Annotated in this window: 58 protein-coding genes, 7 tRNA genes and 2 pseudogenes (1 of these 67 only partly in view); 46 read left to right on the top strand and 21 right to left on the bottom strand. The window is 29.6% G+C overall.

Translation table 11 applies throughout. The features are described from left to right. Nucleotides 1-81: the beginning of a LysR family transcriptional regulator gene (locus AJ888_RS08070; protein ID WP_044793980.1), read on the bottom strand. It extends 801 nt beyond the left edge of the window; the window shows 81 of its 882 coding nt (coding positions 1-81); it begins with the start codon at nt 79-81; the stop codon falls past the left edge of the window. 113 nt (nt 82-194) lie between these two features. On the opposite strand from AJ888_RS08070, the gene AJ888_RS08065 reads away from it, so the two are divergent. Both AJ888_RS08065 and AJ888_RS08060 read left to right on the top strand, forming a co-directional pair. Beyond that, nucleotides 195-1,292, top strand: a complete 1,098-nt coding sequence (locus AJ888_RS08065) for a YeiH family protein (RefSeq protein ID WP_002861735.1) — start codon at nt 195-197, stop codon at nt 1,290-1,292. Between the two features lie 91 nt (nt 1,293-1,383). After that, complete coding sequence (locus AJ888_RS08060) at nt 1,384-1,956, top strand: hypothetical protein (RefSeq protein WP_002861734.1); 573 nt, start codon at nt 1,384-1,386, stop codon at nt 1,954-1,956. Nucleotides 1,957-1,971: 15 nt separating this feature from the next. On the opposite strand, the gene rsmG is transcribed toward AJ888_RS08060, so the two are convergent. Together rsmG and ribA are read right to left on the bottom strand one after the other, a co-directional pair. After that, a complete protein-coding gene (gene rsmG, locus AJ888_RS08055; RefSeq protein ID WP_002861733.1) occupies nt 1,972-2,538 on the bottom strand; it encodes a 16S rRNA (guanine(527)-N(7))-methyltransferase RsmG in 567 nt (188 codons plus the stop codon). Beyond that, nucleotides 2,539-3,099, bottom strand: coding sequence for a GTP cyclohydrolase II (gene ribA / locus AJ888_RS08050; protein ID WP_002855920.1), 561 nt, complete (start codon nt 3,097-3,099; stop codon nt 2,539-2,541). Between the two features lie 57 nt (nt 3,100-3,156). Between ribA and hemB the strand changes: the two genes are divergently transcribed. The 6 genes from hemB to AJ888_RS08020 are packed head-to-tail and all read left to right on the top strand — an operon-like array spanning nt 3,157 to nt 8,912. After that, on the top strand, nt 3,157-4,140 hold the full coding sequence (gene hemB / locus AJ888_RS08045) for a porphobilinogen synthase (protein WP_002861732.1): 984 nt from the start codon (nt 3,157-3,159) through the stop codon (nt 4,138-4,140). After that, nucleotides 4,137-5,057, top strand: a complete 921-nt coding sequence (gene argF / locus AJ888_RS08040) for an ornithine carbamoyltransferase (protein ID WP_002861731.1) — start codon at nt 4,137-4,139, stop codon at nt 5,055-5,057. The genes hemB and argF overlap by 4 nt, the downstream gene beginning before the upstream one ends. Then, nucleotides 5,054-5,545, top strand: a complete 492-nt coding sequence (locus tag AJ888_RS08035; protein WP_002861730.1) for a DUF2603 domain-containing protein — start codon at nt 5,054-5,056, stop codon at nt 5,543-5,545. The genes argF and AJ888_RS08035 overlap by 4 nt, the downstream gene beginning before the upstream one ends. After that, nucleotides 5,532-6,887 (top strand): oxygen-independent coproporphyrinogen III oxidase, encoded by a 1,356-nt coding sequence (hemN, locus tag AJ888_RS08030; protein WP_002861729.1) that lies wholly within the window; start codon nt 5,532-5,534, stop codon nt 6,885-6,887. Before AJ888_RS08035 ends, hemN begins: the two co-directional genes overlap by 14 nt. 1 nt (nt 6,888) lies before the next feature. Continuing rightward, nucleotides 6,889-8,154, top strand: coding sequence for a (Fe-S)-binding protein (locus AJ888_RS08025; protein WP_002861728.1), 1,266 nt, complete (start codon nt 6,889-6,891; stop codon nt 8,152-8,154). After that, complete coding sequence (locus tag AJ888_RS08020; RefSeq protein ID WP_079396323.1) at nt 8,151-8,912, top strand: DUF5416 family protein; 762 nt, start codon at nt 8,151-8,153, stop codon at nt 8,910-8,912. Before AJ888_RS08025 ends, AJ888_RS08020 begins: the two co-directional genes overlap by 4 nt. Nucleotides 8,913-8,914: 2 nt before the next feature. Here the strand turns inward: AJ888_RS08020 and AJ888_RS08015 are convergent, their stop codons facing one another. Next, nucleotides 8,915-9,121: a membrane protein gene (locus AJ888_RS08015; protein WP_002853356.1), complete on the bottom strand. Its 207-nt coding sequence runs from the start codon at nt 9,119-9,121 to the stop codon at nt 8,915-8,917. A gap of 231 nt (nt 9,122-9,352) precedes the next feature. On the opposite strand from AJ888_RS08015, the gene AJ888_RS08005 reads away from it, so the two are divergent. After that, the gene (locus tag AJ888_RS08005) at nt 9,353-10,573 is read left to right on the top strand and encodes a CynX/NimT family MFS transporter (protein WP_002861726.1); all 1,221 of its coding nucleotides are present in this window, start codon (nt 9,353-9,355) and stop codon (nt 10,571-10,573) included. A 1-nt stretch (nt 10,574) separates the two neighbouring features. After that, a complete protein-coding gene (locus tag AJ888_RS08000; protein WP_002861725.1) occupies nt 10,575-11,726 on the top strand; it encodes a M20 aminoacylase family protein in 1,152 nt (383 codons plus the stop codon). A 3-nt stretch (nt 11,727-11,729) separates the two neighbouring features. On the opposite strand, the gene AJ888_RS07995 is transcribed toward AJ888_RS08000, so the two are convergent. Continuing rightward, complete coding sequence (locus tag AJ888_RS07995) at nt 11,730-12,470, bottom strand: YaaA family protein (RefSeq protein WP_002861724.1); 741 nt, start codon at nt 12,468-12,470, stop codon at nt 11,730-11,732. Nucleotides 12,471-12,594: 124 nt separating this feature from the next. Between AJ888_RS07995 and AJ888_RS07990 the strand changes: the two genes are divergently transcribed. Both AJ888_RS07990 and AJ888_RS07985 read left to right on the top strand, forming a co-directional pair. Continuing rightward, a complete protein-coding gene (locus AJ888_RS07990) occupies nt 12,595-12,939 on the top strand; it encodes a hypothetical protein (RefSeq protein ID WP_002861723.1) in 345 nt (114 codons plus the stop codon). An 89-nt stretch (nt 12,940-13,028) separates the two neighbouring features. Continuing rightward, nucleotides 13,029-14,216, top strand: coding sequence for a phosphoethanolamine transferase (locus tag AJ888_RS07985; protein ID WP_070296232.1), 1,188 nt, complete (start codon nt 13,029-13,031; stop codon nt 14,214-14,216). 32 nt (nt 14,217-14,248) lie between these two features. Here AJ888_RS07985 and jlpA read toward each other — a convergent pair whose 3' ends face one another. Then, nucleotides 14,249-15,367 carry a lipoprotein adhesin JlpA gene (jlpA, locus tag AJ888_RS07980; RefSeq protein ID WP_002861721.1) on the bottom strand — a complete coding sequence of 373 codons (1,119 nt, stop codon included), beginning with the start codon at nt 15,365-15,367 and terminating at the stop codon, nt 14,249-14,251. A 218-nt stretch (nt 15,368-15,585) separates the two neighbouring features. Between jlpA and AJ888_RS07975 the strand changes: the two genes are divergently transcribed. Together AJ888_RS07975 and AJ888_RS07970 are read left to right on the top strand one after the other, a co-directional pair. Continuing rightward, nucleotides 15,586-16,425, top strand: a complete 840-nt coding sequence (locus AJ888_RS07975; protein ID WP_070296231.1) for a cysteine ABC transporter substrate-binding protein — start codon at nt 15,586-15,588, stop codon at nt 16,423-16,425. Between the two features lie 40 nt (nt 16,426-16,465). Next, nucleotides 16,466-17,713 carry an MFS transporter gene (locus AJ888_RS07970; RefSeq protein WP_002861719.1) on the top strand — a complete coding sequence of 416 codons (1,248 nt, stop codon included), beginning with the start codon at nt 16,466-16,468 and terminating at the stop codon, nt 17,711-17,713. On the opposite strand, the gene AJ888_RS07965 is transcribed toward AJ888_RS07970, so the two are convergent. Then, a complete protein-coding gene (locus tag AJ888_RS07965) occupies nt 17,696-18,964 on the bottom strand; it encodes a M20/M25/M40 family metallo-hydrolase (protein ID WP_002861718.1) in 1,269 nt (422 codons plus the stop codon). The two genes, AJ888_RS07970 and AJ888_RS07965, sit on opposite strands and share 18 nt — an antisense overlap. Before the next feature lie 67 nt (nt 18,965-19,031). On the opposite strand from AJ888_RS07965, the gene AJ888_RS07960 reads away from it, so the two are divergent. Then, a complete protein-coding gene (locus AJ888_RS07960) occupies nt 19,032-19,559 on the top strand; it encodes a thermonuclease family protein (RefSeq protein WP_002861717.1) in 528 nt (175 codons plus the stop codon). 8 nt (nt 19,560-19,567) lie between these two features. Further along, nucleotides 19,568-19,741, top strand: coding sequence for a hypothetical protein (locus AJ888_RS07955; protein WP_002861716.1), 174 nt, complete (start codon nt 19,568-19,570; stop codon nt 19,739-19,741). On the opposite strand, the gene AJ888_RS07950 is transcribed toward AJ888_RS07955, so the two are convergent. The 4 genes and pseudogenes from AJ888_RS07950 to AJ888_RS09540 all read right to left on the bottom strand — a co-directional run. Further along, on the bottom strand, nt 19,742-20,320 hold the full coding sequence (locus AJ888_RS07950; RefSeq protein ID WP_002861715.1) for a hypothetical protein: 579 nt from the start codon (nt 20,318-20,320) through the stop codon (nt 19,742-19,744). Between the two features lie 71 nt (nt 20,321-20,391). Next, nucleotides 20,392-21,282, bottom strand: coding sequence for a tRNA 5-methoxyuridine(34)/uridine 5-oxyacetic acid(34) synthase CmoB (gene cmoB / locus AJ888_RS07945; RefSeq protein ID WP_079396324.1), 891 nt, complete (start codon nt 21,280-21,282; stop codon nt 20,392-20,394). Nucleotides 21,283-21,442: 160 nt separating this feature from the next. Next, nucleotides 21,443-21,831, bottom strand: a pseudogene (locus tag AJ888_RS07940) (ShlB/FhaC/HecB family hemolysin secretion/activation protein); the annotation flags it as partial. 39 nt (nt 21,832-21,870) lie between these two features. Then, nucleotides 21,871-22,400 (bottom strand): annotated as a pseudogene (locus AJ888_RS09540) (hypothetical protein); the annotation flags it as partial. Between the two features lie 332 nt (nt 22,401-22,732). Here AJ888_RS09540 and AJ888_RS07935 point away from each other — a divergent pair. Further along, nucleotides 22,733-23,107, top strand: coding sequence for a YbgC/FadM family acyl-CoA thioesterase (locus AJ888_RS07935; protein ID WP_002861711.1), 375 nt, complete (start codon nt 22,733-22,735; stop codon nt 23,105-23,107). Here AJ888_RS07935 and AJ888_RS07930 read toward each other — a convergent pair. The 3 genes from AJ888_RS07930 to AJ888_RS07920 are packed head-to-tail and all read right to left on the bottom strand — an operon-like array spanning nt 23,099 to nt 25,370. Continuing rightward, nucleotides 23,099-24,289, bottom strand: a complete 1,191-nt coding sequence (locus tag AJ888_RS07930; protein WP_044793989.1) for a hypothetical protein — start codon at nt 24,287-24,289, stop codon at nt 23,099-23,101. The two genes, AJ888_RS07935 and AJ888_RS07930, sit on opposite strands and share 9 nt — an antisense overlap. Then, nucleotides 24,286-24,894, bottom strand: a complete 609-nt coding sequence (locus AJ888_RS09270) for a uracil-DNA glycosylase family protein (protein WP_002881669.1) — start codon at nt 24,892-24,894, stop codon at nt 24,286-24,288. The genes AJ888_RS07930 and AJ888_RS09270 overlap by 4 nt, the downstream gene beginning before the upstream one ends. Next, the gene (locus AJ888_RS07920) at nt 24,891-25,370 is read right to left on the bottom strand and encodes a GNAT family N-acetyltransferase (protein ID WP_002853404.1); all 480 of its coding nucleotides are present in this window, start codon (nt 25,368-25,370) and stop codon (nt 24,891-24,893) included. The genes AJ888_RS09270 and AJ888_RS07920 overlap by 4 nt, the downstream gene beginning before the upstream one ends. A gap of 130 nt (nt 25,371-25,500) precedes the next feature. Here AJ888_RS07920 and rpmH point away from each other — a divergent pair, with 130 nt between their 5' ends. From rpmH to AJ888_RS07850, 14 genes are all read left to right on the top strand, one after another. Beyond that, nucleotides 25,501-25,635, top strand: a complete 135-nt coding sequence (rpmH, locus tag AJ888_RS07915) for a 50S ribosomal protein L34 (protein WP_002776864.1) — start codon at nt 25,501-25,503, stop codon at nt 25,633-25,635. Then, nucleotides 25,632-25,958, top strand: coding sequence for a ribonuclease P protein component (gene rnpA / locus AJ888_RS07910; RefSeq protein ID WP_002853349.1), 327 nt, complete (start codon nt 25,632-25,634; stop codon nt 25,956-25,958). The genes rpmH and rnpA overlap by 4 nt, the downstream gene beginning before the upstream one ends. Then, the gene (gene yidD / locus AJ888_RS07905; RefSeq protein WP_002861708.1) at nt 25,955-26,296 is read left to right on the top strand and encodes a membrane protein insertion efficiency factor YidD; all 342 of its coding nucleotides are present in this window, start codon (nt 25,955-25,957) and stop codon (nt 26,294-26,296) included. The genes rnpA and yidD overlap by 4 nt, the downstream gene beginning before the upstream one ends. Continuing rightward, nucleotides 26,293-27,879, top strand: coding sequence for a membrane protein insertase YidC (gene yidC / locus AJ888_RS07900; RefSeq protein WP_002861707.1), 1,587 nt, complete (start codon nt 26,293-26,295; stop codon nt 27,877-27,879). The genes yidD and yidC overlap by 4 nt, the downstream gene beginning before the upstream one ends. A gap of 3 nt (nt 27,880-27,882) precedes the next feature. Beyond that, nucleotides 27,883-28,701, top strand: coding sequence for a Jag N-terminal domain-containing protein (locus AJ888_RS07895; protein WP_002853389.1), 819 nt, complete (start codon nt 27,883-27,885; stop codon nt 28,699-28,701). Continuing rightward, the gene (gene mnmE, locus AJ888_RS07890) at nt 28,694-30,022 is read left to right on the top strand and encodes a tRNA uridine-5-carboxymethylaminomethyl(34) synthesis GTPase MnmE (RefSeq protein WP_002861706.1); all 1,329 of its coding nucleotides are present in this window, start codon (nt 28,694-28,696) and stop codon (nt 30,020-30,022) included. The genes AJ888_RS07895 and mnmE overlap by 8 nt, the downstream gene beginning before the upstream one ends. 10 nt (nt 30,023-30,032) lie before the next feature. Further along, the gene (gene purL, locus AJ888_RS07885) at nt 30,033-32,219 is read left to right on the top strand and encodes a phosphoribosylformylglycinamidine synthase subunit PurL (RefSeq protein ID WP_002861705.1); all 2,187 of its coding nucleotides are present in this window, start codon (nt 30,033-30,035) and stop codon (nt 32,217-32,219) included. Next, nucleotides 32,216-32,986, top strand: a complete 771-nt coding sequence (locus tag AJ888_RS07880; protein WP_002861704.1) for a J domain-containing protein — start codon at nt 32,216-32,218, stop codon at nt 32,984-32,986. The genes purL and AJ888_RS07880 overlap by 4 nt, the downstream gene beginning before the upstream one ends. A 2-nt stretch (nt 32,987-32,988) precedes the next feature. After that, nucleotides 32,989-34,521 (top strand): bifunctional phosphoribosylaminoimidazolecarboxamide formyltransferase/IMP cyclohydrolase, encoded by a 1,533-nt coding sequence (gene purH, locus AJ888_RS07875; RefSeq protein ID WP_002861703.1) that lies wholly within the window; start codon nt 32,989-32,991, stop codon nt 34,519-34,521. 98 nt (nt 34,522-34,619) lie between these two features. Next, on the top strand, nt 34,620-36,212 hold the full coding sequence (locus AJ888_RS07870; protein ID WP_002861702.1) for a methyl-accepting chemotaxis protein: 1,593 nt from the start codon (nt 34,620-34,622) through the stop codon (nt 36,210-36,212). 9 nt (nt 36,213-36,221) lie between these two features. After that, the gene (locus AJ888_RS07865; RefSeq protein ID WP_002861701.1) at nt 36,222-36,656 is read left to right on the top strand and encodes an META domain-containing protein; all 435 of its coding nucleotides are present in this window, start codon (nt 36,222-36,224) and stop codon (nt 36,654-36,656) included. Between the two features lie 98 nt (nt 36,657-36,754). Further along, nucleotides 36,755-37,732 (top strand): agamatine deiminase, encoded by a 978-nt coding sequence (locus AJ888_RS07860; RefSeq protein ID WP_002861700.1) that lies wholly within the window; start codon nt 36,755-36,757, stop codon nt 37,730-37,732. After that, complete coding sequence (locus AJ888_RS07855) at nt 37,729-38,616, top strand: cation diffusion facilitator family transporter (RefSeq protein WP_002861699.1); 888 nt, start codon at nt 37,729-37,731, stop codon at nt 38,614-38,616. Before AJ888_RS07860 ends, AJ888_RS07855 begins: the two co-directional genes overlap by 4 nt. Further along, nucleotides 38,613-39,485, top strand: a complete 873-nt coding sequence (locus AJ888_RS07850) for an N-carbamoylputrescine amidohydrolase (protein WP_002861698.1) — start codon at nt 38,613-38,615, stop codon at nt 39,483-39,485. Before AJ888_RS07855 ends, AJ888_RS07850 begins: the two co-directional genes overlap by 4 nt. An 11-nt stretch (nt 39,486-39,496) precedes the next feature. Here the strand turns inward: AJ888_RS07850 and AJ888_RS07845 are convergent, their stop codons facing one another. After that, nucleotides 39,497-40,843 carry an SH3 domain-containing C40 family peptidase gene (locus tag AJ888_RS07845; RefSeq protein WP_002861697.1) on the bottom strand — a complete coding sequence of 449 codons (1,347 nt, stop codon included), beginning with the start codon at nt 40,841-40,843 and terminating at the stop codon, nt 39,497-39,499. 48 nt (nt 40,844-40,891) lie between these two features. Here AJ888_RS07845 and pif1 point away from each other — a divergent pair, with 48 nt between their 5' ends. Both pif1 and AJ888_RS07835 read left to right on the top strand, forming a co-directional pair. Then, nucleotides 40,892-42,235: an ATP-dependent DNA helicase Pif1 gene (gene pif1, locus AJ888_RS07840; protein ID WP_002861696.1), complete on the top strand. Its 1,344-nt coding sequence runs from the start codon at nt 40,892-40,894 to the stop codon at nt 42,233-42,235. 9 nt (nt 42,236-42,244) lie between these two features. Continuing rightward, nucleotides 42,245-42,979, top strand: a complete 735-nt coding sequence (locus tag AJ888_RS07835; protein ID WP_002861695.1) for a hypothetical protein — start codon at nt 42,245-42,247, stop codon at nt 42,977-42,979. On the opposite strand, the gene lolA is transcribed toward AJ888_RS07835, so the two are convergent. Continuing rightward, the gene (lolA, locus tag AJ888_RS07830; protein WP_002861694.1) at nt 42,976-43,485 is read right to left on the bottom strand and encodes a LolA-like outer membrane lipoprotein chaperone; all 510 of its coding nucleotides are present in this window, start codon (nt 43,483-43,485) and stop codon (nt 42,976-42,978) included. The two genes, AJ888_RS07835 and lolA, sit on opposite strands and share 4 nt — an antisense overlap. A 100-nt stretch (nt 43,486-43,585) precedes the next feature. Between lolA and secA the strand changes: the two genes are divergently transcribed. From secA to AJ888_RS07770, 12 genes are all read left to right on the top strand, one after another. Next, nucleotides 43,586-46,174 carry a preprotein translocase subunit SecA gene (gene secA, locus AJ888_RS07825; RefSeq protein WP_002861693.1) on the top strand — a complete coding sequence of 863 codons (2,589 nt, stop codon included), beginning with the start codon at nt 43,586-43,588 and terminating at the stop codon, nt 46,172-46,174. Beyond that, nucleotides 46,171-47,376, top strand: a complete 1,206-nt coding sequence (locus AJ888_RS07820) for an ABC transporter permease (protein WP_002861692.1) — start codon at nt 46,171-46,173, stop codon at nt 47,374-47,376. Before secA ends, AJ888_RS07820 begins: the two co-directional genes overlap by 4 nt. Before the next feature lie 22 nt (nt 47,377-47,398). Next, a complete protein-coding gene (locus AJ888_RS07815; RefSeq protein WP_002861691.1) occupies nt 47,399-48,184 on the top strand; it encodes an amino acid ABC transporter permease in 786 nt (261 codons plus the stop codon). 61 nt (nt 48,185-48,245) lie between these two features. Continuing rightward, nucleotides 48,246-48,321 (top strand) — tRNA-Lys (locus tag AJ888_RS07810). A gap of 7 nt (nt 48,322-48,328) precedes the next feature. Beyond that, nucleotides 48,329-48,404, top strand: a tRNA-Val gene (locus AJ888_RS07805). Nucleotides 48,405-48,455: 51 nt separating this feature from the next. Beyond that, nucleotides 48,456-48,532 (top strand) — tRNA-Asp (locus AJ888_RS07800). A gap of 4 nt (nt 48,533-48,536) precedes the next feature. Continuing rightward, nucleotides 48,537-48,612 (top strand) — tRNA-Lys (locus tag AJ888_RS07795). Between the two features lie 19 nt (nt 48,613-48,631). Further along, nucleotides 48,632-48,707: transfer RNA gene (locus tag AJ888_RS07790), tRNA-Arg, on the top strand. A 6-nt stretch (nt 48,708-48,713) separates the two neighbouring features. Beyond that, a tRNA-Val gene (locus tag AJ888_RS07785) sits at nt 48,714-48,789 on the top strand. Nucleotides 48,790-48,840: 51 nt separating this feature from the next. After that, a tRNA-Asp gene (locus AJ888_RS07780) sits at nt 48,841-48,917 on the top strand. 66 nt (nt 48,918-48,983) lie between these two features. Further along, entirely contained in the window at nt 48,984-49,370 is a 387-nt protein-coding gene (locus AJ888_RS07775; protein ID WP_002861690.1) for a hypothetical protein, read from the top strand. Between the two features lie 24 nt (nt 49,371-49,394). After that, nucleotides 49,395-52,907: an acyl-[ACP]--phospholipid O-acyltransferase gene (locus AJ888_RS07770; protein ID WP_070296230.1), complete on the top strand. Its 3,513-nt coding sequence runs from the start codon at nt 49,395-49,397 to the stop codon at nt 52,905-52,907. 7 nt (nt 52,908-52,914) lie between these two features. Here the strand turns inward: AJ888_RS07770 and AJ888_RS07765 are convergent, their stop codons facing one another. The 4 genes from AJ888_RS07765 to AJ888_RS07755 form a co-directional block, all read right to left on the bottom strand. Beyond that, nucleotides 52,915-53,826 carry an AEC family transporter gene (locus AJ888_RS07765; protein ID WP_002861688.1) on the bottom strand — a complete coding sequence of 304 codons (912 nt, stop codon included), beginning with the start codon at nt 53,824-53,826 and terminating at the stop codon, nt 52,915-52,917. Nucleotides 53,827-54,276: 450 nt separating this feature from the next. After that, on the bottom strand, nt 54,277-54,438 hold the full coding sequence (locus AJ888_RS09265; protein ID WP_153882520.1) for a helix-turn-helix domain-containing protein: 162 nt from the start codon (nt 54,436-54,438) through the stop codon (nt 54,277-54,279). Then, entirely contained in the window at nt 54,431-54,667 is a 237-nt protein-coding gene (locus tag AJ888_RS07760) for a helix-turn-helix domain-containing protein (protein ID WP_070248686.1), read from the bottom strand. Before AJ888_RS07760 ends, AJ888_RS09265 begins: the two co-directional genes overlap by 8 nt. A 16-nt stretch (nt 54,668-54,683) precedes the next feature. Next, nucleotides 54,684-55,529, bottom strand: coding sequence for a 3'-5' exonuclease (locus AJ888_RS07755; RefSeq protein ID WP_250643783.1), 846 nt, complete (start codon nt 55,527-55,529; stop codon nt 54,684-54,686). A gap of 563 nt (nt 55,530-56,092) precedes the next feature. On the opposite strand from AJ888_RS07755, the gene AJ888_RS07745 reads away from it, so the two are divergent. Beyond that, nucleotides 56,093-56,692, top strand: coding sequence for a tyrosine-type recombinase/integrase (locus tag AJ888_RS07745; RefSeq protein WP_079744356.1), 600 nt, complete (start codon nt 56,093-56,095; stop codon nt 56,690-56,692). 42 nt (nt 56,693-56,734) lie between these two features. On the opposite strand, the gene AJ888_RS07740 is transcribed toward AJ888_RS07745, so the two are convergent. After that, entirely contained in the window at nt 56,735-57,028 is a 294-nt protein-coding gene (locus AJ888_RS07740) for a hypothetical protein (protein WP_180753251.1), read from the bottom strand. Between the last annotated feature and the right edge of the window lie 38 nt (nt 57,029-57,066).

Raw genomic sequence — 57,066 nt, 5'->3', positions numbered from 1 at the left:
TATGGAAAAATTGTTGGCTGTATGAGTTGGACTTTGAGTGTTTAAAAGATCTAAAAATATTTCCATATCTTTGATTTTCATGAGTAATTCCTTTATTTAATAAAAAAAAATTATTATAAAAATTAAAATAATATATTTTTATAATTTTAATAAAAAAAATATAATAACACAAAATTTACAAAAAAGGAAAATAAATGAAAACAAGTTTTTTAGCACATAGCGTGGCTATAGTGCGTTCAAATTTTAAGGGTTTGCTTTTTACTGCTTGTATAGTGATTTTTGCTATGTATCTTTCTAGTGTTCAAAGTATCAAAGATACTACTCATTTGGCAGCGACTGCCTTTGCTATCATCATAGGAGTATTGCTTTCTCCTTGGTTTTTTAAATACCAACATCATTTTCAAGCTGGAGTGCATTTTAGTGCAAAAAAGCTTTTAAGACTCGGTATTGTTTTATATGGTTTTAATATCACTTTAACTGAGCTTTTAAGTGTAGGGTTGAAAGGGTTTTTGCTTTCTGCTATAGTGATATTTTTTGTTTTTATTATTGCTTTATTTGTAGGGATGAAAATTTTTAAACTCGATAAAGAAACTTCTATGCTTGTTGGAGCCGGAAGTGCGATTTGCGGTGCGGCAGCAGTTTTAGCGTTGGAGTCAAGTTTAAAAAGTGATCCTTTTAAAGGAATTTTAGCTGTAGGTACGGTGGTGATTTTTGGACTTGTGTTTATGTTTTTGTATCCTATAGCTTTTTCTTTAAATCTTTTTCCTTTTTTTGATCAAAATGCTATGGGGGTTTTTATGGGGGCTACTTTGCATGAAGTGGCGAATGTTGCAGGTGCCGCTGAAATGGCAAAAGATATGGCAGGATTTGAGCAAGGTGCTTCTAATGTTGCAGTGATTATAAAAATGATGAGAGTGATTTTACTTGTGCCTTTTTTGCTTATAGTGACTTATTTTTTTGCTAAAAATCAGCATTCAAGCAGTGGAAAAACTGCAAAAAGTATCACTATCCCTTATTTTGCTTTTGCATTTTTAGGTATGATAGTTTTAAATACTTATCTAGCAAGTAAAGAAAATATTTTGGGTATTGCTACAAGTGATATTATTTCTTTGGGTAAAACACTTTGTACTTTATGTATTGTTTTTGCTATGGCAGCTTTAGGTTTACAAATTGACTTTAAAAAATTTTTAAAGAGTGGCTCTAGAGTATTTGGTTTGGCTTTTGTTTTAGGGCTTGTTTTGATTTTTGGAGGATATTTTTTAACTTTCACTTTTAAAGATATACTTTGGTAATAACAATTATTTTTTGAAAAATTTATTTTTATTAATCAAGTGATAATATAATTGTTTTTGTTTAATAAAATCTCATTTTGAAGGAGTTAAAATGAAAAAAATTGTTTTAAGTATTTTAAGTTCTTGTTTATTAGCATCTGCTTTAAGTGCCGTATCTTTTAAAGAAGATAGTTTAAAAATATCTTTTGAAGGGTATAAAACTAAGGATATGGTAGGAGTAGAAGGTGAATTTAAGAATGTAGAATATAAATTTTCTAAAAATACAAAGGATTTTGCAAGTTATCTTAAAGGAGCTAAAGCTACTATAAAGCCAAGTAATGCTTTTATGGGTGAAGGCAATGATGTTATAACCAATAATATCACAAAAGTGTTTTTTCCTGCTTTATTGGGAAATGCAGATATTAAAGTTGTTTTCCAAGATGTGATTGTAGGTGAAAACAAAGGCGTTATTTCAGCAAAAATTACCATGGATAAAAAAAGTACTATTGTACCTTTAACTTATACTATCAAAGATAATAAATTTGAAGCTAAAGGGCAGCTTGATTTGCATACTTTTAAAAATGGTTCTAAAGCATTAAAAGCATTAAGTGATGCTGCTCCAGGACATGGTGGAATCTCTTGGCCTTTGGTTGATATCAGTTTTAATGCTGATTTAGCAGAATAAAAAGTAGCCTTAGGGCTACTTTAAAATACAATATTTTCTTAAATTATTTTCAAAAATTTCATAATTTTTTATATTTTCAAGTTCTTGATAAATTTCACTGCCTTTCCATAAAATAAAAATTGTATTTTCATCTTTTAGATTTTTGCAAATTTCAAGCAAAGGCTTGACATCCATTAAGGATCTTGAAGTGATGATATCGGCTTTAAAGGTATTTTTACACTCTTGAACTTTTTCTTTGTAAATATGTAAATTTGAAAGTTCGCATTCTATTTTTAGTGTCCGCAAAAAGGCAGCTTTTTTGGGATTGGGTTCGAAAAGATGAAAATTGCTTTGCAGTAAAAAAGCTAAAAATACAGCTGGAAATCCTGCGCCACTTCCTATATCGGCAATATTTTTTGCTTTAGAAAAATCATAAAAATCTAAAATTTTAATACTATCAAAGATATTTTCATCTATATTTTTTAAATGAGTAAGATTGTGAATGCGGTTAAATTTAGATAATAATTCTTTATAAATTTTTACCTTTTCTTCAAAGTTTTTTAAATCGTAGTTTTGCAAAAAATCATAATCTTTAAAAATCATTTATTTAAGATGTCCCATTTGAGTTTGTTTTATGTTTAAATACTCTACATTAAAACGATTAGGTTCTATTAAAATCGGTATGCGTGTGATGATTTTTTCTTTGATAGAATCTAGCTTTTCAGGGTTATTTGTGAGTAAATTAACCTTAGAAATTTCATAGTGTTTGAGTATAAATTCTACAATTTCATAAGTTCTCTCATCGGCTTTAAAGCCAAGCTGATGATTTGCTTTAATCGTATCAAAACCTTTATCTTGTAAAGCATAAGCATTAACCTTATTAAAAAGCCCTATGCCTCTTCCCTCTTGTCTAAGATAAATCACCATTCCGCCATTTTTTTCTATATATTTGAGTGAAAATTCAAGCTGTTCCCCACAATCACACTTTAAACTTCCTAAAGCATCTCCTGTTAAGCACTCTGAATGAATTCTTAGATTGAGTGTGTCTTTTGGAGTATTTTTAAATATACATAAATGTTCTTTATCATTTTCTTTGAAACTTTGTATTTGGAAATTTCCCCATTTGCTAGGTAAATTCGCAATTTCTGAAATTTTTATTTTCATTTACTACTCTCTATAATCAAATTTATGTTAAGATTTTAGCAAAAAAAGGACAAAAAAATGTTTAAAAGATTTAGAAGATTAAGGTTTAATGAAAACTTAAGATCTATGGTAAGGGAAAATTCTTTAAGTGTAAATGATTTGATTTATCCGCTTTTTGTGGTTAATGGAACAAGGATAAAAAAAGAAATTTCTTCTATGCCCGATGTGTTTCAAATGAGTTTAGATGAAATTTTAAAAGAGTGTCAAAATGTAGTCAACTTAGGCATTAAAGCCATTATACTTTTTGGCGTTTTAGAAAATGAGAAAAAAGACAGTTGTGGAAGCGATGCTTTAGATGATGAAGGGCTTGTTGCAAGAAGTATAAGAGAGATTAAAAAAAAATTTCCAGATCTTTTTGTAATTAGCGATCTTTGTTTTTGTGAATACACAGATCACGGGCATTGTGGGTTTATCGATCCAAAAACAAAAAGCGTAGATAATGATGCCACTTTAGAAATTTCAGCCAAACAAGCCTTAGTTCACGCAAGAGCAGGGGTAGATATGATAGCACCTAGTGGGATGATGGATGGTATTATCACTACTTTGCGTGAAGCTTTAGATAAGGAAGGTTTTGAAAATTTGCCTATAATGGCGTATTCTACTAAATTTGCATCAAGTTATTATGGGCCATTTCGAGATGTAGCAGAGTCAGCTCCAAGTTATGGAGATAGAAAAAGCTATCAAATGGATTTTGCTAATGGTAAAGAAGCTTTAGAAGAAAGTTTGGAAGATGAAACGCAAGGAGCTGATATTTTGATGGTAAAACCTGCTCTTGCTTATCTTGATGTGGTTAAGGAAATATCTCTTCATTCTAACTTGCCTTTGTGTGTTTATAATGTAAGCGGAGAATATGCTATGCTAAAGGCAGCTAAAAATGCGGGAGTGATTGATTATGAAAAAATCTTATATGAAACTATGATAGCTTTTAAAAGAGCAGGGGCAAAGCTTATCATCACTTATCATGCCAAAGAATTAGCTAAAATGTTAAAAGGAGAAAAATGAAACATTTTTTAACTTTAAGAGATTTTTCTAAGGAGGAAATTTTAAGCCTTGTAAATCATGCTAACGAGCTTAAAAAAGAGCCTAAAAAACTTTTACAAGATAAAACTTTAGCAATGATTTTTGAGAAAAATTCTACAAGAACAAGAATGGCTTTTGAATTAGCCATAACAGAGCTTGGCGGAAAGGCTTTGTTTTTAAGCAGCAATGATTTACAACTTAGTCGTGGCGAGCCTGTAAAGGATACAGCTAGGGTGATAGGGGCGATGGTTGATTTTGTGATGATGAGAGTCAATAAACATGAAACTTTACTCGAATTTGCAAGATATTCTAAAGCCCCTGTGATCAATGCTTTAAGCGAGCTTTATCACCCTACTCAGGTTTTAGGAGATTTGCTTACTATCAAAGAATGGAATAAGATGCAAAATGGTATAGCAAAAGTTGCTTTTATCGGAGATAGTAACAATATGTGCAATTCTTGGCTTATTGCGGCTGCGATTTTGGGCTTTGAATTTAGTATAGCTATACCAAAAAACTATAAAATTAGCCCTGAAATTTGGGAATTTGCTATGAAACAGGCTTTGATTTCAGGAGCCAAAATTTCCTTAAGTCATGATAAATTTGAAGCCTTAAAGGATAAAGATGTAGTCATCACCGATACTTGGGTTTCTATGGGTGAAGAGAATGAAAAAGAACGCAAGATTAAAGAATTTGAAGGATTTATAATCGATGAGAAGGCTATGAGCGTTGCCAATAAAGACGCGATATTGCTTCATTGTTTGCCTGCTTATAGGGGTTATGAAGTGAGTGAAGAAATTTTTGAAAAACATGCAGATGTGATTTTTGAAGAAGCAAGAAATCGCCTTTATGTGGTAAAAGCCTTGCTTTGCTTTTTGGATAATCAGAGAGGAAGAGAATGAAAGAGCTAGAAAAGTATAGCATTTGCTTAAAACGCATTGATGAATTTAGTCAAAATCTAGGAATAAAGAAAAAAGATAGAACGATTTTTAAAATGAAGCAAAGCGAGAATGAAAACGAAAAATGTTTAGTTCTTGAAAATGGAAGTTTTGATTCTCCTGAGCCTTGGTTTGTGATTGATGAAAACGATGAAATTCACACTTTGCTTTCTTTACAAAGTCTTAAGAATATACTTGAAAGTTTAAAACAAAGTCAAAAAGAGAATTTTGAATTGCGTTTAGAAAAGGCGATTTATCAACAAATTCCTGTAGATTTTAACGATGTTTGGACGGTTGCCATGGATGAGATCAAGCAAAAGGCGCAAAATGGTACTATGGAAGTTAGTATTGATCTTGAAAAATTAATTTCTAAAATCAAACAAGAGCATCCAAATTTATTTGTAGATATGCAAGCGATGATAGAAAGGGTAAATCATAATGAGAGATTATAAAGCTTTTGTAAAATACTCTAAAGCAGGACCACGCTACACTTCTTATCCTACAGCAGTAGAGTTTAATGCAAATTTCAAATACGAAGAATATATAGAAATTTTAAAAAAGCAAGATAGATCTTTATCGCTTTATTTTCATTTACCATTTTGTAGGAGTGCCTGTTATTTTTGTGGTTGCAATGTTATTTATACTGCAAAAGAAGAGAGTAAAGAAAGGTATTTAACTTATATTTTTAAAGAGCTTGATATTTTAAGTACTATTTTAGATACTAAAAGAGAAGTGGTGCAAATGCACTTTGGGGGCGGAACTCCAACTTTTTTTAGTGCTAAACAACTTCAAAATTTGATTTTAAAAATCAGATCTATTTTTAGAAATTTTTCTAAAGATGCAGAGATTAGCTGTGAGATCGATCCGCGTTTTTTAAATGACGAACAAGCCACAGTTTTAACACAAAATGGCTTTAATCGTATCAGCTTTGGAGTGCAGGATTTTGATGAAAAAGTTCAAAAAGAAATTCATCGCATCCAGCCTTTTGAATTAACACAAAATGCTTTAAATCTTGTAAGAAGTAAAGGTATAAAGTCTGTAAATATGGATTTAATTTATGGTTTGCCTTATCAAAATTTACAAAGCTTTACACAAACTTTAGAAAAAGTTATGCTTTTAAATCCTGATCGTTTAGCGATTTTTAATTACGCTCATGTGCCTTGGCTTAAGAAAAATATGAGAAAATTTGATGAAAATACCTTGCCAAGTCCTGATGTTAAACTTGAAATTTTAGAATTTTGTGAGAATTTTTTGAGTAAAAACGGGTATAAAATGATAGGTATGGATCATTTTGCAAAAGAAAATGATGAGCTTTTTAAAGCTTTAGAAAATGGAACTTTACATAGAAATTTCCAAGGTTATACTACTAAAGGTGGTGCTGATTTAGTCGGTGTTGGGCTTACAAGTATAGGCGAAGGACAAAGACATTATGCGCAAAATTTTAAAGATATGTCAAGTTATGAGGCTGCATTAGATAGAGGAGTTTTGCCTTTTGAAAGGGGCGTAGCTTTAAGCGATGATGATGAGCTTAGAAAAGCAGTGATTATGGAGTTAATGGCAAATTTTAAGCTTGATATCAAGTCAATAGAAAAAGAATTTTGCATTGATTTTCAGGAGTATTTTAAAGAGGATTTAAAAGCTTTAGAAGAATACAAAGATTTTATTAATTTTGATGAAAATTTTATCAAAGTCAATGAAACAGGTGTTTTGCTTATAAGAAATATTGCTATGTGTTTTGATGCTTATATGAAAAACATTAGTGAAGATAAAAAAGTATTCTCAAAAACGGTGTAAGATGAAATTTAGTCAAATAAGTGATGCTTGTGTTAAATGTGGCAAATGTATACCTGTTTGTACTATACATGAAGAAAATCGCGATGAAATTACCAGTCCAAGAGGATTTTTAGATCTTTTATCTGCTTATAAAGAGGGAATTCTAGAGCTTGATAAAGAAGCTAAGAAAGTTTTTGAATCTTGTTTTTTATGTACCAATTGTGTTGAAGTGTGTCCAAGTAAATTAAGAGTAGATAATGCCATAGAAGAAGTTCGTTATGACATAGCTAAAAAATTTGGTATAGCTTGGTATAAAAAACTTATTTTTTTCTTTTTAAGAAGACGCAAAATTTTAGATTTGGTAGCTAAGCTTGGTTATGTGTTTCAAAGTTGTGCGTTTAAAATTCAAAATGAGAATGAAAATACAGGTATGAAGGCAAGATTTTCCATGCCTTTTGTTAAAAAGGGAAGATTGCTTACAAGTTTTAATAAAAAAAGTTTCTTAAATTCTAATCCAAAATTTATCAATAATGATGGAGAAAAAACAATAGGTTTTTTTGTAGGTTGTTTGGCGAATTATTTTTACATAGATACGGCTAATGCAGTGCTTAAAATCACTAGGGAATTAAAAATCAATGTGGATTTGATGAAAGAACAAGTGTGTTGTGGAGCGCCGCAATTTTTTACGGGTGATTTTAAAAGTGTTGAAGTTTTGGCTAAAAAAAATATTGAGTATTTTGAAAAAAAATTAGAAAAATTAGATGCTATTATAGTTCCTGAGGCCACTTGTTCGGCTATGTTAAAGATAGATTATGAACATTTTTTTATAATGCAAAATGATTTAGACTGGGCAAAACGCGCAAAATGTGTGTCATCTAAGATATATATGGCTAGCGAGTATTTTTATAAATTTACTTCTTTGGAAGAAATTTTAAAAACAAAAAATAAATTTAATTATAGCATTACTTATCACGATCCTTGCCATGCAAGAAAAATGCAAGGGGTTTTTAAAGAGCCAAGAGAACTTTTAAAAACAAATTATCATTTTGTGGAAATGAGTAATTCTAATACTTGTTGCGGTTTTGGCGGGGTGAGTATGCAAACGGATTATTATGATAAAGCCTTAAGTGTAGGGCTTAAAAAAGCACAAATGATCGATGAAAGTAAGGCTAGTGTGGTAAGTGCCGAGTGTTCAGCTTGTAGAATGCAAATTTCAAATGCATTAGAACAAAATTCAAGTAAGGTTGTTTTTGCTAGTCCTTTAGAGCTTATAGCAAAAGCTTTGTGATGATGAAGATAGTATTTAAAGGCAAAAGTTCTGAATATGAAATTCAAAGATCGTGCTTTTGTGTTGATGCTTTTGTGATTAAAGATAAGATTGAAGAACGAGATGGTGTTGATTTTATCACTTCAAATATAGAGCTTTTGGAATTTAGTGATGACAGTTTTACTTTTGAAGAAATTGTAAAACATTTTAATATTTGTAATAGTGAAGATATGATTATCGTTGAAGATTTTGACATGAAATCAAACAAAGATAATCAAAACCAAGAAGATAATATAAAACATGATATCTTAAAATCTGAAAAAATAATACATGAAAACACAAAACAAATAAGTATGCAATTTAAAAATTTAAAATTTTTTTCAAGAATTTTTAAAAATGAAAATTTTCTTTCTGATTTTAAAGAAAGCAAGCAAGAAGTTGTTGCTATCAAAAAACATGAAAAACTTGAAATTTTTAAAAATTTATCTCAAGAAGATCAAGAAATTAGCTTTGTTAAAATTGAAATTTTAAATTATGATAGTAATGAAGATAGTTTAAGTTTTAATCTTGATATATTTCCAAGCGGTATGAGCTATAAGTATGGAATTTTAAAAGGTTCTATGCATATTATTTTACAAGGTAAAACTTCTAGTACGATGCTTTTTCCGTTTTTAAAAAGCATGATTTATAAAAATAAAAGCGAAAATTCAAGTGAAAAAATTTTTACTTTAATGATAAATCAGAAAAAGCACTATAAACTTATCGCAAATCTTTCTTAGTTTTATTTTATTATATTTTCTATATTAGAGCGATTTTTTTCAATTAAAGAGCGATTTTTTTGAGTTGTTTCTTTAAGATCGGCTATATCTTCTTTCATATTTTGTATGTTTTGGTTGAGTAATTTTATCTTTTTTTCATAGCGAGTAACGATGATAAAGACTACAAATAAAAATATAATAATCAAAAAAATAAATGCTAAAAATTCCATATTTTTCCTTTTTAAAACTAGATTTTGAAATATATCATTTAAATACTTCAAAAAACTTTTATGGGTTTTTATTTTGTATTTTAGTTTTTTTATCTTTAAACTTATATATAAATTTTCAAAAAGTAACAAAAAAATATATAAAAAAATAATTAAATTAAAAAATAATCAAAGATAATAAATATCTCATTTTTTTATGTTATATTTTAATAAATATCCAAAAAGGATTTTAATATGGAAAAATCACTTTTATTTCATTTTAGACGCATTGGGGTTGAATTTATTATTTTTAGTGTTTATGCTGTTTTTAGTATCTCTTGGGCAGCAACAGGGTCTTTAATGCCCTTGATTTCAAATGATCTTGCTCTAAATACTCAGCAAGCTACTTTAATCACTAGTATGATAGTAGTTGCGAAAATTTTTGGTGCTTCATTTACTGCTTTTTTGGTTTATAAATTCGGATTAAAAAAGGGATATTTTTTAGGCTGTATTTTAATGAGTTCGGGTATCTTTTTAAGTTTTGTAGATAGTTATAGTGGTATTTTGATTATAAGATTTTTAACAGGGCTTGGTTCAGCTTGTGCTTTAGTTTGTTTAGTGCCTATTGCACAACAATGGTTTGAAAAAAAAGCTTTACATTTTGTAATTAGTTTTAATATGACTTCAAATTTGGTAGGCATTACCCTAGGACTTGTTTTAGCTGAAAGTATCTCAAATTATTTTGGAAATTGGAGAGATTCTTTATCATTTTATGCTTGGATTAATTTGATTTTATTGATTTTGTGGCTTTTTGTAGGTAAAGATGAGAATAAAAAAGAAGAAAAAAAGAATAATGCAAAAGATCTTATTTATGCTCTAAAATCTCGTGTTACTTGGGGTATGATTATTTTTTACATAGGGCCTATTTTATTTTTAAATTCTCTTTTTACTTTTTTACCAACTTTTTATGCGCAATATGCGGGTTTTAGTAAAGAATTAGCTGATTTTGCTAAAAAAGAAATTCCAGCCTTGGCTAATTTTGCTATTATTTTTGGTCCTTATCTTGGATTATTTTTTAAAAGAAAAAATATTTCTTTTAAAATAATGCTATTGTCTGGAGGGGCGTGTATTTTTATATGCGGATTTTGTATGTTGTTTTTACAAAATTTAGTATTGATACAGATTTTTGCTGTGTTATCAGGCATTTTTTATTCTATGTGGTTTCCATTTTTCTTTAATCTACCTTCAGAATTAAAAAATTCTAATCCAAATCAAACTGCTTATATTATGAGTGCTTTTTGGAGTATTACCTTTGTTATACTATCATTTAACCTATGGGTAGTATCTTGGAGTGTTGATAAAACCCATAGTTTTACTTTGGGTTTTGTTTATATTTTTGCTTTGATTTTTATTTCAGCGATCTTAGCACAATTTGTTTTACCTAGAAGAGAAAATTTTATACAAGGAGAAAAATAGAATGAATTTAATTCCAGAAATACTAGACTTACAAGGCGAATTTGAAAAAATTCGTCATCAAATTCATGAAAATCCTGAGCTTGGTTTTGATGAATTATGTACTGCAAAATTAGTGGCACAAAAATTAAAAGAATTTGGTTATGAGGTTTATGAGGAAATAGGAAAAACAGGTGTTGTGGGGGTTTTAAAAAAGGGAAATAGCGATAAAAAAATAGGACTTCGTGCAGATATGGATGCTTTGCCTTTACAAGAATGCACAAATTTGCCTTATAAAAGCAAAAAAGAAAATGTAATGCATGCTTGCGGTCATGATGGACATACTACTTCTTTATTGCTTGCTGCAAAGTATTTAGCAAGTCAGAATTTTAATGGCACTCTAAATCTTTATTTTCAACCTGCTGAAGAGGGTTTGGGTGGTGCTAAGGCAATGATAGAAAATGGATTGTTTGAAAAATTTGATAGTGATTATGTTTTTGGATGGCACAATATGCCTTTTGGTAGCGATAAGAAATTTTATCTTAAAAAAGGTGCGATGATGGCTTCTTCGGATAATTATAGCATTGAAGTTATTGGAAGAGGTGGTCATGGAAGTGCTCCAGAAAAGGCAAAAGATCCTATTTATGCTGCTTCTTTGCTTGTTGTGGCTTTACAAAGCATAGTATCTCGCAATGTTGATCCCCAAAATTCAGCAGTTGTAAGTATAGGAGCTTTTAATGCAGGACATGCTTTTAATATCATTCCAGATAATGCAACGATTAAAATGAGTGTTAGAGCATTAGATAATGAAACTAGAAAGCTAACTGAAGAAAAAATTTATAAAATTTGTAAAGGTATTACACAGGCTAATGATATAGAAATTAAAATCAATAAAAATGTTGTTGCGCCAGTGACTATGAACAACGATGAAGCTGTGGATTTTGCTAGTGAGGTTGCAAAAGAATTATTTGGCGAAAAAAATTGTGAATTTAATCATCGTCCTTTAATGGCAAGTGAGGATTTTGGATTTTTTTGCGAAATGAAAAAATGTGCCTATGCTTTTTTAGAAAATGAAAACGACATTTATTTACATAATTCTAGTTATGTTTTTAATGATAAGCTTTTAGCTAGGGCTGCAAGTTATTATGCGAAGCTAGCTTTAAAATACTTAAAATAAAAACTAATCTAGAATTTCAAGCACAATTTCTTCCTTTAAACCTTTGATTTGAATTTCTTTGAGTTTTAGGTTTGAGGGAAGTTTTGCTAAAAGCTCTTTATTATTTTTTACTTGGTTTTTTGCACTTATGGAGAGTAAAATTCCCCTGTAAGCTTTAGCAAAATGACTGATGACTTTACCATTTTTTACAAATTTATAGGTATAAAATTTCTTTTTTGGGGTATAGAATTTATCATAAAATCCTGCTCTAAGATCAAGTATTTCTTCATTTTCCAAGTATTCATCTAAGGCTTTACTAAAATGTTCTTTATAAAATTTCTCTATGGCAAAATTTCCTATTTTAGCCCCTTGCTTGAATTTATAAAAGGGTAGAGTATCATTAGCTCTTACAACACCAAAAAGATTAGAAAATATAAGTGTGTTTTCTAAAATATAAGCTTGGCTTTTTTTATCTAAAGCTTTAAAATTAAGATATTCATAACTTACCCCAGTATAAAGCAATATAGCTTCTTGAGTGGGAGCTTGTTTTAAGTTGTGTTTAAATTTATCAATTTCATTTTCATTTTTAATGCCAAAAAGTTCTTGTAAATTCTGTAAACTTGCGTTTTTGATAAATTCTTCATAATGCTTTAAAGCTTCCATTCTATATGGAAATAATTCTTTAAATATAAATGAGTTTTCATTGATGGGATTTTTTACGCAATTTGCATTTTTGCTTTCACTAGGGGAGAAAAGTATTTTCAAGATTTTTCCTTAAATATTTATTTTTTAATAAAGGTAGCTAAAAGCTTGTAAATTTTGGCTTAATTAAAATTTATTATTATTTAGTTATAATCTAAATTTTTGAACTTTTTAATGAAAGGAATATATGAAAATCTTTTTTAGAAGTTATCTTTTTTTAGCAGCTATAACTTTTATAGCTTTTATTTTACCTGGATTTTTATTTTCACTCTATAATGACTATATATTTCGTTTTGAGTTGAATAGTGTTTTAGCTTTAGGTGCGGCAGCTTTAATTTTTCCTTTGGTACGTCCTAGGATTTTTATAGTTTGCGTCTTTGGACTTTTTGCCCTGATGGAGTGTATCCAATTTTCGCATTTATATTATTTTAATAAACCCTTAAATATCTTTTCTTTGCATTTAATGTTTATTGAATTTGGAGAAGTGGCTAAAACGGCTTTAGCGGGGGGGGGGTATTATTTAAAGGCTTAATTCATATAGTTATAATAGTTCTTACTTATGTTATTTTAAGTATTTTTTATTTTAAAATTTCAAGAAGAACTAATTTTATTGCCACAGTTTTGGCGATTTTTGCTTTAAGTATCTTGCCTTATAAGGCAGTTTATAAAACCGATAGGCTTGTTAATTTTTCTCCCAAAAATGATAGTATTTCTTTATATAACACTTTAAGAACTTTTAGCGGTTATTTTTTCTTATATTTACGCATGCCTCAAGCGCCTATACCAGATTATCCTGAATACACTTATGATTATAAAAACGTAGCAGATCGTAATGTTGTTTTAATTTTAGGTGAAAGCACTAATGCAAATCGTATAGGACTTTTAGGCTATGAAAGAAATACAAATCCTTTGCTTAGTGAATGGGCAAAAAATGATAAAAATTTTGTGGCAAAAAGAGCAATTTCAAGTGCTGTTTTGACTCGCGTGGCTGTACCAAGCTTATTAAATATTGCTTATAAACCAGACAATATTAAGCATATTTTAAATGAGAAAACACATCTTGTATATTTAGCCAAGAAAGCAGGATTTAAAACTTTTTATTATAGTTCACAAACCATTAGTGAACTTAGTGATATAAGTTCTGAAAATTTAGATGAATTTTTTACAAGAGAAAATTATTATTTTGAACACAAACAGTTGGGTGATTTGTTGGTTTTAGAAAAATTAAAAGAAAATCAATATAAATTTTTAAATGGGAAAAATTTTGTTATACTGCATCAAAGAAATGCACACTCTCCTTATCAAAGAGGCTATAGAGCGTATCAAAAAGCAGATGTTTTTAAACCAATGACTCGTGAAAATACTTATGATAATGCTATGATTTTTAACGATTATTTTATTTCTAGTGTATTTGAAGTTTTTAAAGAATTAAGTCAAAAAAGTGGCATTCCAACCTATGTAATTTTTATACCTGATCACGCAGAAGCTATGGGAGAATTAGGAAGAGATGGACATGCTGAATATGGACATTCTTTTTTAAGTGCAAATGTGGCTAATATTCCTATTTTTGCTACCACTTTTAATGTTAAAAATGATGATTTTATAACTTATCTAAAACAAAGTAAATTGCCAACTCATTATGAGCTTGCTAAATTATTAGCCAAGGAAATGGGGTATGATATTCATAATTCTTTAGAAGAGTCTAATGTGTTTTACATTAATGGCGTCGATATTTCTGGAAATGCTGGTTATATTAAAGTTTTAAGAGATAAAGATAAGGCAAAATTTGAATATTTTGATAAAGAATAATTGGCTTTAAGAGGAATATTTCCTCTTAAAGATTAAAACGACGCTCCGCCCATTAACATAGAAAACATGATAAATGGAAGTATAATTTTTAACGCTTCTGTGGCGTCTTGATTGTTGATGCTTAGTTTTTCTATGCTGTCGATTCCCTGTGTGCTATAGTCACTAACAGGGATGTTTTTAAATTTTAAATCAAGGTTGAGTTTATAATCATCATTTTGAGTGATATTGTTTAAAATAGCTAAAGCTTTATCAAAGATTAATGCTTGTTCTTCATTTTGACTTTGAGCTTTTAAGGTTTGTAGATTTTCCTTAGCAGTTGCTATATAGCTACTAAATACGCCTTCGGTTTTAAGAGTTGAATCAATTTTAAAATTATTTAAGATGATGTATTTTTGGATTGTATTGCTAAAATCTGAAGCTTGTTTGTAGTTTGCCATATTAAGAAGTTCATTGATAGCTTGTTCATCCATAGCTAAAGTTTGAGTGTTAAATTTTATACCCTTAGAATCAAGGTAATTAAGCAAATCTTCTTTTAGATTTATATTTAGATTTGTATTGAAATTTAATTTTGCGTTATAAAATTTTATATTAAGATTATCTAGATAATTGTTTTCTTGTTTGTTTATGGAGTTATCAAATGATAAAGTATAAGAATCCGAGCTTAATTTATTGATAAAAGAGCTGATTTTTGGATCTTGTTGAAATAAGCTTGCATTGATGTCACTAACAACTTTTTCTCCAAGTTTAAAATCTTCAAAAACCAAATTTGATTGTATGCTTTTTTGGTTTTTAAAAAGATCGTTGTAATATTCTTTAATGTTAATTGATGTATTTGCTTCGCCTTTGTAAATTTCATTTGAGCGAATTTTGATATTTTTTGCTTGAAATAGTTCTTGATACTCATCGTTGTTATCTTTTGCAAGAGTTTTGAAATTTGAACTTAAACACGCTATAAAATCACCATCTGCATTGCATTTAAAATCAGAAAATTCAATCTTTATTCCAGAATCCTGAGAAAGGTTTACAATTTCTTGTTTAACTGTTTGATTTAGCTGATTTTCATATTTTTTAACTGTTTTTTCATCTATGGAATTTCCGCAAGCTGAAAACAAAACAGCTATTCCAATAGAGAGAAAAATACCTTTTTTCATAGTTTTCTCCTTAAAAATTTTAAAAAAAAGATTATATCTTTTTTTACTTAAAATTTAAACAATGCTAAAAGAGAGTGTGAGATTAATTACATTTTTACACATAGGAAAATCTTTTTAGTTTGTTTCAAATGCATTATTTATAATTTTAAGTATAATTAACTTTGCAATTATTATATATTTTGCAATAGCTTTAAGCTTATTTTAAAGAAAGGAAATGTATGAAAAAAATACTTCTAAGTGTTTTAACGGCCTTTGTTGTAGTAGTATTGGCTGCTTGTGGAGGAAATTCTGACTCTAAAACTTTAAATTCTCTTGATAAGATCAAGCAAAATGGAGTTATTAGGATTGGGGTATTTGGTGATAAACCACCTTTTGGTTATGTGGATGAAAAAGGAAACAATCAAGGCTATGATATAGCTTTAGCTAAACGCATAGCAAAAGAACTTTTTGGCGATGAAAATAAGGTGCAATTTGTTCTTGTTGAAGCTGCAAATAGGGTTGAGTTTTTAAAATCAAATAAAGTAGATATTATTTTGGCTAATTTTACTCAAACTCCGCAAAGAGCCGAGCAGGTTGATTTTTGCTTGCCTTATATGAAGGTAGCTTTAGGCGTAGCTGTACCAAAGGATAGTAATATAACTAGCGTAGAAGATTTAAAAGATAAAACCTTGCTTTTAAACAAAGGCACAACAGCAGATGCGTATTTTACGCAAAATTATCCTGATATTAAAACTTTAAAATACGATCAAAATACCGAAACTTTTGCCGCTTTGATGGATAAAAGAGGCGATGCTTTAAGTCATGATAATACCCTGCTTTTTGCTTGGGTGAAAGATCATCCTGATTTTAAAATGGCTATCAAAGAGTTAGGCAATAAAGATGTTATCGCACCAGCAGTTAAAAAAGGCAATAAAGAACTTAAAGAATTTATCGATAATTTGATCATTAAACTAGGCCAAGAGCAGTTTTTTCACAAGGCTTATGATGAAACTTTAAAAGCTCATTTTGGAGATGATGTTAAGGCTGATGATGTAGTGATTGAAGGTGGAAAAATTTAACAAAGGGCTTTTTGCCCTTTATATTGATTTAGGATAAAATATGCAAAAAAAATACAAAAATATTATTTATGCTTCTTTGGGTGGAATTTTGGAATTTTATGATTTTGTGCTTTTTGCCTTTTTTTTGGATATTTTTGCTAAGGTATTCTTTCCGCAAAATGATGCTTTTTGGATGCAGATAAATGCTTATATAGCCTTTGGTGCTGCTTATTTAGCGCGTCCTTTTGGTTCTATTGTGATGGCACATTTTGCTGATAGATATGGAAGAAAGAATATTTTTTATATTTCTATGCTTTTGATGGTTTTGCCTAGTTTTGCTTTAGCTTTTTTGCCAAGTTATGAAAGTATAGGTATATTTGCTACTTTGATTTTATTTACTATTCGTATTTTGCAAGGTCTAGCCGTTGGAACTGAGGTGAGCGGAGCTTGGATTTATGTGAGCGAATTTGTCAAAGGGCGTCAAATTCCTTTAGCTCTTGGTTTTATTTCAGCGACTTTAACCATAGGTTTATTGCTAGGAAATATTGCCACTTTAGGCATAAGATCTTATTTTACCCCAGAAGAAGTTCAAAGCTATGCTTGGAGAATTCCTTTTATCATAGGAGGATTTTTTGGAATTTTAGCTTTGTTTTTAAGAAATAAACTCAGCGAAACTCCAGAATTTGTAAAAGTTCAAAATGAAAAGAAAATTTTAAGTTTTCCATTGTTTGAAGCTTTAAAAACTCATAAAATGAGCATGCTTGTTTGTTTTTTAATGACCATGGTTTTAACAAGCGGTGTGGCAACTTTGATGATTTTGCCTAAGTATTTTGAAAGTCTTTTAGCTATGAGTAAAACTTCTGCTTTATGGGTACAAAATTTTGCTATTTTGGCGGTGATTTTTGGAGCTTTATTTCAAGGTTTTTTAGCAAGCAAATGGGGAAGCTATAGGATTTGTTCTATTTTTAGTATAGCTTTTATTATCTTTGGTATGCTTTTTAGTTTTTATGATGAGAAATTTTTATTTTATTTTTTACTGGCTTGTTTTACACAAGGTATTATCACTTTCGCACCTGTTTTTATGACACAAATTTTTAAAAGCGAACTTAAATTTAGTGGGCTTAGTTTTGCTTATAATATTTCTTATGCGATTTTAGGTTTTTTAACCCCTTTTGTAGTTAATGCTTTTTATAAAGAGTATTTAGGTATTTATCTTGCTATAGTCGGATCTTGCTCCTTATTTTGCGTGTTTTTGTTAAAACGCGTTTTTGCAAGAAGCAAGATTAAAGAATTAAGCATTGTCTTTTAAAACTTCAAAAACAACCTTAGATATTTTTTCAACTGAAGCGATTTCGCAATGCTCATCAGTTGAATGAGGATTATGGATATTTGGACCTATAGAAGCACATAAAAGCTCTTGTTTTTTCTCTATAATGCCACACTCAAGCCCTGCATGGATAGCTGAAACTTTGGCATTAGGCGATACTTTTTTAAGCGCTTTAAAAACCATGTCGCTAAGTGCGTTTGGTTTGCCTTCCCAAGGTGGATAGAAATTAAAACTTCTTACTTTAAAATCAAAAGCCTTGAAAAATTCTAAAGTTTCAAATTCTACTTGCTTAAGTCCATCAAGTATATTAGATCTTGCAAAAAGTGCGAATTTGATTTGTTTATCTTGCATTCTTAAAGTAGCTAGGTTAATGCTTGTTTGAACTATACCTAGATTTTCATCATAAGCTCTAACTCCATGAGTAAAAGAATTTATAAGGCTTAAAAGTTTGTTACTTTGATCGCAAATTTCAAATTCGCCTTCTTCTTTAAAATCGCATTTTATCCAGTTATTGCTCTTTACTTCATTTTTAAAATGCACTAAAGCTTTGGCGTGTTTAGGTATAGAATTGATTCTTTCTCCCCCTTCAAAAGAAATGATTTCTCCTTTATTTTCTTGTATGAATTTAGCCATTTCTTTGATGGAGCTTTTTTCGTTGCGTACGATATTTATACCTGAGTGTCCACCTTTAAAATTTTGCGCGCAAAGCTCATAAATTTTACCCTTTTTTCTAAGGGTATTAAAAGGCAAGCTAGCTTCTATATCTACTCCACCTGCACAGCCTATCATGATCTCATCATCGCTTTCATGATCTAAATTTAAAAGCATTTTAGATTCTAAAGTGTGCTCGAGTGAATTCACTCCCATGAGTCCTACTTCTTCATCGTTTGTAAAAAGACACTCTAAATTTTCAAATTCAGCCATAGCGCTCATCATGATGGCTATACCTATACCATTATCCGCGCCAAGACTTGAATTTTTGGCTCTTAAAAAGCCATTTTCTTCATAAACTTCTAAGTTTGGTGCATCGCCCATACAGACCATATCATAATGGCTTTGTAAGCAAATTTTTGGTTTGCCTTTTATGGCATGGATATTTCCTGCCTTATCTACACTCACCTTAAAGCCTTTATCTTTGGCGTAAGAGCTTAAAAATTCTTTCATTTGTTCTGTTTCATAACTGCAATGAGGAATTTTACATAATTGTTTAAAATTTTCTATAACATTTTGCATTTTATCTCCTTTGTTTTGATAAAATTATGGCATATTTTTTAAAATTTAAAGGCAAAATGATTAAAAAATGAGAATAAATTATAAAAAATTATTTAATTTAAGAAAATTACTAAGTGATCCAAAAAAACTTTTTTCTGTATTAATTTTTACTCTTGTAGTTGTTTTTATCCAGAATTATATTGCCCAAAATTCTAGTTTTGAAGGAAAAGTAGTTAGAATTATTGATGGAGATACTATAGAAGTTAATCATGAAAACAAACTCGCTAGAATAAGATTTTTTGGTATAGATGCACCAGAACTTAAACAAAGTTTTGGAAAGCAATCAAAAGAAGCTTTAAGTAGAATTTTAAGCGGTAAACAAGTTGAAATTATTTATAAAAATAAAGATACTTATGGTAGAATTGTTGCTATTGTAAAGCTTAATAATGTTGATATTAATCGATTTTTAGTAAGCAAAGGCTATGCTTGGGCTGATACTTACTATAGTAACGCTTATATTAAAGAACAAGAAAATGCTAAGAAAAATCATTTAGGTCTTTGGAAAGAGGGTAATCCTATAGAGCCTTATAAATGGAGAAAACACAATAAATTCTAAGGAAAAACATGAAAAAATATATTTTAATGATACTATTAGTTTTAGGAATTTCTGGATGTTTTGTAAATGAAAGAGGAATTTCAAATCGTTTTTATGATGATTGCAAAGAATATTATGATGGAAGTGGAACTTATCATAAGGATTGCCCAAAGAATTGGGTGGATATTAAAATGACTCCTTGATTATTTTCCACCTACAGAGGTCATTAATGCAGCTGCTACGGCTTCTGGATTGTTGATTTTGGCACCTTGTTCTTGATTTTCTGTAGGTTTAACAGTATTAAGTGGCGGACGCTTGAGTTTAAATATATGCTCATCAGTGCTAACAACTTGTATCGTTCCTTCAAACATTTTAATTTCTTTAACATGCCCGACCACTTTTACATCTCTTTTTTTGGAGGTTTCGTCAAAAAGTGCATGAGCTTCAAGTTCTAAAACATCGCCTAATTTAAGCGGAGCATAAAAAAAACATTTTGATCCAATAATCACTGAAAATTCTTTATTGATAGAGGCTTGTGCTACATAGTTTGCCGCAGCGAAAATAAAGGCATCAAAAATCAATCCTTGATCATCTGCTACCATTTCGCTTGTGGTTATTAAAATTGATTTGGCATAGTTTTTATCAATTTCTATAATGGTTCCAGCAAGCGAAGTGTTTAATTCAGGACAAGTGAGTAATTCTGCTCTAACACGAGATATATCTTCTGCAGATGCGTATTCTTCAAGTTGTGCATATTCTTCAAAATTATCTTTTTTTGCCATATCTAACCTTTAAATTCTACTTATCTACTTCAAAATATCTAAAGCCTAGATCGACAAAAAGCAAAAAGAATTTATATCCCAATACGCACATAAACTCTTTTGGGTGCTTCATAGCCTTCAATGGTAAGATTTTTATCCTTTGGATCTAAGAAATTTTCCAGCGAAAAAGAGTCTATCCATTCTGTTTTTCTTTGTTCGTTTTCATCGGTTTTTTTTGTAGCCAAAATTTCAAATTCTTTAAATCCTGCTCTTTCACACCAGTTTTTTAATGCACTAATGCTTGGTACAAAATAAATATTTGGAATTTTAGAATAAGTTTTATTAGGCACAAGAGCGATTTCTCTCTCATCTTCTATATACATGGTATCTAAAAAAACAACTCCATTTTTATTAAGTCCTGCTTTTAAATCTTTTAGCATTTTTATAGGATCACTTCTATGATAAATCACCCCAAGACAGAAAATCACATCAAATTTCAAGCCATAGCTTGGAAGATCTTCTACGCCTAAAAGTTCGTATTCTATAGGAGTTTTAGCTAAAGCGTTAATGAGTTCAAATTGCAAACGGTATTTGATAGAAGGATCAAAACCTATGAGTTTTGCAGGATTAAATTCAAGCATTTTAAACATATAATAACCATTATTACAGCCTATATCAGCAACGCATTTTTGAGAAATTTCGTTCATAAAAGGCTTTAAAATATTAAATTTAATAAAACTTTGCCATTCTGTATTGATGAAAAGATCGTCTATTTTAAAAGGACCTTTTCTCCATGGTTTAAGTTCTTTTGTTATAGCTAAGATTTCATCTTTGGCTTGAGAATTTGTAGATAAATTCACGCTATCATCTAAAGAAAAATTACAAGCAAGATTGAGAGCTTTAAGTTCTTGAATTTTAGCGTATAAAGGGTGATTTAGAAATTGTTTTTCGAGTAAATTTTCTTGCATTTTTATCCTTGACATTTGCTTTTAATGCTAAATTATAACATTAAAAGCTTTTATGGCAATATAAATTATATGCATTAAATATTTGATCAAAAATAAATTTTTAAAAACTCAAAATACTTCCCAAACTCACATAAGCTTTAGAACTATAATCATCATCTAATTTATATTTCTCTCAAGCTCTAGCTAAATAAAGCTTAACATAAAAATTCCCTGTTTTATTATAAAGCAGTTGTAAACCATAAGCATCCATATAGTTTGTTTCACTTGCTCTATATAGTTTAGAAACATTCTTACCAAGAATAACCTATATCATAAAAAGGAGTGATATAAAAATCTTTCAAAGGAGTAGCCATTCTAAGTCCAAAGCTAGCCACTACAGTATTATCTCTATCTTCATTATTATAAACCCTTACTCCATAAGGATCTACTAAAGATATAGTTTTACTATTATCTAGTATAAATAGATTCATTAATAACTTGTTGATAATTTAAGCTAAAAAGATGAGTAAAGGTATCATTAAAGAAATAAGCATTGTTAAGATTGACATTAAGTTTAGCAAATTTTCAAATTCTACTCCATCTACTTTGCTTGTTTCTATACCTCATTAAGAAATTCATGTGCTGATTGCTTTTAGAACTGCTAAGATTTTTATATGAGTATCTTTAGGTTTAAGATAAAAAACTGAACTAAGTTCTCCTTGTTCTAATATAAGTTTATTATAACTTGCATTAGCATAATCGGTTTTTGCTATGTTAAAAAAGGAAGTGCTCTAACTGTTTTTATTACTATGATTAGCTGTATTGACACTATTAAAAGAAAGAACTTTATCTTCTCTCATATCAGAAGCAAGTAAATAATGTTTAAAATTTAAATCGTTTATATTTATAATATTTACTTTAGTATTGTTATAAATTAAAGTAATATTGTTAATATCATGTTTAGAACTCTTAGAATAATAATTTATACCTTGGGGTTTTTATAAGTAGAATTGGTTTTATCATAAAGTTTGTTATCATTAAAATAATACTCTGGAATATTGAAATTTCGATTGTCTGTAGTATTTGCTTGAGTGACTAAAAGCATTGATGCTTAAGAAGGTAACAATAGAAAGTTTAAAACAAAATTTCTCTATACCCCTCCCCGTGAAGTTAAAAAGCTTAATGGCTGGCATAGATATCCTTAAATATTGATTATTATATTTTAACTATTTAACAATATCTGTAAATATTATTAAAAGGAAGCGTAATTATAATATTCTTAAGTATATTAATTATAAATAAAATATTTAAATAATATTAATAATAAAAAAGTTATTTTTTATAATATATATTTAATATTATTAAAAAGCTTTATTAAATTAATATTGGACGGAATTTTTTAATATAAGCTAAAAAGCGATATCAAAGAATTTCCGTTGTATAATCTAATGTTTTTTAAATGTAAAATATTTTTTAAGGTAAAGCGATGAAAATGCGTGTGTATTATGAAGATACTGATGCGGGTGGAGTGGTGTATCATAGTAATTATTTAAAATTTTGTGAGAGAGCAAGAAGTGAAATTTTTTTCAATAAAAAAGTAGATATTTTTGATGCGTCTAAGGGACATTTTTTGCTTGCAAAAGCAAATTGCAATTTCTTAAAACCTGCAAAACTTGGAGATACAATAGAGATTAAAACAAAAATTTTAGAAGTTAAAAATGCTTCTGTGGAAATTTCACAAGAAATTTATAAAGATGAAATTTTGCTTTTTAAAATGGAATTAACTTTAGCTTTTATTAAAAACGAAAAACCAGCTAGAATGGATATGCAGTTAAAAAAGCTCTTTGAAGAATTATTTTAATTCTTCAAAGCTTGCTTGTTTGCCTTGCATAAGACGCACTTTGTAATCAACTTGAGAATTTTTGATTTTCTCATCAAATAAACTTTCACTTTTTTTATTTAAGAATTCGGTATAAAAGTAATCAACTCCTATACTAGTGGCATAAGCAATCCAGTTATAATCTATACTTTGATTAAAAATTTCATTAAGATAGACTAAGTTATCATCGTGGTTATTGATAGAATTAGCAATGATGAAATTTTCTCTATCTCCTTGTTGTGTTAAACTTAAAAATGTTGGATTATAGTTGATTTGAGTGGATAAAAGCACATAAGGATGAATGTTATAAATTCTTAGTTGAGAACTTGCTAGAGCTGTTTTGATTAATGGAGTGTTAAAAAATATTGAGGCATTATTAACTCCGCCTTGTGATCTTAAAAGTCTGCTAAAATCAAGCTTCTCGCCTTCTATGGTATATATTCTAGCATTATTATTTTGAGCAAGAATTCTTGAATTTAGATTGCTTGATAAGGCAGAGCCATCGCTAAATATTGCGATATTAGCATTTGATTTGCGTAAAAGTGTGGCAATTTGAGCATCATAGTCAATACTTCCAAAAATAATATTTTGATTTGAAAATTGTATGTTGTTTTTATGGATGGTCGGTATAAAAATTTTCATATTTCCTGAGTAATTTTTCAACTCATTGGCACCTTTTAGAGTAAATCCAGCTATGGCATACTGATATCCTTGAGCTTGTGCTGCATCAAGCGCGGCTCGAATTTTATCACTATCTTCTGTGCCAGTTAAAAAAACTTTTACTTTGATTTCAGCTCTTTGTCTTAAAAGATAGGCTATGCTTGAATTTATTATAGTATTTGAGTAGCTTTTTATGGTTTTTTCTGGGATAATTATCGCAAGTTTAACAGAAGTAATTTTTTGAACATTTTTTTCAAAATCAGTAATGGAATTTAATAATTTTGCATAAACATTAGATAAAAATTGATCGTTTTGGTCTGCAAATTCACTTAAAAAACTGAGATACAATCTTGATTCTAAAAGATCAAAAAGACAATTTGTGTTGCATTCTTGAACGCTTAATTTAGGATAAAAATTTTCAACAGGTTTTACATCGACTAATTTTTGCTCTTTTGCATTAAGCAAAAAGCAAGATAAGAAAAATATTAAAAATATTTTTTTCATAAAAATCCTTTAATTTTTTTTAAATCTTGTATGAAATTTTTTTCATAACTTGGATTTTTTTCTATAAAATCTAAATCATAACTTGGCATTATGAAAAAATTTTTATAAGCAAAAACTTCACCTTTTAAAATGTGATAATCTTTAAATCCCAAGCTTTTAAATGTGTATTCTCCTAGACAAAGCAAAAAAGCAGGTTGAATCAGTTTTAGTTCGTTCCAGAAAAATGGTAAGCAAGATTGTAGCGAAAAATCATCAAATTTTCCATTACAAAAACATTTAAATAAATAAGAAAAATAAAAATCTTCATCGCAAAGCCCTAAAATTTGATAAATATAGTGTTTTAATTTTTTACCTTTTTTTGAATTAAGTAAAATTCCGCTTTCATTTTCACTCTTTTGCCCAAAAACATCAAGAATTAGCAATTTGGCATTTTTTATCTTAGGCTCCATAAGACTAAATTTTCTTGTTTTGGAAAATTGGCATAAGGTGCAAGATGAAACAAGTTGTTTTAATTCTTGAAAATTTTGTACTTGTTCAAAGTGGTTTGTATGTGTATCAACAAAGTTAAATCCCATAGCTTTTAAATAATAAAGACTTCTTATCATAAATCACACAATTTTTCTAAATTTTCTCCACTTAGACGATAATTTCTCCATTGTTTAAGATGTTTAGCGTTTAAACTTTCATAAAAATTAATACCTAAAATATTATCATTTAAGCAAACCCAGTCGAGTCTTTTTAAATTTTCTTTTTTGCAAATTTCTCCTAAAAATTTAAAAACAGCTTTTCCATAACCTTTTTTACGAAAATCTTCTCGTATATAAATATCTTCAAGATAAATTCCACCGCTACCCCAAAAAGATGAAAAAGTATAAAAATAAATCATATAGCCTATAGTTTTTTCATTTTCTTTTAACAAAAAAGCACGAGCAAATTTATTTTTTAGTAAAGAATGTTCTAGTTTTTCTTTCGTGCATTGAAGAAAATCTAACATATCTTCGTATTTTGCAAATTCTATGATCATTTCTTGTAAAATATCTAAATCTTCTTGTCTTAAATCAATAATTTTAAATTCTGACATTTTTAACCTTTTAAAAATAATTTCAAAATTTATCAAAAGAATTTAAAAATTACTCTTAATCAAAAGCAATTTATAAGTAAGATTAAGATAAAATACAAGTTTATTTTATAATTTTTTAAGGAAAAATCAAATGAAAAGAACTTATCAGCCGCATGGCACTCCAAGAAAACGCACTCATGGTTTCCGTGTTCGTATGAAAACTAAAAATGGTCGCAAGGTGATCAATGCAAGACGCGCTAAAGGTAGAAAAAGACTTGCTGTGTGAAAAATTTTGATAAATTTAGCACAAACGAGGAATTTTCATCTGTATATAAAGTAGGTAAAAAATGGCATTGCGAAGGTGTGATCATTTTTTATCTGAATAGTTATGAAAAAAAAATAGCAGTTGTTGCTAGTAAAAAAGTTGGAAAAGCAGTGGTTAGAAATCGTTCAAAACGAATTTTAAGGGCTTTGTTTGCTAAGTTTGAAAGATATCTTCAAGATGGCAAATATATTTTTGTAGCTAAAAATGAAATCACTGAACTTTCTTTTTCTAGGTTAGAAAAAAATCTAAAATGGGGATTGAAAAAACTAGAATGTTTCAAATGATATGCCTAAAAATACTCCGTTTTTATCAGAAATTCTTAAGCCCTTTAAAACCCGCTGCTTGTAGGTATTATCCTAATTGTTCTGAGTATGCACTTTGGCAGTTTCAAAAAAAGAATTTTTTTCTAGCTTTTTTTTCTACTTTTTTTAGAATTTTAAGATGTAACCCTTTTTTTAAAGGGGGATTTGATTATCCTAGAGTTTCTAAAAATTTTTATCCTATGAATTTATGTTTTAAGCCTATATTTTTAGCAAAAAAACAACTTTGTTTTTTATACATACCTTATAAAAATAAAAGTTTTTATCTTATAAAAATCATCTTTAAAAGGACAAATCAGTGAATAATTCAAATAATATTTTTCAGCAAAAGCGTATACTTTTGGCTGTTGTGATTTCTTTTTTATTTTTTGTTGTTTATGATTATTTTTTCATTCCAAAGCAACCTTTAAAAATAGAACAAAACATTACACAACAAAATCAACAAAACACAAGCATAAATAACACTCCTAATATACAAAATACCACCACAAATACTCCAAGTGCGGCTTTAGTTTCGCAAGATAGTGTGATATCTAAGGTTCAAAGCAAACATTTTGAAGCACAAATTGACTCTTTTGGTAGAATTTCTGCTTTTTATTTAAAAGATAAAAAATACCAAAATGAGAAAGGGGAATTTATAAATCTTGTCAGCAAGGAAAATAGTCCTTATCCTTTAGAAATGCGTTTTAGTGATCCAAGTATTAACTCAGAGGCTTTTAAATTTCCTTATATTGCTAACTCTAGCAATCTTTTTGTTGATGAAAATGGAAGTCAAGTTTTAAAACTCACTCAAAATCTTTCCGGATTGAAAATCGAAAAAGATATTACTTTTTATCCAAAAGGAAATTATGAGATAGAAGTTAAACTCAGCAAAAATGCAAATTATTTTATAAGTCCAGGATATCGTCCAAATATTGCCGTAGATAGTTATACAGTTCATGGTGCTTTGGTAATGGATAATAAAGAAACCATCGAAACTTATAAAGATGGAGATGTAGAGAAGGATGAAAGTGCTAATAATGTCGTAATGACTTCGGCTTTTGATAGATACTATGCAACTTTCTTTTATAATTTTGATAAACCTTTAAATGTGGCAATCAGCAAGGATGCTAATAAAAACCCTATAGTTTTTGCTTATAGTGATAATGAATTTAAAGCAGGGGGTTATATAGGTTCTAAAGAACATGTGATTTTAAGAAGTATAGATCCACGCCTTGAAGCAGTTGTTGAATATGGTTGGTTTACTTTTATTGCTAAGCCTATGTTTGAGTTTTTGAATTTCTTACATCAGTATATAGGAAATTGGGGTTGGGCTATCGTTGTGATGACTTTAATTGTGCGTATTATTTTATTCCCACTAACTTATAAATCTATGATTTCTATGAATAAACTTAAAGATCTTGCTCCTAAAATGAAAGATATTAGAGAGCGTTATAAAGGCGATCCACAAAAAATGAATATGCACATGATGGAGCTTTATAAAAAACATGGTGCAAATCCTATGAGTGGTTGTTTGCCTATACTTTTACAAATTCCTATTTTCTTTGCTATTTATCGCGTTTTGCTTAATGCTATTGAGCTAAAAGCAGCTCCTTGGGCGTTTTGGATACATGATTTATCGGTAATGGATCCTTATTTTATTTTGCCTATTTTAATGGGTGCAACGATGTTTTTACAACAACTTATCACACCTATGACTATACAAGATCCTATGCAAGCTAAGATTATGAAATTTTTACCAGTGATTTTTACTTTTTTCTTTATCACTTTCCCAGCAGGACTTACGCTTTATTGGTTTGCAAATAATCTTTGTTCTTTGGTTCAACAATGGGTTATCAATAAAATATTTGCTAAAGAACATCACAAAAAAACAAGTGGAGCATGAAAAATGAAAATCGAAGCCATTGATCTTCAAAGTGCCTTAACAGAAGCTTCAAGAAGTTTAGAATGTTCTGTGATGGACTTAGAATATGAGATTATTCAGCATCCAAGAAAAGGTTTTTTTGGATTTGGAAGAAAAAAGGCAATTATAGAGGCTAAAGCAAAAAAAAGGATTTTGAAAAAAAATCCTAAAAAAGAATTTACAAGTTCAAAAAATCACAAACCAGAAACACATGAGCCAAAACAAGAAAACAAGATTGAAATAAAAAATGAAAAAAATAAAAGTCAAAAAGAAAAATACACAGTAAAAAGTGATGAAATTTTTGATAGTTTTCATCGAGAAAGCAAAGGAGTGCGTAATACTCAGGATATTTTAGATGAGATTCGTATTCAGCTTGTAAAACTTTTAGAAAGCTCCCAGTTTAAAATAGAGCTTAGTGAACTTAGAATGTATGATGAAGATTGTGTTTTGATTCGATTGGATGGGGAAGATGCTGCTTTGATGATAGGCAAAGAAGCACATCGTTACAAGGCTATTTCTTATCTTTTGCATAATTGGATCAATTTAAAATATAATCTTTTAGTGCGCCTTGAGATCGCTCAATTTTTAGAAAATCAAATTCAAGGTATGCAGCTTTATTTACAAAGCGTGATTGAAAAAATTAAAATTCATGGACGCGGACAAACCAAACCTTTAGATGGGGTTTTGATAAAAATCGCTTTAGAGCAGTTAAGAGCTGAATTTCCAGATAAGTATGTAGGAATTAAGCAAAATAATGATCAAAGATTTGTTGTAATAAACGACTTTTTCAAAAAAGATGAGTGATACTATAGCGGCTATTGCCACAGCTCATGGCGTGGGTTCGATTTCTATTGTAAGATTAAGCGGTGAAAGAGCTTTAGAATTTGCCTTAAAGCTTAGCCACAAAACCAAACTCACCCCCCGCCATGCTACTTTTACAAAACTTTTTAATCAAAACAATGAAATCATCGATGAAGCTATAATGATATATTTTAAAGCTCCTTATAGTTTTACAGGTGAAGATATAGTAGAGTTTCAAACTCATGGAGGATTTAGTGTGAGTGAAGTTTTACTCGAAGAACTTGTGAGTTTAGGGGCAAGACTTGCTTTAGCGGGAGAATTTAGCAAAAGAGCGTGTTTAAATGGCAAAATGACTCCTTTAAAAGCCTTAAATATACAAGATCTCATACTTTCAAAATCTGCGCTTGCAGCTAAAATTATAGCACGCAACATGCAAGGAAATCTAGGAGAACTTTTAGAAAAAATTCGCACAGATTTGGTTAAAACTTTAGCTTTTGTAGAAACTAGCATTGATTATGCTGATGATGATTTACCTTCTGATTTATTAGAACAAATTTCTACTATGTGTGAAGAAAATTCTAAAATTTTAAAAGAAGTTTATACACTTTCTCAAAGCAGAAAAGGACTTATAGAAGGTTTTAAAATCGCTATTGTAGGTAAGCCAAATGTAGGCAAATCCTCGCTTTTAAATGCCTTGCTTTCTTATGAAAGAGCTATTGTTTCAGATATAGCGGGAACTACTCGTGATACTATAGAAGAGAGCTTTAAACTAGGAACGCATTTATTACGCATTATAGATACAGCGGGTATTAGAGAAAGTAAAGATGCTATAGAACAAATCGGCGTAGCTTTAAGTAAAAAAAGTTTAGAAGATGCAGATATTATTTTAGCAGTCTTTGATGCTTCAAGAGTGCAAGATAAAGAAGATGAGAAAATTTTTGACTTATTAGCAAATACTGATAAAAAAATCTTTTGGATTTTAAATAAAAGTGATTTAGAAAATGTTTTCAAAAATATTCAAAATAAAAATTTTATCAAGCTTAGTGCTCAAAAAGACATCACTTTGTTAAAAGAAGAATTGCAAAATTATCTTAATTCTTTTGATAGCGAAGGTATTATGGTAAGTTCTTTAGATCTTATTAATGCTTGTAAAATTTCAAGCGAAGCGATTTTTAGAGCTAAAGGACTTTTAGAGGAAAGTTCTTTAGAACTTTTTGCTTTTGAACTTAATTTAGCTATTAATGAACTTGCAAGATTTACCAAAGATTTTCAAAGAGATGAAATTTTAGACGAAATGTTTGGTAATTTTTGTTTAGGAAAATGAAAGGATCAAAATGGATAAAGAAACCATAAAAGCACATAAAATCAGCGATGAAGAATATGCACAAATTTTAGAAATTTTAGGACGAGAACCAAATCTGTTAGAACTTGGGGTTATTTCTGCGATGTGGAGTGAGCATTGCTCTTATAAATCCAGCAAAAAATATCTTAATGGTTTTCCAACTAAAGCACCTTGGGTGATTCAAGGCCCAGGAGAAAACGCAGGGGTTATTGATATCGGGCAAGGTATGGCAGCAGTTTTTAAAGTAGAAAGTCACAATCATCCTAGCTTTATAGAACCTTTTGCGGGTGCGGCTACAGGAGTAGGGGGAATTTTACGTGATGTTTTTACTATGGGCGCAAGAGTGGTTGCGGGGCTAAATTCTTTAAAATTTGGCGATATTTATGATGAAAAATGCGGCAAACATCAAAAATACCTTGTTAAAGGTGTGGTAAATGGAATTTCTCATTATGGAAATTGCATGGGTGTGCCAACTATAGGTGGAGAATGTGCTTTTGATGAGTGTTTTAATGGAAATATCTTAGTTAATGCCTTTGCTTTAGGGGTTTGTAAAAGTGAAGATATCTTTTATGCTAAGGCTGAAGGTGTAGGAAATCCTGTGATTTATGTGGGTTCAAAAACAGGGCGTGATGGACTTGGTGGAGCGGTTATGGCAAGTGATAGTTTCAATGAAGAAAGCAAATCTTTGCGTCCTACAGTGCAAATTGGCGATCCTTTCAGTGAAAAACTTCTTATGGAGGCTTGTTTAGAGCTTTTTAAAACCGATTATATTGTGGGTATTCAAGATATGGGTGCTGCAGGGCTTACTTCAAGTTCTTTTGAAATGGCAGGAAGAAGTGGCAGTGGCATGAAACTTTACCTAGATAAAACTCCTATGCGTGAAAGCGGTATGACTCCTTATGAGTTAATGCTTAGCGAGTCTCAAGAAAGAATGCTTATTTGTGCAAAAAAAGGCTATGAAGATAAGGTTATAGAAATTTTTAAAAAATGGGATTTAGATGCTGTGGTTATGGGTGAGGTTACCAATACAGGAAAAATGGAACTTTTTTGGCATGATGAGCTTGTAGGGCTTATTCCTATCGAGCCTTTAAGTGAAAAAGCGCCGGTTTTAAGTCGTCCTATAAGTGAGCCAAAATATTTAAGTGAAATTAAAGACTATAAATTTGAGCTAAAATCAAGTATTCAAGAGCTTTTTATACAAATGTTTCAAAATGAAAATATTAATAATAAAGCTTTTATTTATGATCAATTTGATTCAAGCGTGCAAACCAATACCATAAAAGCTGATGGAGGATTAGGTGCTAGTGCTATTCGCATCAAAGAAAATGGTGTAAGTGTGGCTATGGCTGTAGAGTGTAACTCACGCTTAAATTATGTAAATCCTAAAATAGGAGCAGCTTTAGCAGTAGCTTCTGCAGGAAGAAAGGTTGCTTGCACAGGAGCTAAGCCTTTGGCAATAAGTGATTGTTTAAATTATGGAAATCCGCAAAATCCTGAAGTGATGTGGCAATTCGCACAAGGTTGTGAAGGTATTAAAGAAGCTTGTAAAGAGTTAAATACCCCAGTAGTAAGCGGCAATGTTTCACTTTATAATGAAACCGAAGGTGTAAGTATTTATCCAAGTCCTACTATAGTAAGCGTAGGGGTTTTAGAGGATGCAAATAAAACCTTAAAAGCTAGTTTTGAAAAAGAAAATTTAAGCGTTTATCTTTTGGGTGAAAGTTTAGGAGAATTTGGTGGATCTATGGTAATGAAAATCCAAGATAAAAAAGTATCAGGAAGCCTTAAAGAGCTTGATTATAAAGCTGAACTTGCACTTTGGGATTTGCTTTATAAAGCCAATCAAAATTCTTTACTTGAGTGTGCCAATAGCGTAGGAATAGGGGGTATTGCTATGACTTTGGCAAAAATGTTTGCTATTTCTAGTGTGGGTGCAAATTTAACAAGTGGTTTTGATGATGAAAAAATGATTTTTGATGAGAGTGCAAGTCGTGCTATAGTAGGGCTTAGTAAAGAAAATGAAGAAGCTTTTTTAAATTTAGCTAAAGAATTTGGAGTAAAAGCTTATAAATTAGGTGTGAGTACAAGCCAAAAACATTTTAAACTTGATAGTATTGAGTTAAGCAAGGCTGAACTTGATAAGTTTTATTTTGAAAGTTTTAAAGAGCAAATCCAATGACTTTAGTTTTAATTATACTCGTTGTTTTGGTGTTTTACTGGTATTATAAAACTTGGGGAAAACAGGATTTTTTAAACTCAGCCACAAGAGGAGCTAAAGGCTTTGCTAAGGGTTTTGCTCGTGGAGTTATGGAAGAAAGAATGGATGAGTTTAAAAGGCGTATGAATTACTATGTTATCGCACTTTTGGCAAAAATTGCAAAAAGCGATGGCAGAGTAAGTGAAAATGAAGCTGAAATGATCAAAGATCTTTTAGATGCAAATGCTAAAGATGAAAAAGAAAGAGCTTTTTTAAAAGCAAGTTTTAATGAACATAAAGAAAATTTAAGCGATGCTTTTTATGTGGCAAAAGATTTTTTAAAAGAAGTACCTTTACCTAAAAATGAGCGTTTTAATGTCTTGCGTGTGCTTGTTTTTATGGCTTTAATCGATGCAGATTTTAATGCTAAAAAGCGTGAAATTTTAGAGCAAATCGCTAAAGCCTTTGATATAGCAAAAAGCGAACTAGACGCTTTTATAGCAAGTCTTTCAAATTTAAAAAGTGCTAAAAAAGAATTAAGTCTTGATGAAGCTTTTGCTATTTTAGAACTTCCAAATAATGTAGATTTAAATGCAGTAAAAAAACAATACCGCAATTTAGCAAAAAAATATCATCCTGACATTTTAAACGCAAACAATGTCAGCGAAGAAGAACTTAAAATCGGTGTAGAGAAATTTCAAAAAATCAATGAAGCTTACGAAAAAGTTAAAAAACATTTAGAAAGGTAAAAATGAGAGCATTACTTAGTGTGAGTGATAAAGAAGGCATAGTAGAATTTGGCAAAGAGCTTGGAAATTTAGGCTTTGAGATTCTTTCAACAGGCGGGACTTTTAAGCTTTTAAAAGAAAATGGAATAAAAGTTATAGAAGTGAGTGATTTTACAAAAAGTCCTGAGCTTTTTGAAGGGCGTGTGAAGACTTTGCATCCTAAGATTCACGGTGGGATTTTGCATAAAAGAAGCGATGAAAATCATATCAAACAAGCAAAAGAAAATGAAATTTTAGGCATTGATCTAGTTTGTGTAAATTTATATCCTTTTAAAAAAACTACCATTATGAGCGATGATTTTGATGAAATTATAGAAAATATCGACATAGGCGGACCTGCGATGATAAGAAGTGCAGCAAAGAACTATAAAGATGTGATAGTGCTTTGCGATCCACTTGATTATGAAAAAGTGATTGAGACTTTAAAAAAAGGTCAAAATGATGAGAATTTTCGTTTAAATTTGATGATAAAAGCTTATGAGCATACAGCAAATTACGATGCTTATATTGCAAATTATATGAATGAACGCTTTAACGGAGGTTTTGGAGCGAGCAAATTTATAGTAGGACAAAAAGTATTTGATACAAAATATGGAGAAAATCCACATCAAAAAGGGGCTTTATACGAGTTTGATGTCTTTTTTAGCGCAAATTTCAAAGCCCTTAAAGGCGAAGCAAGTTTTAACAATCTAACCGATATTAACGCAGCTTTAAATTTGGCTAGTAGTTTCGATAAAGCTCCAGCTATTGCTATAGTAAAACATGGAAATCCTTGCGGTTTTGCTATAAAAGAAAATTTAGTACAAAGCTATATATATGCTTTAAAATGCGATAGCGTCAGTGCTTATGGAGGAGTGGTTGCAATCAATGGAACTCTTGATGAGGCTTTAGCAAATAAAATCAATGAAATTTATGTAGAAGTAATCATTGCAGCCAATGTAGATGAAAAAGCTTTAACTGTGTTTGAAGGTAAAAAACGCATTAAAATTTTCACTCAAGAAAGTCCGTTTTTAATCCGCAGTTTTGATAAATATGATTTTAAACATATTGATGGGGGTTTTGTATATCAAAACAGCGATGAAGTAGGCGAAGATGAGCTTAAAAATGCAAAGCTTATGAGTCAAAGAGAGGCAAGTAAGGAAGAATTAAAAGATCTTGAAATCGCTATGAAAATAGCAGCATTTACCAAATCAAACAATGTTGTTTATGTAAAAAATGGCGCTATGGTGGCTATAGGTATGGGTATGACAAGTAGAATCGATGCAGCAAAGGCAGCAATCGCTAAAGCTAAAGAAATGGGACTTGATTTGCAAGGTTGCGTTTTAGCAAGTGAAGCCTTTTTTCCTTTTAGAGATAGCATAGATGAAGCAAGTAAAGTAGGGGTTAAAGCTATAGTAGAACCAGGCGGAAGTATAAGAGATGATGAAGTGGTAAAGGCGGCTGATGAGTATGGTATGGCGCTTTATTTCACAGGCGTAAGACATTTTTTACATTAAGTTTAATGGAATGTTATGTTTTTTACACATAATTCAATAAAAATTAAATAAATTATGTGTAAAATATTTCCGAAAAATTTTATTTTTAGGAAACTATGATGTTTAAAACTATAGGATTTAAGGTTTCTGCTGCAATTTTTGTGGTGTTGCTTATAAGTTTTATTGTAATGCAAGTGATTTTAAATTTGGACTTTAAAAATACTGCCAATAAAATGAGCAGGGCAAATTTAGATACCGTAAGTACTTCTGTTTTTCAAACAATGAGAATGGCTATGAATTTAGGAGATCCTGAAAAAATTAAAGAAGCCATTGAAGATGCAAAAAGTATAGAGGGTATTAGTGATATTAAAATTTATCCTTCAAAAGATACTATAGATCTTTTTGAGATGAAAGCCCCTCAAATTTCAAATGATAAGCGTATTATAGAACAATTTTCAAATCCTAAAATTCAAGCTTTAGAAGAAAATGTAAATGGTGTTGTGCATTTAAGATTGATACGCCCTTTGATTGCAGATGAAAGTTGTGTTGCTTGTCATGCAAATGCTAATGTAGGGAGCGTGATAGGGGTTATGGATATATCGCATTCTTTAGAAGGTGTTCAAAAAGATATAAGTAAAACCAGTCAATCTTATATTATAATATTTACTATTGCTTTGATTTTTACCCTTTGTGTGGTTCTTTTAATGCTTAAAGTTGTTGTTGGAAAGCCTGTTTTAGAGCTTTTAAATCATGCTAAAGAATTAGCTCAAGGAAGTGGCAATTTAAAAGCTCGTATTTCAGTTAAAGGTCAAGATGAAATTGCTTTAGCTTGTGGATATATCAATCAATTTATCGAAAAAACTCACAAGGCAGTTAGCGGTGCAAGTCATAATTCAAAAAATGTAGAAAAACAAAGCAATCTTTTAAATTCAAATGCTATTTCTTTAAGTGATATCAGTTCACAAAGTCATAAACAAATAGATCAAAGTTTTAAACTTGGTGCAAATGTTGGCAATGAACTTGGAGAACTTGCTAGTTTGTCAAATAAGGCAAATAGTGCCAATGAAAAATCCTTTTTATTATTAGAGCAAATGCTTAAATCTTTGTTTAATGTTGCTAATAAAGTATCAACAGTATCTCAAAATGAAAATGAATTGGCTAAAAAAGTTGAAAACATGGTTAATCAAGCAGGTAATATACAAAAAGCAACTCAAATGATGGATGAGATTGCAGATAAAACCAATTTACTATCCCTAAATGCTGGCATAGAAGCAGCTAGGGCTGGTGCATTTGGACGAGGTTTTTCTGTAATTGCTGAGGATGTTAGGCAGTTGGCTCAGAACAGTGAAGAATTTTTGGGAAATGTAGCTCAAATTACAAAAGAGCTTTTGCAAAGTATTAATGAGGTTAGCGCAGAATTAAAGAAAAATGCTCAAAGTATACAAGCTTTAAATGATGACACCACTTTATTGGTTGATGATGCTAATGAGGTTAAATTATGCAACGAAGATGCTAGGGCTTTGGTAACTCAATGTACTGAAAAAATAAAAATTTCCCAAGAGAATATACAAAATTTACTTTCTCGTATGCAAAAAAATGTCGAAGTAAGTGAAAAGAATGAAGAAATTTCTAAAATTCTGCTTCAAGTTGCAGATGAGTTAAAAATAGTGTGTCATAATCTCGAAAGCGAACTTAACCAATTTCAAATTTAAAGGAATAAAATGAAAAAAACGCTTCAAATTGCTTTAGCTGCAACTTTTTTTGCGGGTTGTGCTAGTACTTCTGTTACTTCATCTGCTTCTAAAGGTAATAATGAACTTGTGCAGAACCAGCTTTTCAAAATAGAAAAAATTATAGTTAATGGTAAAACTTTTGATCCAAAAAACGCAGAGGAAAGTCCAAATATTAGTTTTGAAAATAATAAATTTTACGGTTATTCAGGATGTAATCGTTTTTTTGGTTCTTACCAAACTAAGGCAGATACTTTGCAAATCGAAGGTGATCGCGTAGCTTCAACTCAAATGCTTTGTCACCCAATGGATGTAATGGATTTTGAAAATTCTTTCCTTTCAAATTTCAAAGGAACTTTTAAAATTTCAAATGAAAATGGAAAACTTGTTTTAAGTAATGATGAAATGAAAATCTTTTTTAAATAATACACTAAAGCCTCGAAATATCGAGGCAATCTTCTTAAATTTGACAAAATTCCAAAAAATGATACAATTATAATTTTATTATCAAAAAAGGTAGTTAAATGATAAAATCAATTCCTGAATGGAGTGAGCAAGAATACCTCATGCTTTCTTTACCTCATGAAAAAAGCGATTGGAGTCCATATTTAGAGGAAATTTTGCAAAGTTATAAAGAATTTGTAAAAGTGGTAAGTGAATTTCAAAAAGTTTTACTTATAGCTCCTAAACAGAGTGATTTTGAAAATTTTAAAGATATAAAAAATGTTGAGTTTTTTAAATGTGATACAAATGATACTTGGATACGTGATTTTGGAGCTATAGATATAGTAGAAAATAATCGTTTAAAGGCTCTTGATTTTACTTTTAATGCTTGGGGAAATAAATTTCAAAGTGAGCTTGATAATGCTGTAAATTCTAAGCTTTTTAAAGAAAAATTTAAAGAGGGGCTTAAAAAGGTGGATTTTGTTTTAGAAGGAGGAAGTATTGACTTTAATGGAGAGGGTGTGATGCTTACAAGCTCTCATTGTCTTTTAAATGAAAATAGAAATTCTCATCTAAACAAAACCCAAATTGATATAAAATTAAAAGAAATTTTTGGTTTAAAACAAATTATTTGGCTAGAAAATGGTTTCATAAAAGGTGATGATACAGATCATCATATCGATACCTTAGCAAGATTTATAGATAAAAATACCATAGCACATTGTGTTTGTGAAGATGAAGAGGATGAGCATTATTTGCCTTTGCAAAAAATGAAAGAAGAGCTTAAAAAAACAGGCTTTGATTTAGTAGAACTTCCTATACCTAAGCCTTTATACTATAAAGGAAGAAGATTGGGGGCGACTTATGCGAATTTTGTTTTTATAAATAATGCTTTAATTGTGCCTTTTTATAAGGATAAAAATGATGAAATCATAACTAAAAGACTTTCTAAAGCTTTACCCAATCATAAAATTATAGGAGTAGATGCAAGAGTGTTTTTACGACAAAACGGTTCTTTGCATTGTTCTTGTCAAAATCGTTTCAAAGGTTTAAGATGAGTTTGCAAAAAAAAGCAACTCTTGTAGCAAGTTTATGTGCTATTGTTTTAGCCTTGGTTAAATTTATAGTAGGCTTAACAAGTGGTTCTGTTGCAGTGCTTTCAAGTGCGATTGATTCTTTAATGGATTTTGCTATTTCTGCTTTTAATTTTTTAGCTCTTAAAAAAAGCTCACAAAAGGCGAATGAAAATTATAATTTTGGTTTTTCTAAAATTGAAGCTTTAATGGGTTTGTTAGAAGGTGTTTTTATAGTTGGCGTGGGGATTTTTATTTTTTATGAGAGTATTTTAAAGATTTATTATAAAGAAGAAATTAAAGATTTAAATTCAAGCATCTATGTGATGATTTTTGCTTTAATTATGACTTTTTTTCTTGTACTTTTTTTAAATTATGTAGCTAAAAAAACCAAAAGTTTGATTATAGAAAGTGATGCTTTGCATTACAAAACAGATTGCTTAACCAATGCTTGTACTTTAGGGGCTTTGGTTTTGATTTATTTTACAAATTTACATATTATTGATGCTATTTTTGGGATAGTGATCAGTCTTTATACGGCATTTTCTGCTTTTAAAATCATTAAAAAAGCTTTGGCTTTTTTAATGGATGAGGCTTTACCTAAGGAACAAGTGGATAAAATTTGTATTTTGATTTCTAATAATCCTGAAATAATTTCCTATCATGAATTAAAGACGCGTAAAACTCCAAGTTGTAATTATTTAAGCGTGCATTTGGTTTTTTGCCCTATAATTTCGCTTTTAAATGCGCATAAAATTTCAGATGAAATAGAAGAAGGTGTGCGTAAGATGTTTGAAAATGAAAAATGGGATATACAAATTCATTTAGATCCTTATGATGATGCAGAACAAGAAAGGCAAAGACAATGAAAATCGCTTTAATACAACAAAAATTTCACTCAAACAAAGAACAAACTATAAAAAAAACTTGCGAATTTATAGAAGAAGCCTCTAAACAAGGAGCTGAGCTTATTTGTTTGGGAGAACTTCATCAAAGTGAGTATTTTTGTCAAAGTGAAAATGTGGATTTTTTTGACTATGCTAATGATTATGAAAAAGATGTGAAATTTTGGGCAAATATAGCTAGAAAAAATCAAATAGTGCTTATTACTTCATTATTTGAAAAACGAAGTGCCGGACTTTATCATAATACTGCAGTAGTTTTTGAAAAAGATGGTTCTATAGCAGGCAAATATCGCAAAATGCACATACCTGATGATCCTTGTTTTTATGAAAAATTTTATTTTACTCCTGGAGATTTGGGTTTTGAACCTATAAATACAAGTTTAGGCAAGCTTGGAGTGCTTATTTGTTGGGATCAGTGGTATCCTGAAGCAGCAAGAATTATGGCTTTAAAAGGAGCTGAGATTCTTATTTATCCCACGGCAATTGGTTGGTTTGATAAGGATAAAGATGAAGAAAAACAAAGACAGCTCAATGCTTGGCTTGGTGTTCAAAAAGGACATGCTATAGCTAATGGTTTATATGTAGTAGCTATCAATAGAGTAGGTTTTGAAAAAGATGCAAGTGGGGTAGAAGAGGGCATTAGATTTTGGGGAAATTCTTTTGTTTTTGGCCCTCAAGGTGAAGAACTTTGTCTTTTAGATTCTCAAAACGAATGTGTAAAAATCATAGAAATAGATAAAAAAAGAAGTGAAAATGTGCGTCGTTGGTGGCCTTTTTTGCGAGATAGACGCATAGAATATTTTGCAGATTTAACTAAAAGATTTATTGATTAAATCAATAAATCTTATTTGTTTTGTATATTTTCAAGATAGCTTTTTATTTGCTCTTTTTCTTGTTTGTTTAAATTTATAAAACTTATTTCTTTAAGTCTTGATAAAAGCAAATTATCTTCTAAAATTTCATTTTTTCCTATTTCTAAAGAAGTGATGACGCTAGAACTTATGAGAAGTCTTTGGGTTGCATCTTTTCTTAAGCCCCATATATTATGTATGGCAATATTATTATCTGTAATTTGTCCTGCATAAAGCATAATATGTCCAGGTAAATAAAGTAAACTAAGATAAGCTTTCCCAAAGCGGTTTAAAAAATCTTTTTTTTGAGAATTACTAAGAGTGCTTATATCAAAATGATTAAAAGAATTTTTTTGTGCAGCTGAATTTCTTGGTAGATAAAGTCCAAAAGCTGAAAAGATATCACGAGTTAGTAAAGAACAATCTCTTTCAAAATTATAACCGCCCCAGCCATAAGGCAAATTTAAAACTTGTGAAAGTTGATTTTTTAAATTTTTATCATTGAATTGTAAAGGAAATTTAGATACGTCTTTTTTAGAAATTTTATATTTTTTAGAACCTATTTTTCCATAAAAATAGTTTTTATCTTCTTTGTAGTAAGGATAAATAGCGCCAATTCTACTTTCAAAGAAAAATTTACCATCTTCGCTATAGATAGGAAATTTTTCTTTTAATGGTGTGATAAAGCTAAGATTTTCATAGATTTTCGCTCTATCGTTTGAGAAAAATTCCAAATTTTTACTTTCAACAAATCCAAACCCAGCTTCACCTAAAACAAAAGCATAACGCTTATCTTTGCTGAAATGTGAAATTAAGACAGGGGTTCCAGCATTTAAAATGCCATCGCTTGCATAGTCAAAAGGAATTCCTTCATTTTCAAAAAAAGGATTTTTTAAGATAGCTCTTTGGGTTGGAAGATTTTTAACGATTGTATTTTGGATAATCAAAGCTTTTTGATTAAGTTTGCCAAATTCTTGGATATTTGCATTATTTATAGCGTTTTTAAACCATGAAAGTGGAATAATTTGTTTATTGAAAAAATAATAAGTATTTTTTGAATTTAAATATAAAGGAAAGGACCAAAAAATATTTTGTCCTTTGTTATTTTTAAATGAATCATGCCAAGGGTTAAAGAAATATTTTTTATATCGTTTTGCATCAAAATTAATATCGTAAGCAAATTGTGGCAAAATGCTTACATTTTGTTCGTATTCAAGTTTTGCATAATGTTGATTTTCATTTTTTTGTTCTAAATTTTCATGATGAAGTGAAGTTAAATTTTTTGTTGAACAAGCTGTTAAAAATAGCACTATAAAAGTAAAATATAAACAAGATTTCATAATCAACCTTTTAGAAAAAATAGTTATAATTAAAGCCAAGGAAATATAATGCTTGATAAACTAGAAAAAATTTTAGCTTATGATAATGTTTTTTTAAGTGGTGGTGCTGGAGTTGGTAAAAGCTTTTTGACAAATGAGCTTATCAAATCTTATAGAAAACAAAAAAAATTAGCCATAGCTCTTGGTTCTAGTGCTCTATCGGCGTTTAATATAGGCGGTGTTACTTTACACAGCTTTTTTTGTTTAGGGTATTGTGATGATATGATGAAATTAAGCACATTGGATCGCAATCAAAAACAAAAAGAAAAATTAACAAAACTTAAAGAGCTTTTAAAAACGATTGAGCTTATTATTATTGATGAAATTTCCATGGTTAGCGCAAGTGTTTTTGAAATGATAGGCTTTAGACTTAAAAATTCTCAATTTAATGGAAAAATTTTAGTTGTAGGAGATTTTTTTCAACTGCCTCCCGTAATTAAAGAAAAAAAAGAAACTTTATTTAATCATTCTTATTATGCTTTTTCTTCATTTTTTTGGCAAGATTTAAATTTTAAGAACATTAAACTTTCTCAACCTAAAAGAACACAAAATATGGAATTTTATAACTATTTATCTTTGATTAGACAAGGTTTTTTAGATGAAAAAATTTTAAGCTTTTTTGAATCTTTGCGAATTGATTATAAAGAATTAGAAAATTTAGAAGATGATTATACTTTACTTTGTGGTATCAATAAAAAAGTAAACAATATTAATCAAGAAAAATTAAGCAAACTTGAGACCCCACTTGTATGCTTTAAGGCTCAGGTTAAAAAAGAAGATAAGAGAATAAAAGATGAAGAACTTGATTCTTGGATTAGAAGCTTAAATATATTGGAAGAATTAAATATTAAAATAGGTGCTCGTATTATTTTTTGTGTAAATAATTGGGATAAGAATTATTATAATGGTGAGCAAGGCATTATAGAAGATATTCTTTATGAAGAGGAGAAAATTTATATTAGTATTATTAAAAATAATGGGATGAAAATTTTACTTGAACCTTATACTTTTTTCATGGAAGAACTTGAACAATCAGGTAAAGATCTTGTTGTTAATATTCTTGCAAGTGTTACACAGTTTCCTATTAAATTAGCTTATGCTATTACTATACACAAATCACAAGGTATGAGCATTGAAAAATTAGTGTGTGATATTGATCATATTTTTGAAAATGGACAGCTTTATGTCGCTCTTTCTCGCGCTACAAATCCAAATACTTTAAAAATTTATTCTACAAAAAAGATAAATTTTGGATTTTATTTTGCTAATATTTTAAAAATAGATTCTAATGTGATTGATTTTTATAAAAAACATAATTTTTTAGATCTTGAAATACAAGAACAAATCATTTAAAGGCATTAAATGAAAAAAATATTTTTAAGTGTTTTTTTGGCTTTGAGTTTAAATGCTCAAAATCTTGAAATAGATAAAATAAGAACAGATTTGTATTCTAAAAGTGGAGCAAATGTTCTTAAAAAAGTTGAAATTTCTTTGGAATTTGATGGGAATAATTTAAAAGAAAATGAAAATAAGTTGATTGATGCTGTAAATACAGTAATTTCAGGGTTTTTTTACGAAGATATTTTTACAGAAATTGGAAAAAATAATTTTAAAAAAACTTTAGAAAAATTTTTAGATAAGAAGTATAAGATTAAATTAGATGATATATATATCATATCTTTAAGCGGAGTGGAAAAATTTGATTTAGAGGAGTTTAAACGCTTTTTAGAAAGTACTGAGGCTAAAGAGAAAGGTATGGGCAGCGAGGTAAAAAAAGCACTTGAAAACTTAGAAGTTCCTAAAACTCAAGTTCCTGGTGTTGAAAAGATCCCAACTCCTAGTGTTCCAAATTTAGAAGCCAAGCAAGTTGAACAGCTTTTCAAAGATTCAGATGAAGAAAATAAAAATGACAATGGAGAAATCAATATAGATAATTTAAATACACCTAAAATGACTCCAGATATAGAAGAAAAAATTAAAAGAGATTTAATCGCCAATCCTCCACAAATATTCAAAGAAAATAACGCAAGCAAGCCTTATCATTTACCACAAACAGGTTATGATATAAAGCTTGATGAAAATACAACGCAAAATTAGCGAACTATATCATAATTTTGCGGAATTTTTGCCTTAAAAACATCGGAATTAATTTTTGGATTTTTAATTTGATTGTTTAGATTGATTATAACATCATTTTCAAATTCATCTTTATAGGATATGCTTTGAATTTGCTCTTGATTGAGTTTAATTGTATAATTTATATTATCATATTTTGCTACAAGTTTATCTTTATCTATAAGACTTGCTTTTTTGAAAATTTCATTAAGATTTGGAATGTTATCAAGATGAGAGAAAATGACTTGCTCTAGATCGTGCTCTATTATGGTTACTTGATTTTTGTTAATATAAATCTCTTTTTTACTAGGAGTATCATAACTCCAATATGCTTGATCTTTACTCAGTATAAAATGTCCAGAATAAGAAAGTGTAGAGTTTTTGGATTTTACTATTTGGATAAAATTGCTTGAAAAGGTATTAAAATTAAGATCAAGGGCAAAAAGTTGTCCTATAAAAATAAAAAATATCAAGAATGTTTTTTTCATTTATTTTCCTTAAAAAAATTATATTTTTTATATCATTCTAGCTAATTTTAATTAAATAATCGTTATAATGGTAGTTTGAAAAATTTATAAAGGTTTAAAAATGTTTTTAAATACCTTAAAAGCCGTTTTTGGAACAAAAAATGATCGTGAAGTTAAAAAATACTTCAAGCGTGTAGCACAAATCAATGCTTTAGAAGGCAAATATCAAAATTTAAGCGATGATGAATTAAAAGCCGAATTTGCAAAATTTAAAGAGCAAATTTTAAGCGGAGAAAAAAACGAAAATGATATCTTAAATGATGTTTTTGCTATAGTCAGAGAGACAGGTAAGAGAACTTTAAATATGCGTCATTTTGATGTGCAGTTAATCGGTGGTATGGTTTTACACGATGGAAAAATCGCAGAAATGAAAACAGGAGAAGGTAAAACCCTTGTAGCGACCTTGCCTGTAGTTTTAAATGCCATGAGTGGCAAAGGCGTACATGTCGTTACAGTGAATGATTATCTAGCCAAAAGAGATGCTGAGCAAATGAGTGCGATTTATAATTTTTTAGGTTTTAGCGTAGGCGTGATTCTTTCTTCTCAAAATAATGACATAGAGCACAAGCAAGCTTATGATTGCGATATTACTTATGGAACCAATAATGAGTTTGGTTTTGATTATTTGCGTGATAATATGAAATTTTCAAAAGTTGAAAAAGTTCAAAGAGAGCATAATTTTGTTATTGTAGATGAAGTAGATAGTATTTTAATTGATGAGGCAAGAACTCCGCTTATCATCAGCGGCCCTACAAATCGCACTTTAGATGGTTATATTAAAGCCAATGAAGTAGCTAAGCAAATGCAAAAAGGCGAAGCAGTTTTACCTCCTGCAAAACCTGAGGGTGATTTTGTGGTAGATGAGAAAAATCGTAGTGTTTTGATTACCGAAGCAGGTATTGCTAAGGCTGAAAAACTTTTTGGTGTAGAAAATTTATACAGTCTTGATAATGCTATCTTAGCACATCAGCTTGATCAAGCTTTAAAGGCACATAATCTTTTTGAAAAAGATGTGCATTATGTTTTAAGAAATAATGAAGTTATCATCGTTGATGAATTTACAGGGCGTTTAAGCGAAGGACGTCGTTTTAGCGAAGGATTGCATCAAGCTTTAGAAGCTAAAGAAAATGTAAAAATTCAAGAAGAAAGCCAAACTCTAGCAGATATTACTTTTCAAAATTATTTTAGAATGTACAATAAACTCGCAGGTATGACAGGAACTGCACAAACAGAAGCGACTGAATTTTCTCAAATTTATAGTTTAGATGTTATTTCTATACCGACAAATATTCCTATTAAAAGACAAGATAAAGATGATCTTATCTATAAAACTCAAAATGAAAAATTTAAAGCCGTAATTGAAGAGATTAAAAAAGCCAATGCTAAAGGTCAGCCTGTGCTTGTAGGAACCGCAAGTATAGAACGCAGTGAAGTTTTTCACAATATGCTTGTAAAAGAGAAAATCCCTCATCATGTTTTAAATGCTAAAAATCACGAGCAAGAAGCTTTGATTATCCAAGATGCAGGTAAAAAAGGTGCCGTAACTATCGCTACAAATATGGCAGGTCGTGGTGTGGATATAAAAATCGATGATGAGATTAGGGCTTTGGGTGGGCTTTATATCATAGGTACAGAAAGACATGAAAGTCGCCGTATTGATAATCAACTTCGTGGTCGTGCAGGAAGGCAGGGCGATCCTGGAATAAGTCGTTTTTATCTAAGTTTAGAAGATAATCTTTTAAGAATTTTTGGTGGGGATCGTATTAAAAGCATTATGGATCGTTTAGGTATAGAAGAGGGCGAAAGCATAGAGTCAAGAATCGTTACAAGAGCGGTTGAAAATGCGCAAAAAAAAGTAGAAAGCTTACATTTTGAAAGCAGAAAGCATTTGTTAGAATACGATGATGTAGCAAATGAACAAAGAAAAACTATTTATCGTTATCGTAATGAGCTTTTAGATGAAAACTATGATATTAGAGCTAAAATTTCTCAAAATATCGCTGAATATAGCGCAAATGTAATGAATGATTATATGCTTGATGAAAGCGGTTCTAACGTAAATTTTGAAAATTTGAAAGCAAAAATTTTATATGAGTGTTCAACTCAGATTAGTGAAAAAGATTTTGAAAATTTAAGCGTCATTGAAATGCAAGATAAGCTAAGTCAAATTCTTGAAAATTCTTATAACGAAAAGATGTCAAGACTTGAGATTAAAGAATTGCGTAATATAGAGCGTATTTTATATTTGCAAGTTTTGGATAATGCTTGGAGAGAGCATTTGTATCAAATGGATATTTTAAAAACAGGAATAGGACTTCGCGGATACAATCAAAAAGATCCTCTTGTGGAATATAAGAAAGAAAGTTATAATCTTTTCTTGGAGCTAGTTAATCGTATTAAATTTGATAGTATTAAACTACTTTTTAGTGTGCAATTTAATCAAGAAGAGGTACAAAATTTAGAAAATAAAGCCAATGAAGAAAATGAAAAGCTACTTCAAAGCTCAGTAGAAATGGGCGCAAGCGAAGATAATCTTGGCGAAGCTGAGTTTAAAAAAGTTCCACGCAATGCTCCTTGTCCTTGCGGAAGTGGAAAAAAATTTAAAGAATGCCATGGAAAAAGTGGTCCTAAGCAAGGAATTTTAGCTTGAATAAAAGCGTTTTAAAATATTTACTTTTTAAATATTTAAGATTTGATAAAGAACAACCCTTTATCAATCTTTCTATGCTTTTGGCCTTTTTGGGAGTTTGTGTAGGACTTTGCGTTTTGCTTGTAGCTATGGCAATTATGAATGGTTTTGATAAAGAATTTGAAAAACGCTTTTTTGTGATGAATTATCCTATTACTATTTTGCCTAAATTTTACGCTCCTGTAAATGATGAATTTATAGATGAGTTAAGAAAAACATTTCCAAATTTGTTATTTAGCCCTTATATAAGTACTCAAGTTGTTGTAAAGGGAGATAATCGTTTTGAAGGTGGTGTGCTTTTTGGCGTTAATTTTAATGATGAAAAAAAAATAAACGAAGTGGTTGCTAAAGCTTTAAAGGATGAGAATTTAAGTGGTTTTGATATACTTGTAGGATCAGCACTTATTGATGAATTTGGTTTGCATAAAAATGACAAACTTTCACTTATTTTTTCAAATCTTAATCCTAGTGGATTTTCTTTAGTACCACAAACTAAACGTTTTGATGTTAAAGCGCGTTTTACTTCAGGGCTTGCATTTTATGATAAAGCTTATATGTATACAGATGTTGATGCATTGAAAAAAGTACTTGGAATGCCTAAAAATCCAAATTATGATGGAGTTCATGTATATAGTGATAATGCTTTTAAGGATGTTGAAAAAATTAAATCTTATTTAAAAGACGATTATGCTGTAGTAGGCTGGTGGGAACAAAATAAAAATTTCTTTTCAGCCTTAGAGCTTGAGAAAAGAGCGCTTTTTATAGTATTGATGCTTATTATTTTGGTTGCAAGTTTAAATATAGTAAGTTCTTTATTGATGATAGTAATGAATCGTCGCAGTGAAATAGCACTTTTACTTGCCCTAGGTGCAAGCAAAAATGAGGTAAAAAAGAGTTTTTTTGCCTTAGGCATGCTTATTGGCGGCGGCGGTATGATAGTGGGTGTGATGCTTGCATTTTTTGCTTTATGGCTTTTAGGAAATTTTGATATTGTAACTTTACCTGCTGATGTTTATGGAACCAGTAAATTACCACTTGATTTGTCTTTAATGGATTTTTCTTTAACCATTATAGGTGCTTTAATAATCATAGCTTTATCGTCTTTTTATCCTGCAAAAAAAGCAACTCAAATTAACATTTTAGATACTTTAAGAAATGAATAAATTGTAATTTTGGAGATTTTTATTGTCTTTGTTTATCCAAAAAAATAAGAATTTTAAACCTTTAAAACCTCTATCAAAGTCAAAAATAATCACTAATTTAATTCTTTTGATTTTATTTTTAATATTGTTTTGTTATTGTAGTTTTAGTATAAGTGCTTATCATTTTGATTTTAGTGCAATTGCGACCTATAAAGAAAAATTTCTTCAAGGTTTTTTAAATACTTTAATAATCAGTTTTTTTTCTTTATTACTGAGTATAATTTTGGGTGGAGTTTTTTGTGCTTTTTCTTTAAGTTCAATTGTTTTTTTAAGATTTTTATCTATATTTTACATAGAGCTTATCAGAGGAACCCCTTTACTAGTGCAGGTATTATTGATATATTATATCGTTGCAAATAATTTAGGACTTGATAATCGATATGTAGCTGGAGTTATTATTTTATCATGTTTTTCTGCTGCTTACTTAGCTGAAATATTTAGAGCTGGAATTTTAAGTATTTCTATATCTCAGCTTGAGAGCGCTAGGGCTTTAGGGTTAAAAGAGATGCAGGTTTTTGCGTATGTAATTTTTCCCCAAGCTTTAAAAAATATTTTAGCACCGCTGAGTGGACAATTTGCAAATTTAATTAAAGATAGTTCATTATTAAGCGTTATTGCTGTAAATGAATTAACCCAAAGTGCACAAGAGATAAATTCTTATACTTTTGCTACTCTTGAAGCTTATGTAATTTTGGCTATTACATATCTTGTTTTGACTTTACCTATAAATATATTTTCTCGTTATTTGGAGAGAAAATGCCAAAAATGATTTAAAAAAGCTTGACAAATAGAGCTAATTTTGGCATAATCACATTTTTATTTCAGAAAATGTCTCGTTAGCTCAGCCGGTAGAGCATCTCCCTTTTAAGGAGGGGGCCGTTGGTTCGAATCCAACACGGGACACCATTATAAAGGTCGCTTAGCTCAGTTGGTAGAGCGCCACCCTTACAAGGTGGATGTCATAAGTTCGAGTCTTATAGTGACCACCATTTTATAAAATCATAAATAGGTTTTATAATCTCTACTTCTTTACTTTGGATGCAGCGGTAGTTCAGCTGGTTAGAATGCCGCCCTGTCACGGCGGAGGTCGCGGGTTCGAGCCCCGTCCGCTGCGCCATCTTGTCTCGTTAGCTCAGCCGGTAGAGCATCTCCCTTTTAAGGAGGGGGCCGTTGGTTCGAATCCAACACGGGACACCATTTTTATTGTTAGGGTTATGACCCTTTCGTCTAGTGGCCCAGGACAACACTCTCTCTGTGTGGAAACAGAGGTTCAAATCCTCTAGGGGTCGCCAATCATAGGTCGCTTAGCTCAGTTGGTAGAGCGCCACCCTTACAAGGTGGATGTCATAAGTTCGAGTCTTATAGTGACCACCATTTTATAAAATCATAAATAGGTTTTATAATCTCTACTTCTTTACTTTGGATGCAGCGGTAGTTCAGCTGGTTAGAATGCCGCCCTGTCACGGCGGAGGTCGCGGGTTCGAGCCCCGTCCGCTGCGCCATCTTGCTTGGTAACAATTTTATAAGTATAATTTGCAAAATAATAAAAAATAGAGCTAAGGAAAAAAATGCTTATTATTGGATATAAATTATTAAAAAATTTAGATTTTTCTTTTATTGAAAGTGTTGAAGAAGTTAAAGATAATAAAGTTTATTGTATTGTTTATGATGAAAAATTGATTTCTTATTTAAGTCAAAATGATTTTGAATTTGCTATTTTAGTGCAAAATAAAGACGAGATATTTTTAGCCAATGCTTTAGGAGCTAAATTTTTACTATGCAATGATAAAAAACTTGCAAAATTTGCTAGCAAGGTTGCAGAATTTTATGTTTTTGATAGTAGGGTTTTAATGATTGTTGATAAATTAGAGAATTTTAAAAAATTTTATAAATTAAAAATCGATGGAATTATTTTAAAAGATAATATAGATAATTTTCCTAAATTTGTAAAATAAGTGCTAATTGACGAGGTTTAAATAATGCAAAAAAAATCTTTTTTGAAAATTTACGGATTAATTCCTTTTTTACTTATAGCATTCATCAATGCTTTTGTGGATTTGGGACATAAAATTATTATTCAAAATACTATTTATAAGGCCTATGAAGGAAGCGAGCAGTTATTTTTAAATGCTATAGTTAATGCTTTGATTTTACTTCCTTTTATTCTTATGCTTTCTCCTTCGGGTTTTTTAGCGGATAAATATCCAAAAAATATTGTAATGAAAATTTCAGCAATTTTCAATGTTATACTCACTTTAATAATTTGCATTTGTTACTATAGCGGTGCTTTTTGGATGGCTTTTATTTTTACTTTTATAATGGGAGCACAAGCAGCGATTTATTCACCAAGCAAATACGGTTTTATCAAAGAACTTGTAGGAAAAGACTTTCTTGCTATGGGCAATGGTGTAATTAATGCAGTAAGCATTATGGCAATCTTAGCAGGAATGGCTTTATTTTCTTTAAGTTTTGAAAGTCTTTATAGCTCTACGTATAATCAAACAGATGAAATTTTAAAAGAAGTAGCGCCTTTAGGAATTGTGCTAATTTTATTTTCTTGTATCGAAGTATTTTTTGCGTGGCGTTTACCTAAGCTCAAACAAACAAATAAAGATTTAGTTTTTAATAAAAAAGACTATATTCATGGAAAACTTCTAATAAATAATCTTAAGCTTGTTTTTAAAAATAAAACTATTTGGCTTTGCATAATAGGAATTTCATTTTTTTGGGCTATATCTCAACTTTATCTTGTTAGCTTTCCTGTCTTTGTCAAAAATGAACTTTTCATAGAAAATACTTTTTATGTGCAAATTTCACTCGCTTTTTCTGGTATAGGAGTGATTTTAGGCTCTTTAGTAGCTGGTAAATTTTCAAAAAATTATATAGAACTTGGACTTATTCCACTTGGTGCATTGGGTATGTTTTTAATGGCTTTTTTAATGCCTTATTTTGTAAGTTTATTAAGTTATAGTTTTTTATTTTTCTTTTTTGGATTTTGCGGAGCTCTTTTTATCATTCCTTTAAATACTTTAGTCCAATTTCATGCCAAAGAAAATGAATTGGGACAAATTCTTGCAGGAAATAATTTTTTTCAAAATATTGCCATGTTAGGATTTTTACTCTTAGCAACTTTATTTGCAAAATTTGAAATCAATGTAGTTTATTTGTTTTATTTTATTACTTTAGTAACCTTTATAGGAAGTTTTTATATACTTTTAAAACTCCCCTTTTCTTTAGTGCGTATACTTTTAAGCATAGCTTTTTTGCAACGATACCGCTTACTTGTAGAAGGTTTTGAAAATATACCAGAAAAAGGTGGAGCTTTGCTTTTAGGTAATCATATTTCTTTTATTGATTGGGCTGTTGTACAAATGGCAATTCCAAGAAAAATTTATTTTGTTATGGAAAGAAGTATTTATTCTAAATGGTATATTAAAATTTTTCTTGATAAATTTGGTATTATTCCTGTATCAAGTACAGGAAGTAAGACGAGTTTAGAACTGATAGCAAAGCATATCAAAGAAGGTAATTTAGTTTGCTTGTTTCCTGAAGGTACGCTTTCAAGACATGGACAATTAAATGAATTTAAAGCAGGATTTGAATTAGCTTGTGAATATTTAAGCGAAGATGATGGAAAAATTATTCCTTTTTATATAAGAGGACTTTGGGGTAGTGCTTTTTCAAGAAGCGATGAAGAATTTTCAGCAAGAAACCGCACTTTAAATAAAAGAAAAATTGCTATAGCTTTTGGTAAAGCTATGCCTTTGCATTCTAAAAAAGATGAAGTTAAAGCTAAAGTTTTTGAACTTTCTTTTATGGCTTGGAAATCACAATGCGAAGCTATGCATACTATAGCAAGAGCTTGGATAGATACAGCTAAAAAAAATCTAAATCAAATAGCTATTATCGATACACTAGCTGGAGATATTTCTTATAGAAAAATGTTGAGTCTTAGTTTAATTCTTAATTTTTTTATTAAAAGAAAATCCAAAGAATTAAACATTAACTCTCGGCGTGGAAGTTACGCTCCTAAAGAGGAAGCTATAGGAATTTTATTACCTGCTTCTTTTGCAAGTTCTTTAACCAATCTATCTGTTTTAATCGCAGAAAAAATTGCAGTAAATCTTAATTTTACGGCTGGAGAAAAAGCTCTAAAAGCAGCTATAAAAAATGCGCAAATTTCACAAATTTATACTTCTAAAACTTTTTTAGAAAAATTAGCAAATAAAGGTATAAACCTAAATTTCGATACAAATATACATTTAATTTATTTTGAAGATATTGTAGAAGATTTTAAAATGCAAAAAACTAAAATTTTTAGCATGATGTTAGCAGTTAGTATTATACCTAGTTTTATACTCAAAAGCATCTTCACTCCTTCAAAAAACAATCTTGCCATCGCAGCTATTTTGTTTAGTAGCGGAAGTGAGGGTTCTCCAAAAGGTGTTATGCTCAATAACCGTAATATTTTAAGCAATATAGCACAAATTTCTGATGTGCTTTGCACAAGAAACAATGATGTCATTCTCTCATCTTTACCACCTTTTCATGCTTTTGGACTTACCGTAACTACATTTTTGCCTTTGCTTGAAGGTATTAAAAGTATCACTTTTGCAGATCCAACTGATGCCTTAGGGGTTGCCAAAACTGTTGCTAAAAATAATGTCACTATTATGTGTGGAACTTCAACCTTTTTAGGAATTTATGCAAGAAATAAAAAACTTGATGCTTTAATGTTTGAAAGCTTAAGAATAGTTGTATCAGGTGCTGAAAAACTAAAAAATGAAGTAAGAACTGCTTTTGAAATGAAGTTTAAAAAAAGCATTTTTGAAGGTTATGGAGCTACGGAAACTACACCTGTAGCGAGTGTAAATTTACCAAATCGTTTTGATGCGGATTATTGGCTTATACATCGTGCCAATAAAGAAGGAAGTGTAGGAATGCCTCTACCTGGAACTGCGGTACGTATTGTTGATCCAAATAATTATGAAAATTTAAAAACAAATGAAGATGGACTCATACTTATAGGCGGTCATCAAGTTATGGTAGGCTATCTTAATAACAAAGAAAAAACCGATGAAGTTATTAAAGAAATTGATGGCATAAGATGGTACAACACGGGAGATAAGGGACATTTGGATGAAGATGGTTTTTTATATATTGTCGATCGTTATTCTCGCTTTGCAAAAATTGGCGGAGAGATGATTTCTTTGGGTGCAATAGAAGAAGAAATTGCCAAATTCATAGATACTGAAGTGGTTAAATTTTGTGTCACATCTTTAGAAGATGAGAAAAAAGGGGAACAAATTGCTTTACTCATAGAATGTAATAATGAAATTTTTGAAAGAGTATGTGAGATTATAAAAAATTCTAATATACCTACACTTTTTAAACCTAGATATTATTTTCAAATAGAAAAAATTCCCCTCCTAGGTTCAGGAAAAGTTGATCTTAAAAAAGTTAAAGAATTAGCTAAAAATTTAGCCATATAATTTGAGCTTATAACAAAGCCCAAATTAAAATTGGCATAGAAACAAAAGCAAAAAGAACTCCAAAGGCTACAGCACTTACGGCTAAATTGCTATCTAGTTTAGCTTTCATTACCATAGCTCCTGCTAAGGTCATAGTAGGAGCTGCGCTTTCTATAATAGCAACAATGGTAGAATTTTTTAATTCTAAATTAAATATTTTTAAACAAAATACAAAAAATAAAGGAGCTAAAATCATTTTAGCAAAGATGACAATTACTGTAGGTTTGTAAGAGGTTTTAATCGCCATAAAGCCAAGTCCTAAACCTATAGCAAAAAGTGCAACAGGGGTTGCAGAAGCACCAAATAAACGAATAGGAGAGAAAATAAATTCAGGTAAAGTAATCAATTTACACAAAAAACCAAAAAGCAAAGCTAAAAAAGGTGGAAAGCTAAGAATTTTTTTAACATTAGCAAGCAAACTGACTTTTTCTCCATTTCCCAAAGAAAGTATAAAAGGTCCAAAAAGTGATATAGGTAAAGTTGTGGCTAAAGCATCGTAAAATATAACTTCAGCGCTAAATTGTGGGTCATTAAATATACCAGCAACAATAGGCATACCCACAAATATAGTATTTCCAAAACAAGAAAGCAAAAACATACTGACTAAAGTTACTTTAGAAAAATGAAAAACTTTTCCAATAAGAATAGCAAAAAAAGCTGCTAATATACAGCTAAATAATCCAATAAAAATAAAAATAATCAATGAAAAATCAAAATTTAAATGATATGCTTTATCGAAAATCAAACAAGGTAAAGCAAAAATAATAGCAAAATCTAAAAAAGTCCTAGCTTGTTTTTGCTTTAAAACGCCAATTCTTTTGGCAAAATATCCGCCTGCAAGTAAAATAAAAATTGTAAATAATGGTATAAAAACAAACATTGAATAATCCTTTTTAAGGGATGGTTTTTGAAAACGGATAGAATTATATTCTTTATACTTAAAAAAAATCTTAATATTTTTTAAGTTTTTTAAAAAAACTAATATTTTTTATTTTTTGTAACTTTAAGAAATTGTAAGTTGAAATTTGATTTTAAATAGTTAGTATTTTAAGTTAAATGATTATAATTTTAAATAATGGTGCGGTTAGCGAGATTTGAATAATGCTAATAAAAACACTACTATACAATATTTATAAATAGCATAAAAATAAAAAGTTAGGATAAAAGTTAGGAAAATTATAAACATTATGTTTATTCCTATTTTTTTAATATTTTTACCATTGTATTTAAAAGTGTATATTAAAGAGTTGATTGAATATATACCGCTCCCGCTAAAAGAAGCGAGAGCATAGGCGAGTGATTGATTGTTATATATTGTTTGAATTGGAGTTTAATTTTTTTCAATTTCTTCAAGATTATATAATGGTTTTCTTACATTTGTACTAATTTTATATTCCTTAATATATCCTGACTTAACCCAATTTCTAATTGTTAGGATATTTACATTAAGCATCTTTGCTATTTCTTCTCTATTATAATATTTTTCAACCATTTTTCCTCTCTTTTTTTGGGGGTGGGTCTTCTATTTTCTGAAAATCGAGAATGGTTTCTTTTGATATGTAATAACCTTTTTCTAATTTAAAGCTTTTTAGAACACCTCTTGAGTTCCATACACGAACTGTTGTATGGGTTACAGAGTACATTTTTGCAACTTCATCGACAGAATAATAAGTTTGCTCTTTAAAGCTTCCATCTTCTTGTAGTTTTTTAATTATTTTCATTCTATTGTTATCCTTTCTAATTTTTTTCTATAAAATCTTTTTCAAGCAAATAATCTTTGTTAATGTTTAAAGAATTTTTAGCTCTTGTAACTGCCACATACAAAAGATTTAATTCTTCTTTTGCTATGGCAATTTGTTCTCTTTCTTCAAGTTCTTGCTTGATGTTTAAAAAATCATCAATAATTTCAACATTATTCCACTCTAAACCTTTGCTCTTGTGTCTTGTACTTAATATCAAATCAGCTTGTTCTTTAACACAGCTTTTTTCAATATCTTTGATAAGCTTTATAATATCGCTATGTACATATTTAAAAAGAACAAATATTTTTTGTTTTAAGTCAACCTCTTTAGTTTCGTTGATATATTCAAGAAGTTCTTTTAAGTCGGCAAATTTTGCAATAAACTGATTTTTGATATATTTGTGTTTTTTAAAAAGAAGATTTTGTATGTCTAATAACTCATCAAAACTATAACTATTCACCCCTCCCACAAAAAATAATTTTTTATTTAAATTTTCTACTGCTATATCAAATAGTTTAGCATTAGTTCTGCATATTATAGCTTTTGCTTCATTTTCATTATTTTCCTTTCTTGGTTTTAGCGTTCCTTTAAAATCTCTTGGGGCATTTAAAATTCCCAAATAAGAATTGGCAATAGTAGCTATGCTTTGTGGGCATCTAAAGCTTTGAGTTAGATATAAAATATGAGATTTTGGCATAGATGCTAATACTTCTAAGGAATTTACAGCACCTCTGAATTTATAAATGCTTCGGAATGTATCTCCTATAAAAACTTTTTTAGCTTGCTTTTGGTTAAGAACAATGTCGATAACACAAGCGTTGATATCCTGTGCTTCATCCACTAAAATAAAATCATATTCTAGATTTGGTTTTGTAAGTTGAATTAAAAGAAGTTATAAATAATTATTTGTATAGCAAAGAACTTGAAAATATAGATTTTACATCTATAAAATTGTTTGAAGGACTAATTGCAAAATATAAATTTTTTACACTGAAGATAAATTAAATACAATAAAACTAAAGTTTTATGAAATTGTTGGAATAAAACTTAAAAACATCAATAAGATAAATCAAGATAAATATTTATTATCAATTTCTGATGTTGTATGTAGATTATATGAAATTTTATTTATATAGATAATATTATATTTAAAGAACACTTTATTGTTTTATAGGCGTATTTTACTAGATCTTGTAGAATATTCTTTAGATTATCAAGATAAAATGCAAATAAACGATATAAAAACGACTTTTTTAGTCAATTTTCTTAATTATTTAGAAAATAATTCAAAAAATGGCAATAAACTATCAAAAAAAAACAAAAATAACTTATTTGAGAGTATTAACTAGCTTTTTTTCTTTTATAAGCGATAATAATGATGATTTGTTTGTTTTTTCCTTTGATATGAAGAAAATTAGATTTAGAACAGAAAAATCAGAAGAAAAATTAAATTATCTTAATGAAAATGAAATTATAAGGCTAAATAATGTTTTAGAGAAAGAAAAAGCAAAAAAAGAAGTTTACAATAGTTTTAGAAATTCTTTACTGATAAAACTTATGCTTTATGGAGGACTTAGAATTTCTGAAGCTTTAAATGTAAAACTTTGTGATTTTGAAGAGGTTGATGATGAAATATTAAAAATATCCATAATAGGCAAGGGCGGTAAAGAACAATTTGCATTTATTAAAAAAGAAGAAGTAGATGATGAGCTTGAATATTTTAAAGAAAATATCCAAGATAGTGATTACATAATGCAAACTAGCACAGGAAAACATTTAAATAGAAGCAATGCTTTTTTGATTGTAAATAATATTTATGCTAAAGCTTTGATCAGTAAAAAAGGACTTCATTTGCTTAGACACACTTTAGCCATGAGATTAACAGCCAAAGGAACAAACCTTGTGGTCATACAAAAAATTCTAAGACATGCAAATCTAAATACTACTACTATATATGCCAAAGCAACAAATGATACAATAAAAGCTGCGTTATTGAATAATTAATTTTTCTAAAATTGAGTATTTACATAGACTTCTTTTTGAAGTCTATGCTGTAAATCTTTCTAATAAAAGTTTAGGTTCTCCGCCAAGTATTTTGATGAAATTTGCAATTCTTGATTGTATCATTTCTACGGAATACATACTTCCTAAACCGCCTAAAGCATAAAATAATTCTTTGAAAATGTCTTCTTTGTTAAATTCAAGTTCTTCTATATCAATAAGATCAGGAGTTTGGCTACCTTTTTGTAATTCTTGATATATTTCAACCAAAATATTAATTCTTTCTGGATTATTTTTAGTTTTTAGATAAGAATTTAAGTGTATTATTAGGGTTTTTATGAGTTTTTCTCTATTTTCTTTATTTTCAACCCCCCCCC

The organism is Campylobacter sp. BCW_6467, assembly GCF_001762855.1.
Taxonomy (GTDB): Bacteria; Campylobacterota; Campylobacteria; order Campylobacterales; family Campylobacteraceae; genus Campylobacter_D; species Campylobacter_D jejuni.
The sequence above is the reverse complement of the archived record's forward strand: the minus strand, read 5'-3'. Positions and strand labels throughout refer to the sequence as shown.

Coding starts and splice junctions, on each gene's coding strand:
- AJ888_RS08065 (WP_002861735.1), top strand. CDS start 195: ATGAAAACAAGTTTTTTAGCACATAGCGTGGCTATAGTGCGTTCAAAT.
- AJ888_RS08060 (WP_002861734.1), top strand. CDS start 1,384: ATGAAAAAAATTGTTTTAAGTATTTTAAGTTCTTGTTTATTAGCATCT.
- rsmG (WP_002861733.1), bottom strand. CDS start 2,538: ATGATTTTTAAAGATTATGATTTTTTGCAAAACTACGATTTAAAAAAC.
- ribA (WP_002855920.1), bottom strand. CDS start 3,099: ATGAAAATAAAAATTTCAGAAATTGCGAATTTACCTAGCAAATGGGGA.
- hemB (WP_002861732.1), top strand. CDS start 3,157: ATGTTTAAAAGATTTAGAAGATTAAGGTTTAATGAAAACTTAAGATCT.
- argF (WP_002861731.1), top strand. CDS start 4,137: ATGAAACATTTTTTAACTTTAAGAGATTTTTCTAAGGAGGAAATTTTA.
- AJ888_RS08035 (WP_002861730.1), top strand. CDS start 5,054: ATGAAAGAGCTAGAAAAGTATAGCATTTGCTTAAAACGCATTGATGAA.
- hemN (WP_002861729.1), top strand. CDS start 5,532: ATGAGAGATTATAAAGCTTTTGTAAAATACTCTAAAGCAGGACCACGC.
- AJ888_RS08025 (WP_002861728.1), top strand. CDS start 6,889: ATGAAATTTAGTCAAATAAGTGATGCTTGTGTTAAATGTGGCAAATGT.
- AJ888_RS08015 (WP_002853356.1), bottom strand. CDS start 9,121: ATGGAATTTTTAGCATTTATTTTTTTGATTATTATATTTTTATTTGTA.
- AJ888_RS08005 (WP_002861726.1), top strand. CDS start 9,353: ATGGAAAAATCACTTTTATTTCATTTTAGACGCATTGGGGTTGAATTT.
- AJ888_RS08000 (WP_002861725.1), top strand. CDS start 10,575: ATGAATTTAATTCCAGAAATACTAGACTTACAAGGCGAATTTGAAAAA.
- AJ888_RS07990 (WP_002861723.1), top strand. CDS start 12,595: ATGAAAATCTTTTTTAGAAGTTATCTTTTTTTAGCAGCTATAACTTTT.
- jlpA (WP_002861721.1), bottom strand. CDS start 15,367: ATGAAAAAAGGTATTTTTCTCTCTATTGGAATAGCTGTTTTGTTTTCA.
- AJ888_RS07975 (WP_070296231.1), top strand. CDS start 15,586: ATGAAAAAAATACTTCTAAGTGTTTTAACGGCCTTTGTTGTAGTAGTA.
- AJ888_RS07970 (WP_002861719.1), top strand. CDS start 16,466: ATGCAAAAAAAATACAAAAATATTATTTATGCTTCTTTGGGTGGAATT.
- AJ888_RS07965 (WP_002861718.1), bottom strand. CDS start 18,964: ATGCAAAATGTTATAGAAAATTTTAAACAATTATGTAAAATTCCTCAT.
- AJ888_RS07960 (WP_002861717.1), top strand. CDS start 19,032: ATGAGAATAAATTATAAAAAATTATTTAATTTAAGAAAATTACTAAGT.
- AJ888_RS07955 (WP_002861716.1), top strand. CDS start 19,568: ATGAAAAAATATATTTTAATGATACTATTAGTTTTAGGAATTTCTGGA.
- AJ888_RS07950 (WP_002861715.1), bottom strand. CDS start 20,320: ATGGCAAAAAAAGATAATTTTGAAGAATATGCACAACTTGAAGAATAC.
- cmoB (WP_079396324.1), bottom strand. CDS start 21,282: ATGTCAAGGATAAAAATGCAAGAAAATTTACTCGAAAAACAATTTCTA.
- AJ888_RS07935 (WP_002861711.1), top strand. CDS start 22,733: ATGAAAATGCGTGTGTATTATGAAGATACTGATGCGGGTGGAGTGGTG.
- AJ888_RS07930 (WP_044793989.1), bottom strand. CDS start 24,289: ATGAAAAAAATATTTTTAATATTTTTCTTATCTTGCTTTTTGCTTAAT.
- AJ888_RS09270 (WP_002881669.1), bottom strand. CDS start 24,894: ATGATAAGAAGTCTTTATTATTTAAAAGCTATGGGATTTAACTTTGTT.
- AJ888_RS07920 (WP_002853404.1), bottom strand. CDS start 25,370: ATGTCAGAATTTAAAATTATTGATTTAAGACAAGAAGATTTAGATATT.
- rpmH (WP_002776864.1), top strand. CDS start 25,501: ATGAAAAGAACTTATCAGCCGCATGGCACTCCAAGAAAACGCACTCAT.
- yidD (WP_002861708.1), top strand. CDS start 25,955: ATGATATGCCTAAAAATACTCCGTTTTTATCAGAAATTCTTAAGCCCT.
- AJ888_RS07895 (WP_002853389.1), top strand. CDS start 27,883: ATGAAAATCGAAGCCATTGATCTTCAAAGTGCCTTAACAGAAGCTTCA.
- mnmE (WP_002861706.1), top strand. CDS start 28,694: ATGAGTGATACTATAGCGGCTATTGCCACAGCTCATGGCGTGGGTTCG.
- purL (WP_002861705.1), top strand. CDS start 30,033: ATGGATAAAGAAACCATAAAAGCACATAAAATCAGCGATGAAGAATAT.
- AJ888_RS07880 (WP_002861704.1), top strand. CDS start 32,216: ATGACTTTAGTTTTAATTATACTCGTTGTTTTGGTGTTTTACTGGTAT.
- purH (WP_002861703.1), top strand. CDS start 32,989: ATGAGAGCATTACTTAGTGTGAGTGATAAAGAAGGCATAGTAGAATTT.
- AJ888_RS07870 (WP_002861702.1), top strand. CDS start 34,620: ATGTTTAAAACTATAGGATTTAAGGTTTCTGCTGCAATTTTTGTGGTG.
- AJ888_RS07865 (WP_002861701.1), top strand. CDS start 36,222: ATGAAAAAAACGCTTCAAATTGCTTTAGCTGCAACTTTTTTTGCGGGT.
- AJ888_RS07860 (WP_002861700.1), top strand. CDS start 36,755: ATGATAAAATCAATTCCTGAATGGAGTGAGCAAGAATACCTCATGCTT.
- AJ888_RS07855 (WP_002861699.1), top strand. CDS start 37,729: ATGAGTTTGCAAAAAAAAGCAACTCTTGTAGCAAGTTTATGTGCTATT.
- AJ888_RS07850 (WP_002861698.1), top strand. CDS start 38,613: ATGAAAATCGCTTTAATACAACAAAAATTTCACTCAAACAAAGAACAA.
- AJ888_RS07845 (WP_002861697.1), bottom strand. CDS start 40,843: ATGAAATCTTGTTTATATTTTACTTTTATAGTGCTATTTTTAACAGCT.
- pif1 (WP_002861696.1), top strand. CDS start 40,892: ATGCTTGATAAACTAGAAAAAATTTTAGCTTATGATAATGTTTTTTTA.
- AJ888_RS07835 (WP_002861695.1), top strand. CDS start 42,245: ATGAAAAAAATATTTTTAAGTGTTTTTTTGGCTTTGAGTTTAAATGCT.
- lolA (WP_002861694.1), bottom strand. CDS start 43,485: ATGAAAAAAACATTCTTGATATTTTTTATTTTTATAGGACAACTTTTT.
- secA (WP_002861693.1), top strand. CDS start 43,586: ATGTTTTTAAATACCTTAAAAGCCGTTTTTGGAACAAAAAATGATCGT.
- AJ888_RS07775 (WP_002861690.1), top strand. CDS start 48,984: ATGCTTATTATTGGATATAAATTATTAAAAAATTTAGATTTTTCTTTT.
- AJ888_RS07770 (WP_070296230.1), top strand. CDS start 49,395: ATGCAAAAAAAATCTTTTTTGAAAATTTACGGATTAATTCCTTTTTTA.
- AJ888_RS07765 (WP_002861688.1), bottom strand. CDS start 53,826: ATGTTTGTTTTTATACCATTATTTACAATTTTTATTTTACTTGCAGGC.
- AJ888_RS09265 (WP_153882520.1), bottom strand. CDS start 54,438: ATGGTTGAAAAATATTATAATAGAGAAGAAATAGCAAAGATGCTTAAT.
- AJ888_RS07760 (WP_070248686.1), bottom strand. CDS start 54,667: ATGAAAATAATTAAAAAACTACAAGAAGATGGAAGCTTTAAAGAGCAA.
- AJ888_RS07745 (WP_079744356.1), top strand. CDS start 56,093: ATGAAGAAAATTAGATTTAGAACAGAAAAATCAGAAGAAAAATTAAAT.